Source organism: Azospirillum sp. BE72 (assembly GCF_031455875.1).
In the GTDB taxonomy this organism is placed as follows: domain Bacteria; phylum Pseudomonadota; class Alphaproteobacteria; order Azospirillales; family Azospirillaceae; genus Azospirillum.
Map to the genome: position 1 here is coordinate 1 of NZ_JAVDTO010000020.1, position 57,671 is coordinate 57,671.

Here is a 57,671-nt window from a genome sequence, read left to right on the forward strand (position 1 = left end):
CCCCATATGACAGACATCCGCGGGGTGGAGCAGCCCGGTAGCTCGTCAGGCTCATAACCTGAAGGCCGCAGGTTCAAATCCTGCCCCCGCAACCAAATCCTCAAAAAGCCCGCCCAGCTGACGCTCGGCGGGCTTTTTGCTGTGTGCTTTCACTGCTGGCGAGCGTGACATCCGGCCGCTCCGCTTGTCTAGGAACCGAAGGGCACGCTTCGCTTGCCCGGTTCAGGACAAGGAACGCGATGCCGTCCATGCTCGATTGCCTGATCGTCGGCGGTGGTCCCGCCGGCTTGACCGCCGCCATCTACTTGGCCCGCTATCGCCGGTCGGCCCTGGTGGTGGACGAGGCGAAGAGCCGCTGCTCCTGGATTCCGACCTCCCACAACCTCGCCGGCTTCACGGGAGGCATCCCCGGCACCGATCTGCTCGCCCGCATCCGCGCCCAAGCCGAGACCTATGGCGGCCAAATCGAGACCGGGTCGGTAGCCGCGCTGGAGCGGGTAGCAGGCGGCTTCCGCGCCACGCTGGGAGACGGCAGGGAGGTGGACGCTGCAGCCGTTCTGCTGGCGACCGGCGTCATCGATGGCCAGCCGCGTGTGCCTCATCTCTACGAGGCGATGCAGCGCGGCCAAATCCGGGTCTGCCCGATCTGCGACGGCTACGAGGTCATCGACAAGCGGATCGCCGTGCTCGGCCACGGCGCGCAGGCCGTCGGAGAAGCGCGCTTCATCCGTACCTACAGTCCCGCGGTCACGCTGCTGACACTGGGCGAGCCGATGTCCCTGACGGTGGAGGAGCGCACCGAGCTGGATGCCGTGGGCATCGCGGTGATCGAGGAACCGGTGACGGCCGTCGATGCAGGGGCGGACCAGAGCACCCGCCTGACCTTGGAGAGCGGTCAAATCCTCGATTTCGATACGCTCTATTCGGCGCTGGGCATCACCGCCCGGTCCGGTCTGGCCGAGCAGATCGGTGCCGAGATGGATGCTGATGGGCGCCTGATCGTCGACCGGCACCAGCGCAGTTCGGTTCCCGGTTTCTATGCCGCCGGCGATGTCGTCTCAACCCTCAACCAGATCGCCGTCGCCATGGGAGAGGCAGCGATCGCTGCAACTGCCATTCACAACGATTTGCGGCACCGCGGCTGATCTGCAAAGAAATACGCAAAGAAAAAGGAGTGGAGCCTTGCGGCACCACCCCCTTTCCGACGTCTCAGGGTACGTGGATCAGACGTCCAGGTTCGACACCTTCAGTGCGTTGTCCTGGATGAACTCGCGCCGCGGCTCGACGATGTCGCCCATCAGGGTGGAGAACACCTCTTCCGCCTGATCGGCGTGGCTGACGCGGACCTGCAGCAGCGAGCGCTTGGTCGGGTCCAGGGTGGTTTCCCACAGCTGGTCCGGGTTCATCTCGCCAAGGCCCTTGTAGCGCTGGATGGTGACGCCGCGGCGGCCCAGTTCCATCACCGTGTCGAACAGGGCGACGGGACCGGTCAGCGCACGGGTCTCCTTCTGCTTCTCGAAGGCCTTGCCGGCGGTACCGAAGACCCGCTTCAGGTCGGCGGCCAGCCCGTCCAGCCGGCGCGCTTCGCTGCTCTTCAGCAGGTCGACGTCGAACAGATGGCGGTGGGTGACGCCGCGGCGGGCGCGGATGACCGCATAGCCGCCCTGGGGCAGGGCCTCGCCGCGCCAGCCGCCATCGGCGTCCATCGCGTTCATCCGCTCTGCCACCGCCTTGGCCGCGGCTTCGGCGGCGACCTTGTCCTCGGCAAGGTTCGCGGAGAGCGTGCCGGCGACCGCCGCCTGCTCCACCACCATGGCGTTGCCGACCTTGCGCGACAGCGTGTCGATCGCCGGCCGGGCGGTGCGGGCCTGATCGACCAGACCGGACAGCTGCTCGCCGATCAGCAGCGTGCCGTCGGACAGCTGGACCGACAGGTCGCCCAGCGCCGCCTCGACCAGATACTCTTCCAGCGCCCGGTCGTCCTTCAGGTACCGTTCCTTGGCGTTGCCGCGCTTGATGCGGTAGAGCGGCGGCTGGGCGATGTAGAGATAGCCGCGCTCGATCAGGTCGGGCATCTGCCGGAAGAAGAAGGTCAGCAGCAGGGTGCGGATGTGGCTGCCGTCCACGTCCGCGTCGGTCATGATGATGATCTTGTGATAGCGCGTCTTGTCGGCGTTGAACTCGTCGCGGCCGATGCCGGTGCCGAGCGCGGCGATCAGCGTGCCGATCTCCGCAGACCCCAGCATCTTGTCGAAGCGGGCGCGCTCCACGTTCAGGATCTTGCCGCGCAAGGGCAGGATGGCCTGGAACTGGCGCGAACGACCCTGCTTGGCCGAACCGCCGGCCGAGTCGCCCTCGACGATGAACAGTTCGGACGCCGCCGGGTCGCGTTCCTGGCAGTCGGCCAGCTTGCCGGGCAGCGAGGCCATGTCGAGCGCGCCTTTGCGGCGGGTCAGCTCGCGCGCCTTGCGGGCGGCCTCGCGGGCGGCGGCGGCTTCCACCACCTTCTGGACAACGCGCCGGGCGTCGGCCGGATGCTCCTCGAAATACTGGGCCAGCGCCTCGCCCACCACCGCCTCGACGACGGGACGGACTTCCGACGAGACCAGCTTGTCCTTGGTCTGGCTGGAGAATTTCGGATCCGGAACCTTCACCGACAGGACGCAGGTCAGGCCTTCACGGGCGTCGTCTCCCGACAGGTTGACCTTCTCCTTCTTGGCGATGCCGGATTCGGTCGCGTAGTTGTTGATCGCGCGGGTCAGCGCGGCGCGGAAGCCGGCGAGGTGGGTGCCGCCGTCCTTCTGCGGGATGTTGTTGGTGAAGCACAGCGTCGTCTCGTGGTAACTGTCGTTCCACTGCAGCGCGCATTCCACCGTCACCACGCCGCCATGTTCGGTCGGGCGCTCGTTCTTCAGGGTGATCGCCGGCTTGTGCAGCGGCGTCTTGGAACGGTCGAGCCAGCCCACGAAGGCTTCCAGGCCGCCTTCGTAATGCAGGTCCTGCACCTTCGGCTCCACCCCGCGCGCGTCGGTCAGAACCAGACGGACGCCGGAGTTGAGGAACGCCAACTCGCGCAGCCGGTGTTCCAGCGTGGCGTAGTCGAACTCGATGTTGGTGAAGGTCTCGGTCGAGGGCATGAAGGTGACTTCGGTGCCCGACAGCTGCTTGCCCTTCTCCGGCACCATCGGCGCCTCGCCGACATCGGCCAGCGGCGCCTCGGCGACGCCATGGCGGAAGCGCATGGTCCAGATACGGCCGCCGCGCCAGATGCGGAGATCCAGCGTTTCGGACAGGGCGTTCACCACCGACACGCCGACGCCGTGCAGGCCGCCGGAGACCTTGTAGCTGTTCTGGTTGAACTTGCCGCCGGCATGCAGCTGGGTCATCACGACCTCGGCCGCCGAGACACCTTCCTCCGAATGGATGTCGGTCGGGATGCCGCGGCCATTGTCGCGCACCGTGACCGATCCGTCGGCGTTCAGCAGAACCTCGACCTTGTCGCAATAGCCGGCCAGCGCCTCGTCGATGGCGTTGTCGACCACCTCGTACACCATGTGGTGCAGGCCGGACCCGTCGTCGGTGTCGCCGATGTACATGCCGGGGCGTTTGCGCACGGCATCGAGCCCGCGCAGAACGGTGATCGACTCCGCCCCATAGTCCGCCTGCTGGGGCTCCGACTGCGGGAGGTCGTTCTTCAGTGCTTCCTGTGCCATGGGTCGACTATAACAGATTCGGTTGTGGATCCGGCGGTTTAGCGTGCGTGAACACTGCTTTTTTTTGGGTCTTGGCCCGAATTTCCAGCCCTATCCGGGGCGGATGTGGGCGTCTTCGATGCGGAACCGGCGGGCGTCCTCCCCGAGCGGGTCGAAAACCCCCTCGTCGGTGCCGGTCATCCAGGCCTGGGCGCCCAATGCCAGGATTTCGCCGAACAGCGCGGCGCGCCGGTCAGGGTCGAGATGGGCGGCCACTTCGTCCAGCAGAAGGATCGGCGCCGCGCCGCGTTCGGCCGCCAGCAGCCGGGCGTTGGCCAGCACGATGGCGATCAGCAGGGCCTTCTGTTCACCGGTGGAGCAGAAGGCGGCCGGCATGTCCTTGGGCGCATGGCGGACGGCGAGGTCGCTCTTGTGCGGTCCCACCGTGGCGCCGCCGGCATCGGCATCGGCCCGGCGGCCGGAGCGCAAGCTGTCGCGCAGCATATCTTCCGCGGCCAGCGCCGGACCTTCATCGAGCCAGCGCTCCACCGTGCCGGCAACGGCGAGGTCGGCGCCAGGGAAGGGACCGACCGAACGGGCGCAGGCGGCGCGCAGCCGTTGCACCACCTCGCGCCGCGCGGCGGCGACGGCGATGCCGGTGGTCGCCATCTGGTCCTCCAGCGCGCCGAGCCAGCCCTCGTCGAAGCGTCCGTCACGCAGCAGCCGGGCACGTTCGCGCAGGGCATGCTCGTAGCGCGACAGCCGGCCGGCATGGGCGGGATCGAAGCCGAAGACCAGCCGGTCGAGGAAGCGGCGCCGTCCGCTCGATCCTTCGATGAACAGGCGGTCCATCTGCGGGGTCAGCCAGACCATGGCGACATGGTCGGCCAGCGCGGTCTGGCCCTTGGCCGGATGGCCGTCGATGCGGACCAGCCGGCGGTCGCGGTCGGAGGTGCGCCCCCCGCCTTGCCGATTCCCGTCATGAGGTTCGCGGCCGGTGCCGATCTCCACCGGACCCAGCGGCGTGTCGAGCGTCGCCGCCACCGCCCATCCGGCGCCGGGGGCCGAGCCCAGCCGCTCCACCTCGGCCAGCCGGGCGCCGCGCAGGCCGCGGCCGGGGGCGAGGAAGCTGACGGCTTCAAGCAGATTGGTCTTGCCGGCGCCGTTCGGGCCGATCAGGGCGACGGGGCGGCGGTCGGGCTCCAGCCGCGCGGACTCGTAGCCACGGAAACGCGTCAGCGTCATCCGCCGCACGGCCAGGGCCGGCGTCAGGGGTGCGGCGGGCACCGAAGCGCCGCCGTTCATCGAAACTGCTGTGTGCTGCAACTGGTCCGTTCCGCCTGGGGCGGGGAGGATCCCCGCAGCCCCATCACACACGCATCGGCATCAGGACGTAGAGCGCGGTGGAGTCGGCGACGTCGCGGATGATGGTCGGCGACGCGGCGTCGGCCAGCGTGAACTGGGCGCCCTCGCCCTCGATCTGCTGCGTGATGTCCAGCAGATAGCGAGAGTTGAACCCGATTTCCAGCGGGGACTCGGCGTAATTGACCTCCAGCTCCTCAGTGGCACTGCCGGATTCGGGGCTGGTGGCGGACAGGGTGAGCGCACCGCGGACCAGCGACAGCTTCACCGCCCGGCTCTTCTCGGTGGAGATGGTGGCGACGCGGTCGACGGCGGCGGCGAACAGCTTGGCGTCCACCTCCATCACCTTGTCGTTGCCGACCGGGATCACCCGCTCATAGTCGGGGAAGGTGCCGTCGATCAGCTTGGAGGTGACGACGACGCTGTCGAAGCCGAAGCGGATCTTGTTGTCGGACAGCGACAGCTCGATGCGGTCGGCGGCCTCGTCCACCAGCTTGCGGATTTCGGTGACGGTCTTGCGCGGAATGATGACGCCGGGGATGGCGTCCGCCCCATCCGGCAGCGGCATCTCGACCCGGGCCAGCCGGTGGCCGTCGGTGGCGACGGCGCGCAGCACCGGGGTCTCCAGGCTGCCCATCTTGCTCTTGGCGGCGTGCAGGTAGATGCCGTTCAGGTAATAGCGCGTCTCTTCGGTGGAGATGGCGAAGCGGGTGCGGTCGATCAGCCCGCGCAGGTCGGCGGCGGCGACCGAGAAATTGTGCTTCAGCTCGCCGCTGGACAGCTGCGGGAAATCCTCCACCGGCAGGCAGGACAGCTTGAACTGCGACCGGCCGGCGCGCAGCGTCAGGATGGTGCCGTCGCCGCCGATGTCCAGCTCCACCTGGCTGCCGTCGGGCAGCTTGCGGACGATGTCGAACAGGGTGTGGGCGGGGGCGGTGGTGCCGCCGGGACGGCCGACCGTCGCCGGGACGGTTTCCACGATCTCCAGGTCCATGTCGGTGGCGGCCAGCGACAGTTCGCCGTCGCCCGCGCGCAGCAGGACGTTGGACAGGATCGGAATGGTGTTCCGCCGCTCGACCACACTCTGCACGTGACCCAGGGAACGGAGAAGGGCGGCGCGTTCGATGGTGATGTTCATGCTGGCGTCGTCTCGGCCGGAGGGAGAACTTTTTGCGGACCCACCGGGGTTGCGGGCCGTTGTCCGGCCGTCCCGCCCCGAGCGGGCGCGCATCATACCACATCAAAGGGTGCGTCGAACCAAATTGTTGCGGTTAAGGCCTTCGGCCGAGGGGGGAGTTCTCGCTCGATACCCCCACCCCAACCCTCCCCCGCTGGGCGGGGGAGGGGGTTAGACTTTTGTCGGCGTTCTGCGGCAGTCCCTTCCCCGCCCAGCTCTCGCACAAAGCTTCGCTTTGTGCTGACGCGGCAGGCGGACCGTAGGTCCGCTGAGAGCGGGGGAGGTTAGGTGGGGGTCTAGCTTTCCCTCAAAGCGACCCACCCCTCCGCCTCCCCTCATGCAGCCGCAGGATGTCGACGAAATCCGCGCTCTGCCAATTCCTCGACCGGCTCAACTCGCTGCGCACGCTGGTGACGAAGGCGTCGATCACCGCCCACTCGTCGTCGGTTATCTCCCCCGCCGCCTCCAGATAGCTGTGCACCACCCGGTGCAGGCCCTGGCTGACCGGGCTGATCCAGCCGTCCACCGTCTCGCCCATCGCCGCCATCAGCCGGCGGATGCGCAACAGGTGCGCCATGCGGTGGGCCGGCTTCTCATGCGGTTCGGCCTTCATGGCCTGGAGGAAGGCGAGGCGCCCGGTCTCCACCGCATAGAGGCGCAGCGACTTCAACTCCGGGTTGGCATAGCCGGCATTGCCGAGATAGCGGCCCCAGCGCCACACCAGTTCCAACAGCCAGACGATGTCCTCATGGTCGGGCACCGGGGCATGGCGGGCGGTCATCGCCACCTGCAGCCGGGCGGCCAGCGCCGGCATCACCGTGCCGGTCAGGTCGCGGCTGACCGCCGCCAACTCCGCCCGCAGCGCCGGGCCGGTGGAGCGGCTGGCGAGGAAGCCGGTGCCGGACAGCGCGGTCAGCGCGCGGTCGAACCGCTCCACCGCCTCGCCCATCAGGGTGCGGGTCGGGGCAGGGGCCGACAGCACCCCGCCATCCTGGATCTCCATGTCGCCGAACATGCCGTCCACCACCTCGCGGATGGTGGTGCAGGCGGCGTTGAAATGGCAGAGCAGCGCGCGCAGCAGCGGGTGCGACTCGCGCACCGCCGGGCCGCCGTGCTCGCGCACGTGGCGCAGGAACACGTCGTAGCGCCGCTTGACGTTCAGCCCGTAGAGCGGGGCGAACCAGGCCAGCACCTGCGACTGGTCGCGGAAGGGCAGGCCGAGATCGCGCACCCGGCGGACGAAGCCGACCATCAGCGCCGACTGGCAATCCACCTCGGCCGACCGCGGATCGCCGGCACCCTGCATCTCCTCGATGTCGCGGCGCATCCGCTCGGTCAGCGGCACCAGAACCTCGTTGTGCTCCAGCAGGGCGCGGACGAAGCCCAGCAGGTCGCCGTCGATCGGCGCCTTGCGGCCGAGATACTGGGTGCGCAGCCCGGCGTCGTGCCGCGCCTCGTCATTCGCCATCGCCAGGAAGCGATCGGTCAGCTTGCGGTCGCCGGCCATGGCGTAGAGGAAGTCGAGCGCCTCCCGGCGCATCAGTTCGCGCATCACCATCGCGTCGGGGCTGGCCAGCACGGCATCCAGCATCGACTCGCGCGCCATGGCGTCCAGCCGGCTCTGCACCTCCGCCGCGAGGCCGGGAAAGGCGTAGCGGGCCAGCGCCGCCCAGATGCCGCCCATGTCGACCCGCTGGATCAGCGCCGGCACCGACTCCGGCGAGCGGTACAGGATGGGATCGTCGACCAGGAAGGGTTCGAACAGACTGGTGAACAGGCGGCGCGCCTTCATCGGCCGCAGGCGGTTGAAATGCTCGACCAGCGCGTCGCGCAGATGCCGCGCCCGCTCGCCGTTCGGGCTGGCCGTCCCCTCCACCGCGTCGAGCACGGAGCGGATGGCGTGCATCGGGATGCGGGAGACGACCTCGTCCATCTGGCGGCGGAAGGCGCTGGAGTCGATGGCATCCACGCCCGCCGCGGGGGTGGCGGGGGGGAGGGAGGTCGTGACCGTCGGCGTGCTGCTCATGCGCCCAACACCTCGCGGGATAGTCGTCGCCCGGATACTTATGATCCCGCGAGATTATTAAATAAGTTTTGCCTTTTCCATGTGTGTCTTTGGCTAAATCTTATGATTACCGGTATATGCCAATCATTTGCTTTGTAACCTTAGCTTTACCTTTTCCCGGATTTCCGGTTACAGCCTAGCAGCCAACTGCGCTTCCAGCCCGGTGCGGTAGTCGGGATAGGCCAGCGTGACGCCAAGCTGGCGCTTGATGCGGTCGTTCTTCACCCGGCGGCAATCGGCGTAGAAGCTGGCGGCCATCGGCGACATCTCCGCCTGATCGAAGGGAATCAGCGGCGGCGGCTCCACCCCCAGCAGGCGGCAGGCATACTCCACCACCTCGTGCGAGGGGCTCGGCAGGTCGTCGGCCACATTGTAGACCGCGCCCAGCGTCGGCCGTGCCATGGAGGCGCGCAGCGTCCTGGCGATGTCGTCGACATGGATGCGGCAGAACACCTGACCCGGCTTGTCCACCCGACGGGCGGTGCCGTCGCGCACGGAATCGATGGCGCTGCGGCCGGGACCATAGATGCCCGCCAACCGGAACAGATGCATCGGCACGCCGTACTGGCGGTACAGGTTCAGCCAGCCGCGTTCCGCCTCCACCCGGCGTTTCTGGCGCTCCCCGGTCGGCTTCAGCCACGCCGCTTCGCTCACCCATTCGCCACCGGTGTCGCCGTAGACGCCGGTGGTGGATAGGTAGCCGCCCCAGTCCAGCGTGCGCAGGTCGGCCAGATCGCGGGCATGCTGGTCCAGCACCGGGTCGCCCTTGCCGTCCGGCGGAATGCTGACCAGCAGATGGGTGGTGCCGGCCAGCGCCGCCTTGGCATCGGCCAGCGGCCGGCCGCGGTCGAACAGGAAGGCTTCGATCCCCTGGGCCTCCAGTTCCGCCTTCTTCTCCTCGCTGCGGCAGGTGGCGGCGACGCGCCATCCGTCGGCGCGCAGCGCGTCGGCGAAGACACGGGCGCTGTAGCCGGGGCCGAAGACGAACAGGCGGGGATCGGTCATCGCGGGCGGTTCCCGTTGGGGCAGGAGGGGAATGCGTAATGCCGGGGCTTGGCTTATAGGCTTGGCTTGCGGGCTTGCGCCCTGCCCGGCGATGGCGGAGTGTAAAGGCACCATGACCCGACGCAATCCTTACCTTTCCGGCGCGCTGGCCCTCGGGCTGTTCGCAGCCCTGCCGGCGGCGCATGCCGCATCCGGCTCCTCATCCGCCCTGGACCGCAACCGCGAGCTTCAGGCCTGCGCCGCCAAGGCGGAGGCGAACCCCGACGGCGCCAAGGCCGACGCCAAACGCTGGCAGGAGCAGGGCGGCGGCGACCACGCCAAGCTCTGCGAAGCGCTGGCGCTGTTCCATGCCGGCGACTTCAAGGCGGCCGGCACCCAGATGGAGGCGCTGGTGCCGACGCTGGGAAAGGATGACCCCAAGGCCGCCGCCTCGCTGCTCGGCCGCGCCGGCTGGGCGTGGCTGCGTGCCGGCGACCAGGGGCGGGCGGAGCGGCTCTACAGCAAGGCGCTCGACAAGACGCCGGGCAACGTGGATCTGCTGATCGACCGCGCCTTCGCCCGTGCCGAGGGCGAGCGTTTCTGGGACGCCATCGCCGACCTGGACGCGGCGCTGTCGCGCGACCCGCGGCGGGCCGACGCCTATCTCTACCGCGCGACCGCCCACAAGGCGCTGTCCAACTACCGGCAGGCGCTGTCCGACATCGACCATGCGCTGGAACTGAAGCCCGGCGATCCGGAGGCGATCCTGCTGCGCGGCAACGTCAAGGCGATGGGCGGCAACCTGCCCGCCGCGCGCGACGATTGGGCACTGGCCCGCCGTGTCTCTCCCGACAGCGAGTGGGGCCGCGCCGCCGCCGACAACCTCGCCCGCACGGCGGAGGTCGCGGGGGCTGCGGGTAAGGATGCGGCGAAGGAGAAGAAGGCGCAGTGAGGCGGGCGTCGGCTGACGATGCCCCCACCCTAACCCTCCCCCGCTCTCAGCGGACCTATGGTCCGCCTGCCGCGTCAGCACAAAGCAGAGCTTTGTGCGAGAGCTGGGCGGGGGAGGGGATAAGCGCTTGATCGGAAAGGCAGCGGCAGTCCCTCCCCTGCGAAGCGGGGGAGGTCAGGTGGGGGTCTAACTCCACCCGAAGCCAACCCCCCAAAGAAAAAGCCCCGCCGCGGCAACCGCGGGCGGGGCTTTTCCTTGCCTGGACCGGTCGAACCGATTACAGCGCCGAGTCGACCCACTGGAACAGCGCACCCTTGGGCAGGGCGCCGATCTTGGTGGCGGCGACGCTGCCGTCCTTGAACAGCATCAGCGTCGGGATGCCGCGCACGCCGTACTTGCCCGGGGTGCCCGGGTTCTCGTCGATGTTCAGCTTGGCGACGGTGACCTTGCCCTCATACTCGCGGGCCAGCTCGTCGAGCGCCGGGGCGATCATCTTGCAGGGGCCGCACCATTCCGCCCAGAAATCGACCAGGACCGGGCCGGTGGCCTTCAGGACGTCCTGCTCGAAGCTGTCGTCGGTAACCTTGATGGTGGTGCTCATGTGACCTCTAGCCTGGATTCGGAAGCGCCGCGGACCGGTTGTGGAAGGCCGGCGGCCATCGCCCCGTCAGTGGAATTGAGCAAAATGTAGGGCGGAGGCGCCCGGCCGGTCAAGTCACCCCATCTTTCGGAGGACCCGCCGGCCACCCCTCACCCCACCCGCGGGGCCAGACCCGCCGCCGCCGCGTCCAACACCGAGGGCGGCAGTTCCATGGTGTAGGGGCCATCGGTCCAAAGCAGCACGCAACGCACCCGGCGCCCCGGATAGACCGCCCGCAACGCCTCGCGGTAGGCCGCCATCTGCCTCCGGTAAACCATTGGCACGTCTTCCAGATCCCGCGGCGGCGGCCGGTTCGTCTTATAGTCGACGATCCACACCGTGTCCCCGGTCAGCGCCAGCCGGTCGATGCGGCCGGCCAGTGCCCGGCTGCCGTCACCCAGCGCCACCACGCCGACCAGCGGCACCTCCGCCCGCGAATCGGGGCCGAACAGATGCGCGAACTCCGCATGGCTCAGCACCGCCAGCGTCTCCCGCGCGATGGCGTCCTGCTGCTCCGGCGTCAGCTTGTGCGCCGGCCGGGCGAGGAAGCGGCGGCAGGCGGCCTCCCGCGCCTCCTCGGCCAGATTGGGCAGCGTCTGCAACAGCCGGTGGACCAGCAGGCCGCGGCGGAAGCGCTGGCCGTCGTCGTTGCCAAGCGGGGAGCGCACCGCCGGTTCCTCGCCATCGGGGCGCGACGGGGTGAGCGGGCGCGACGGCTCCGGCTCGCCGGGCGGCGGTTCGCCGATCCAGGGTGGCGGCGGCTCGGCGGAAGCACTCTCTTCCGTCTCGACATGGCGCGGCACCGCTGCGGTCTGGGCGCCGACCAGCCGCCAGCCATCGCCGGCCCAGCCGTCGGGACACAGGCCGGTGAAGTCGAAGGGATGCGGCACGCCGTTCTCGCGCATCGCCTCCTCGACCAGCCGGTACCAGCACTCGTCGGACGGCTCGCGCTTGCCCTGATGGCCGCAGATGTACAGCCGGTCCTCCGCCCGCGTCAGCGCGACATAGAGCAGCCGGCGGTATTCCTGGTCGCGCCGCCGGTTGGCCCGCGCCCGCGCTTCGGCGCACAGCGCGTCCTCCTGGGACCGCCGCGCGGCGAACAGCGGCACCGGGCAATCCTCGTCCGGCCACAGGATCGGCGGGCTCTGGGTCGGGCTGCCCAGCGTGTCTGGCAGGAAGACGATCGGCGCCTGCAACCCCTTGGAGCCGTGGACCGTCATGATCCGCACGGTGCCGCCGCCCTGTTCCAGCTCGCGCTTGATCTCCGCGTCGCTTGCCGCCAGCCAGGCGAGGAAATTCTGCAGCGACGGCGGCTCCGTCTTCTCGAAGGCGAGGCAGACGGCCAGGAACTCCTCAAGCGGGTCCTGGGCGTCGGGGCCGAGCCGCTTCAGGATCGCCCGCCGCCCCGACCGCCCGTCGGCCGGGCAGGGCCGGTTCAGCAGCCCGGCGAACAGCTCGTACGGCGCGGAGAAGTCGGTGCGCGCCAGCAGGTCGCCCAGATAGCGCCGGGCCGGGCGGAAGTCGGGCTCGGTCTCCGCCAGCGCCACCAGCGAGCGCCACAGCGTGCTGCGCCGGCCATGGGCGACGCGGAACAGCTCCTCCTCCGTCAGCCCGATCAGCGGCCCCTTCAGCACGGTGGCGAGCGTCAGATCGTCGTCGGGCAGCAGCAGGAAATCTGCCAGCGCCACCAGATCCATGACGGCGAGCTGTTCGGTCAGCACCATGCGGTCGACGCCGGCCACCGGCACGCCGCGGTCCTTCAGCGCGCGGACCAGTTCGGTGACGAAGGCGGTGCGGCGGCGGACCAGCACCATGACGTCGCCGGGCTGCACCGGCCGTCCCTTGGCCTCCAGCTTCTCCCCACTGTCGATCCAGCGATGCACCGTCGCCGCGATGACCGAGGCGAGGCGGGCGGACGGCGAATCGGCGGACTCGCGCGCCACCGGCGGCGCCCAGGCCGGCGTCTCGGTCACCTCGGCCGGCTTCACCGGCGGCCAAAGCTCGACCAGTCCGGCCTGCCCGCGGCGGAAGGCGCGGTGGCGGATCACCGGGCTGGCGTCCGACGCCACGCCGTCGCGGGCACGGTCCAGCGAGAAGACGGCATCGACCGTCTCCAGCACCGCAGCGGTCGAGCGGAAGGAGATGTCGAGGTCCACCCCCGCCCACAGCCGCTCCGCCGACTCCGCCTTGTCCTGGAAATGGCGGCGCATGCGGGCGAATTCGGCGGGATCGGCGCGCTGGAAGCTGAAGATCGACTGCTTCTCGTCGCCCACCGCGAAGACGGTGCGGATCTTGCCATCGGGTGCGGCGGCCTCCAACTCGGCGAAGAACTCGCCGGCGAGCGACGCGACGATGGCCCATTGGTCGGGGTTGGTGTCCTGCGCCTCGTCGATCAGGATGTGGTCCAGGCCGCCGTCCAGCTTGTACAGCACCCACGGCACCCGCGGCGCCTTGCCGTCGCCGCCGCTCAGCAGCCGGTTGGCCGCCAGGATCAGGTCGTCGTAATCCAGCAGGGCGCGCGCCGCCTTGCGGTCGCGATAGGCGTTCAGCATCGCCTGCGCCAGGGTCAGCAGCGCGGTGGTCGAGGCGGCGACCCCGGCGGCCTTCACCCGTTCCGCTATCTCCACCAGCCGCTCCGCTTCCTTCTGCAGGGACAGCAGAGCCTGCGGATAGGCGGTGGCCGGCTTCTTGGTGATCAGCGTCTTGCGCGGGCTGCCCTCGGCGGTCAGGAACAGGCGCTTGTAGGCCTCAAAGGCGCGCACCCGGCGGTCGGCGGCGTCCAGCCAATGCTGGATGGCGATGCCGCGCTCCTGATCACCGGCACTGCCGCCCGCCAACGCCCGGCAGGCCTCACGCAGGGCCGGCGGCTCGCACTGGTCGTCGTGGCAGGCGTGGGTCAGGATCGACTCCTCGGTCACGTCCGGCGGCACCCCCAGCCTTTCATGGATGGCGTCGATCAGCCCGTCCAGCCCATGGAAACGTTCGAACAGCTTCTCCACCTGCCCGCGCTGGCTCGCCAGTTCCGCCAGCAGATCGGCGAAATCCTCTGCGTTCAGGTCGCCGGTCAGCCGGTCCATGGCGCGGCTGAGCGGGCTGTCCGGCTCGGTCCGGCCGGCATGCAGCACGGCGTCGCGCGCCTCCGTCAGCAGCCCGTCGGCGGTGCGGTCGTCCATCACGTCGAAATGCGGCGCCAGCTCGGCTTCCAACGGGAAGCGGCGCAGCAGCGACTGGCAGAAGGCGTGGATGGTCTGGATCTTCATGCCGCCGGGGCAATCCACCACCTGGGCGAACAGCCGCCGCGCGTTCAGCCGCGCCTCCATCGACGGCCGCTCGCCGCAGAGGTCGGCCAGCCGATCCTCCAGAGCGTCGTCGGGCAGGGTCGCCCAAAGGCCGAGCGTCCGGTTGATGCGGATCGCCATTTCCGCCGCGGCGGCCTTGGTGAAGGTCAGGCAGAGGATGCGCGCCGGCGGCGTGCCGGACAGCATCAGCCGCAGCACCCGGTCGGTCAGCACCTTGGTCTTCCCCGACCCAGCGGACGCGCCGACCCACACCGACGCCGTCGGATCGGACGCCCGCCGCTGCGCCACGTTGGGGTCGAGCGGCAGGCTGCGGGGAGACAGGTCGGTCATGGTCATGGGTGATGCTTCCGCAGATCCCCTCTCCCCCCGGGGAGAGGGTTAGGGTGAGGGGGATGCGTGGCAGAATCTTCGGGACAGGCACGCGATGCGTCCCCCTCACCCCGACCCTCTCCCCGGGGGGGGAGAGGGGGAATCTCGCTAACTCCACCTTCCATCACTCGCCCTCTCCGCCGCCCGACGACCATTCCTGGACGCGAGCCAGATGCGCATAGTCTGTATACCGCGGCGCCATCGCCGGCCGTGGACGCGAGCGGTAGGGGGTGTTCGGATCGTCGAACTGTGCGATCAACGCCTCCAGCCCGGCCCTGGCCTCCTCGCCCAATGCCGCCGGGTCGCCTTTCACCGGCTTTTCCTCGCCGGCCGGATCGCCGCCGGACAGGCGCCAGAAGGTCAGTTCGGCCACCGCGCCCTTGTCCACCCCGCTGAACCCGCCCGCCGCGGCGATGGCGGCCTCCAGCGGCAACTGCGGAGCGAAGCCCAGTTCGATCTCCCGCGCGCTCGGCGGGGTGCCGGTCTTGTAGTCGATCACCACCAGCCCATCCGGGCCGCGGTCGATGCGGTCTGCCTTGGCGGTCAGGATGAAGGGGCCGCCGGGACCCGACAGCTCCAGCCGGCCCGGCACCTCGGTCGCCAGCGGGCGGATGCGGGGGCGGCGCTCGCGCTCCAGATCGACGAACCAGCCGGCCACCCGCTCGAAGCGCGGCCACCAGAAGGCCCAGACGTCGGGATGGCTGCGCAACAGCGGACCGAAGCGTTCGCGCCCCAGCGCGATCAGCCGGTCCAGCGCGTCATGGGGCAGGGGGCCGGGATACTCGCGGACGAAGGCGTCCAGCGTGTCGTGGATGATCTGGCCGCGGTCCGACGCCCCCGGATCGGCGGCGATGGGGTCGAGGGCGCGCAGCCGCAGGGCGTGGCGGGCATAGATGGCGTAGGGATCGCGCATCCAGGTCTCGATCTCCGTCACCGACAGCTTGCGCGGCCGGGCGGTCAGCGGCGGGCGCGGCTCGGGCGCCGCCACCGGCTGCACCCGGTCGGGCTCGTCCAGCCCGCGCGCCCAGCCGAGCCAGCAGGCGCCGCGCTCCTCAATGGCACCGTCCAGCCCCAGCGCCTTCAGCACGGTTTCCAGCCGCAGCAGCCAGCGCGACGGCACGGTCGGCGTGCCCTCCACCCGCGCGGCGCGGGTCAGCACCACCTCCGGCGCGCCGCAGGCGTGGGCGAAGTCGTGGGCCGACATGCCGACCAGCCGTTCCGGGCTGGGCAGGCCGAAATCGCGCCGCATCGGCCGCGACATCCAGGGATCGGCGGATGCCGCCGGCGGCCAGGTGCCCTCGTTCAGCCCGCCCAGGATGGTCAGGTCGAGATGCTGGAGACGCGCCTCCATCGGACCCAGGATGAACAGGCGCGGGTGCAGGCCATAGCGGGGACGCACCGCCCGCGCGCTCATCAGCGCGTCGAGCAGCGCCGGGTAATCCTTGGCCGGGATCGCTGGGAAACCTTCCGTCGCATCCAGCAGGTCGTGGACGAAGCGTGCGGCCTCCTCGCCGTCGTCCTGCCGCCACAGCCGTTCCGCTCCGGTCAGTTCGTCGTCGGCGGCCAGTGATTCGCAGAAGGCGACATGGGCGCGCACGAGGTCGGCCAGCGGCGTCTCGCCGTTCAACGCCTCCAGGAACGGGGCCGCGCGCTGGCCGATGTCGACCAGCCATGTGCGCAGGAACTCCTGCTGTTCCTCATGGTCGAAGCGGTCGGCCTGCTCCAGCGCCGCCAGCACGCCGTCGAAGCCCTCCGCCGGGCGGGGGCCGCGCAGCACGATGCGCTCCAGCGCGCGGGCGGCGGCGCGGAAATCTCCTGAGTCGCGGCCGCCCGACGCCATCGGGTGCTTGGCCAGAGCCAGCAGGGCCAGCGGATGGACCCGGCTCGCCGCCAGCTCCGCCGTCAGCCGCAGATAGGTGCCGACCGCGGTGTGGGCGAGCGGTTGGCCGCCCGAGTCGTTGACCAGGATGCCCCAGCGCGCCAGCGCCATGGCGACCCGGCGGCCCAGGTTGCGGTCGGGGGTGATCAGCGCCGCGGTCTTGGTCGGCGTTTCCAGTGCATGGCGCATCAGCAGCGCGATGACCTGTGCCTCTTCCTCCGACGTGGCGGCGTCGATGCGGGTCAGCCCGTCCAGCGCCGACGCATCCACCCCGGACAGCTCGCGCCAGCCCTCGGTGGTCGCCGCCGGGCGCATCGCCTCGGCGATCAGGCGGGCGCGGGGGCCGCGCGGCTCGGTCGCGTCGGTCCAAGGCTGCACCTCGGCGCGTTCAACGCCCAGCAGACGGATCAACTGCGACAGGCCATGCTGTGGGTGGGACTCGTCGCCGGCAATGGCATCCCAGATCGTGTCGTCGGCCCCGGTGTCGAGGCCGGGCAGCACCACCGCCCCCTGCGGCAACCGGGCGATCACCGACAGCAGTTCCGTCGTCGCGGCGATGGAGCCGGTGGAGCCGGCCGCTATCACCATGCCCGGCGGCGGCGCGGCCTGCCAGAGTGCTGCCTGCGTCTCCAGCGCCAGATTGCGGCGCTTGGCCGGGTCGGTCTCCCCGGTCGACTCGAGGATGGCGGGCCACACCTCGGTGATGATGCGCAGGAATCTCAGGGTGACCTGCCAATGCTCGGCATAATCCGCCGGCACCAGCGACTCGAGCTTCTCGAAGCCGGCACGCTCGGTCCATACCGCGTCGATCAGCCGGCCCAGATCGGCACCCAGCCGCACCGCCTGCGCCGTTGTCGCCGACAGCCCGTCGGCCCCCAGGATCAGCCGCGCCAGCGTCATCTGCCGGTTGAGCGGCGAGATCGCCTCCGGCAGGTCGAGCGGGACGTCGGGCAGTTCCTCCTCGGTCAGGCTGAGGTCGCCGGCGTCGAGTTCGCCCAGCGGCGCCATACGCGGCAGCAGAGTCGGCTGTCCGCCGGAGCGGCGCAGGAAGGCCGCCTGCAGTGCCCGGCAGGCGCGCCGCGTCGGCAGCAGAACGGTGACCCCGGCCAATGCCATCGGGTCGCCGCCGATCCGCTCCATGATCCCCGCCGCCAGCATGTCGACGAAAGGCGCGCCCGCGGGGATGCTGTAGACTTTGGGGTGGGTCATCGGCATGCGATCGGTTCCAATGAGCGAGCCGCTTGCCCCCACCCCAACCCTCCCCCGCTGGGCGGGGGAGGGGGCAGGTGCTCGTTCGGGAGGGCGGCGGCAGTCTCCTCCCCCGCCCAGCGGGGGAGGATTAAGGTGGGGGCAAAACTCCCCATCGATTGTACCTTAATCCACGCCCTCAATGCGCCACCGCCCGCACGCCGCCGATGGCCAGCAGATCCTCCGCCTCCTTCAATCCCGCGGGCGTGCCGATGTGGAACCACAGCCCGTCATGGGCAAGGCCGAACAGCCGCCCAGCCTCCTGCGCGCGGTTCCAGATCAGGTTGGTGGAAAAGGCGCCGTCCGGCGTGTCCGCCGCGAACAGCTCCGGCTTCACGATCTGCACCCCGGCATAGACGAAGGGCGCCAGTTCGCGCTCGGCCCGGCGGGTCAGGCGGCCCAGCGGGTCCATGTGATAGTCGCCCAAGCCGTCATAGCCGACCGACTTGGTCGTCGCCATCAGCAGCAGCAGCGCGTCCATCTCCGCCGGGTTCCAATGGGATGCCAGGCGGCGCAGAGCCGGGACCGGCCCGTCCAGCCAGAAGATGTCGGCATTCACCGTATAGACCGGCGCCGTGCCCAGATGGGGCAAGGCCTTCTTCACCCCGCCGCCGGTCTCCAGCAGCGTGTCCTCCGGCGACAGGGTGATGGCTGGAGCCGACCGGTCCTTCAGATGTTCCCCGATCATCGCGCCCAGATAGTGGCTGTTGACCACCGCCCGGCCCACCCCGGCCGCGGCCAGCCGGTCCAGCGCATGGTCCAGCATCGGCTTGCCCAGCACCGGGATCAGCGGCTTCGGCATGCGGTCGGTCAGCGGGCGCATGCGCAGGCCCTGGCCGGCGGCCAGAACCATAGCGGTGTCGGGAATGGTCACGGTCATCTCAGATCGTCTCCGGAACGACGAAGGCGGCACGGGCCTCGGGCGGCAGATGGCGGTCGAACCATGTGGCGACCGGTGCAAGCTCCGGCTTCGCCAGTTGGGCCTCCAGCAGGCGCCAGACCCGCGGCAGGTGGACAAGGTAGGACCGCCGCCCCTGGCTCAGCGCCAGACGGACGAAGATGGCGACGATCCGCGTGTGGCGCGCCGCCCCCAGAACCGCCATGGCGCGGCGGAAGGCGGCGGCATCGGTGTCGGGGAACGCGGCGAGGTAGCGCGCGACCATCCCGTCTGCCAGATCGGGCGCCACGTCGCGCCGCGCATCCTCCAGCAAGGAAACGAGGTCGTAGGCCCGCGGCCCCCAGCCCGCGCTCTGGAAGTCGATCAGCCCCGCAGCATTTGCTCCCGGCCGCGGCAACCGCATCAGGTTGTCGACATGATAGTCGCGCAACAGAAGCGACGGCTCTCCCGCGCAGGCCGGTTCCAGCACCATCCGCCAAGCCGTATCGAAGTCGGAACGATCCTTGTCACTCAAGCTCCGTCCCAGCGCCACCGGCACATAGGCGTCGATGAACAGCCGCGTCTGCGCGACGAACAGCGCCGGATCATAGACGGGCAGGGCGAGGCGCTCCGCCGCCCCCTCCGGCCAGCCGCGATGGAGGACGATCAGCGCGTCGGTCGCCATCTCGTAGAGCGGTTGCGGATCGGCACCATCGGCCAGCAGGCGGGAGAATGTTTCGCTTCCGAAATCATCTTGGATCGCCAAGCCTCGTTGCACATCCGATGCGATCACGGTGGGGACCGAGAGTCCGATGGCCGCCAGTTCGGCGCCGATGGCGATGAAGGGGGCGAGGTCGTCGGCCGGGGCGGGCGTGTCCACCAGGATCAGGGTTTCGCCATCGGCCTTGCGAAGGCGTTCGTAGCGGCGGGCGGAGGCATCGCCGGCCAGCGGTTCGCGCACGGCATCGGACAGGCCGTTGGCGGCCAGGAAGGCGGCGATCTCCGCTTCCCGCGCAGAAGAGACAGCAGCCATCACAGCGTCCAGTCGGCGGCGGCCACCCGCGCCGCCAGCGCGCCATGGCCGGTCAGCGTGGCGCGGCGGGCGTCGGGGCCGTCATGTTCCATCGTCACCTCGACCCGGTCGGGCGGCAGCAGCGGGCCCAGCCGGTCCGGCCATTCCACCAGCGCCACGGCTTCCGCCCGCGCATCGTCCCAGCCCAGTTCATACACCTCGTCCGGTCCCGACAAACGGTAGAGGTCGAAATGCCAGACCGGGCCGATTGCCGTGTCGTAGGTCTGCACCAGCGTGAAGGTGGGGGACGGCACCTCGGCGTCCTCATGGGTGACGCTGCGGATCAGTGCTCGCGACAGCGCCGACTTGCCGGCGCCGAGATCGCCGCGCAGCGCCACGAGGTCGCCCGGCCGCAGGAGGACGCCCAGCCGGCGGCCCAGTGCCGCGGTGGCGGCCTCGTCCGGCAGCGGTACGGTGACGGTGTAGGGGGAGATGTCCGACATGGCGCGGATACTGTGCGAAGCCGCCGCCCCCCCGCAAGCCGTAAAGAAGGGTGGGTCAGCGGCAGGCTTACCGGCCGACCCGCCGCTTCGGCGACAGCCGGTCCCCCGCTCCCGCTCCAGCTCCCTCTGCCGCACCGGCCACCACCAGCCGCGGCGCCTTGTTGAAGTTCATGGTGATCATCAGCGTCAGTGCGCCGTTGATCAGGTGCAGCATCTTGTCGGACGCCACCGGCAGGGGGATGCGCCGGCCCATGCAATAGCCGACCAGCGCCGCCGTCACTTCGGTATCGGCCAGCACCAGCTCGGTCACCGCGCCGTCATCGTCGGTGATGGACAGGCGGGTCTCGATGCCCTCCTGCTCCGGCCCCTCGTTGCGGTGGTAGACGATCCTGGACACGGTGCCGACCGGCAACGGATCCTTCACCCGGCGCCGACGGTCGAGGACGGCCCGCACAACCTCCTGGTCGGTGAAGACCAGACAGCGAAGTTCCTTCATTCCGGGCCTCCACCCGACTGGCATCCGGACCGGCCTCCGGGCTGCCCAGCCCGGCCATCCGCCGTACGTTCCTACTGTCGGCCTTGCACTCCCCGGTGCGCAATCGACAAATTTAAGCGAATTTATGCGAAATTGTGAAACTCGCGCCGCCGCATCGGCCCGACACCCGGCCCGATGCCTAGCCCCATGCGCGACACAGCACCGCTTTCCCCTTGCTGGGGGTTGACCCGGCCGGGAAATGCGGACAATGGAAGGGCCATTCGCGCATCTTCATCCTTCACCCGGCATCCTCCACCCGGCACCCCGTCTCAAGGAATTGGCTTTCATGTCGCAGACCGCATCCAGCCACGACGTCCTCACCACCGATGTCGTCATCGTCGGCGCCGGCCCCGTCGGCCTGTTCGCCGTGTTCGAATGCGGCATGCTGAAGATGCGCTGCCATGTGGTGGATGCGCTGGACATGGTCGGTGGCCAGTGCACCGCGCTCTACCCGGAAAAGCCGATCTACGACATCCCGGCCCATCCCTCGATCGAGGCGGCCGACCTGATCGACCGGCTGGCGGAGCAGGCGGCCCCCTTTGCACCCACCTATCATCTGGGCCAGCAGGTGGAAAAGCTGACCCGCCAGGACAGCGGGCGCTGGTTGGTGGAGACCAGCATCGGCACGAAGATCGACACACAGGCGGTGATCATCGCCGCCGGCAGCGGCGCCTTCGGCCCCAACCGCCCGCCGCTCGACGGGCTGGAGGCCTATGAGGGCAAGTCGGTCTTCTACATGGTGCGCCGCCGCCAGGACTTCGCCGGCAAGAAGGTGGTGATCGCCGGCGGCGGCGACAGCGCGGTCGATTGGGCCATTTCCCTGGCCGACGTGGCGGAGCGCGTCTATGTCGTCCACCGCCGTCCGAAATTCCGCGCGGCGCCCGAGAGCGTGGCCCGCATGGAAACCCTGGTTCGCGAGGGGCGGATCGAGATGGTGGTGCCCTACCAGCTCTCCGGCCTGGACGGCGAGAGCGGCCAGCTGACCGCCGTGCGCGTCGCCACGCTGGACGGCGAGGAAAAGGCGCTGCCGGCCGATGCCCTGCTCGCCTTCTTCGGCCTGTCGATGAATCTCGGCCCCATCGCCGATTGGGGCCTGGATCTGGAGCGCAGCCACATCTCGGTGGCCCAGCCCGGCTGCGCCACCAACGTGCCGGGCATCTTCGCCATCGGCGACATCGCGACGTATCCGGGCAAGCTGAAGCTGATCCTCTGCGGCTTCGCCGAAGCGGCCCAGGCCGCCCACTCCATCCGCCCGCTGGTTTATCCGGGCGAGGCGCTGCATTTCGAATATTCCACCTCCAAGGGCGTGCCCGGCGCAGCCTGACCCTTAGGCGCCCCACCCGCGGGCCGAACGGAAAGCGGGTGGGGCTCCGCTTGCGCTCTCCCGCGCCGCACCGCATCATCGCGGCAACGAAAACGTCGCCAACGACGAGACGGGGGAGTTTGCCATCATGTCGACCGCCAAGCAGCGCTTTACCCTGGCCGCCATCGCCGGATTGGCGCTGGCCGCCGCATCCCAGGCGGCGCTGGCCCAGCCGCGCACCGACCTCGTCGTCGGCATGGCGCTGGAGCCGCCGCACCTCGATCCGACCGCCGGTGCGGCGGGCGCCATCAAGGAAGTCACCTACGCCAATCTGTTCGAACCGCTGCTGCGCGTCGACGGCGAGGGCAAGCTGGTCCCCGGCCTCGCGGAGCGCTGGACCGTCTCGGAAGACGGGCTGACCTACCGGTTCACATTGCGCGCCAACGCGAAGTTCCACGACGGCACCGCCGCCGATTCCGCCGACGTCAAGTTCACCCTGGACCGCGCCCGCGCGACGGATTCGGTGAACGCGCAGAAGGCCTATTTCGCCCCCATCGCCCAGGTGGAAACGCCGGACCCGCAGACGGTGGTCGTCACCCTGTCGCGGCCCGACGGCCTGTTCCTGTTCCACATGGCGAGCGGCGACGCCGCCATCGTCGCCCCGGAATCGGCGCCGACCAACAAGCAGAAGCCCGTCGGCACCGGTCCCTTCAAGTTCGACCGCTGGGTCGCCGGCGACCGCGTCGTGCTGGTCCGCAACCCCGACTATGACGGGGCGAAGCCCAAGCTCGACCGCGTGACCTTCCGCTTCATCAGCGACCCCGCCGCCCAGGTGGCGGCGCTGAAGGCCGGCGACCTCGACGCCTTCACCCTGTTCAGCACCTACGAGGCGCTGCCGGAGTTCCGCAACGATCCGAAATTCACAGTGACGGTCGGCTCGACGGAGGGTGAGACGGTCCTGTCCACCAACAACGCCCGCAAACCCTTCGACGATGTCCGCGTCCGCCGCGCCATGGCCCACGCCATCGACCGCAAGACGCTGATCGATGGTGTGCTGTACGGCAACGGCGCCGCCATCGGCAGCCACTTCCCGCCGCACCGTGAGGGCTATGTCGACCTGACCGGGATGTATCCCTACGACCCGGCCAAGGCGAGGGCCCTTCTGGCCGAGGCCGGCTATCCCAACGGTTTCGACACCACCCTGCGCCTGCCGCCGCCGCCCTATGCACGGCGCGGTGGCGAGCTGGTCGCCGCCATGCTGGCCGAAGCCGGCATCCGCGTGAAGATCGAGCCGGTGGAATGGGCGGCCTGGCTGGAAAAGACGTTCAAGGGCAAGGACTACGATCTGACCATGATCGCCCATACCGAGCCGCTGGACATCGACATCTACGCCCGGCCCGACTACTACTTCAACTACAAGAGCGAGCGCTTCAACGCCCTGAACGAGGAGCTGAACCGCACCCAGGACGCGGCCAAGCGCAACGCGCTCTACGGAGAGCAGCAGAAGGTGCTGGCTGAGGATGCGGTCAACGGCTTCCTCTTCATGCTGCCGTCGGTGACGGTGCAGAAGGCCTCGCTGACGGGGATGTGGGTCAACCGCCCGGTCCAGGCCAACGACGTCACCAACGCCGCCTGGAAATAGCGTCGAGCAAGTAAGGATAGCCCCCGCGTGCTCGCTTTCCTGCTGCGACGGCTGGTCAGCCTGATCGTCACCGTCTGGCTGGCCACAATCGTGGTCTTCACCGTGCTGCAGCTGGTTCCCGGCGACCCGGCGCTGTTGATGCTGGGCGTCAATGCCCAGCCGGACACGCTGGCGGCATTGCGCAGCCAGATGGGTCTCGACCAGCCGATCCTTACCCGTTACCTCGACTGGGTCGGCGGGCTGGTCCGCGGCGACCTTGGCGTGAGCCTGACCTATGCCCGCCCGGTGGCGGAACTGGTGGCGGAACGGCTGGCGGTGACCCTGCCGCTGGCGCTTCTGTCTCTGGCCATCAGCACGGTGGTTGCCCTGCCACTCGGCCTCTATGCAGCGGCGCGGCGGGGCAGGGGCGGGGACTGGGCGGTTCTAGGCTTCGCTCAATTGGGCGTGTCGATGCCCAGCTTCTGGATCGCCATCCTGCTGATCCTGCTGTTCTCGCTGACCCTGCACTGGTTCCCGGCCGGCGGCTTTCCCGGCTGGGACGCCGGCATCGGTCCGGCGCTGCATGCGCTGGTGCTGCCGGCCCTGGCGCTGGCGGTGCCGGAGGCCGCCATCCTCGCCCGCGTCACCCGCACCGCCGTGCTCGACACGCTGGGCGAGGACCATGTCCGCACCGCCCGCGCCAAGGGTGTCAGCCGCACCGCTGTCCTGCTCCGCCATGCCCTGCCCAACGCCCTGATCCCGGTGGCGACGGTGCTGGGGCTGCAGATCTCCTTCCTCGTGGCCGGCGCGGTGGTGGTGGAGAATGTCTTCACCCTGCCGGGGCTGGGCCGGCTGCTCTATCAGGCCATCGGCCAGCGCGACCTGATCGTCGTGCAGGGGGTGGTCGTGCTGCTGGCGCTGTTCGTGGTGGTGGTGAGCGCGCTCGTCGACATCGCCTGCGCGCTGGCCGACCCGCGGCCGAAAGGGGTGTCGTCGTGAGGTGGGGTGTCGGGAGGGGAAGTTCTACCCCCACCCTAACCCTCCCCCGCTGGGCGGGGGAGGAGACAAGCGCTTGTGCGGGAGAGTGGCGGCAGTCCCTCCCCCGCCCAGCGGGGGAGGTTAGGTGGGGGCATCGCCGATGGCACTCCGCATGAGGCGCCTTCCCCTCTCCCTCCATCTCGGCGCTGTCCTGACCCTGCTGCTGGTTGCCATGGCGCTGCTGTCGCTGCTGTGGACACCCTACCCGGCGGAGCAGGTGCGCGTGGTTGCCCGGCTGAAGCCGCCCAGCGCCGTCCATTGGCTGGGCACAGACCATTTCGGGCGCGACGTGCTGTCGATGATCATGGTCGGCGCCCGCAACTCGCTGGCGGTGGGGGCGGCGGCGGTCGGGCTCGGGCTGCTGGGCGGGGTGCCGCTTGGGCTGCTGGCCGCCGGGCTGGGGCGCTGGGGGGACGAGGTGGTGGCGCGGCTGGGCGACCTGGTCTTTGCCTTCCCCGCTGTGCTGACGGCGATCCTGCTGACCGCGGCGCTGGGTGCCGGGGCGATCAACGTCGTGGTGGCGCTGGCCCTGTTCAACGCCGCGGTGCTGGCCCGCGTCACCCGCGGTGCGGCGCTGGCGGCGTGGCGGCGGCCCTTCGTCGGTGCGGCGCTGGCGCTGGGGCGGGGACCGCTGTCGGTGACGCTGGTTCATGTGCTGCCCAACATCGCCGGCATCATCGTGGTCCAGGCCACCGTCCTGTTCGCCGTCGCCATCGTCAACGAGGCGGCGCTGAGCTATCTCGGCCTCGGCATCCAGCCGCCCAGCCCCAGCTGGGGCAAGATGCTGGGCGACGCCCAGACCTACCTGTTCACCGCGCCACTTCAGGCGGTGTTCCCCGGTATCGCCATTGCACTCTGCGTGATGGGGCTGACGATGCTGGGCGACGGTCTGCGCGACTGGCTCGACCCGCGGCACCGGTCTTCGGGGGTGATGTGAGGGGGGACCCGCGGCGACATCTCATCCCACCGGCCGCGTCCGCTCCGACAGCTCGATCAGGTCCATCAGCTCGTTGCTTTTCCAGTAGCGCGACTTGCCCACCTCGGTGCGCGCCGTGGCGACGAGGTCGTCGATGATCGCCTGCTCTTCCACGCCCAACGTCCCGCCGCGTTCCAGCCGGTGCGACAGCAGGCGGGTCATGTTGTGGCTGAAGGTGGGGATCCAGGCGCTGACGCGCTGGCCGAACACCCCGGCGATGGCGTTGATCCGCAGGAGATGCTCCATCCGCTCGTCGAGCGGGTCGGCATCCTCGAACTTCATCGCCTTCTCGACGTTGGCGCGCAGCTCCTCCAGCAGGTTTTCGCGCCATTTCACCAGATCGTAGGTCTCGAACCCGAAGTCGCGCGACATCCCTTGCCAGCGCCACAGCAGCCGGTCGAGCCAGACGACGTCGCCATGGTCGATGACCGGCTGGCGCCGGGCGGCGGCGGCCTGGGCGGAGCGTTCCATCGCCACCGCGGCCACCCGCGCGCCGATGATCTTGGCCGCCTGGGTCCAGGCGTTGCGGAAGGCCGGCTCGCTGCGCCGGTCCTCCATCAGCCCGGCGGAGATGGCGGCGTGGACCAACTGGTCCAGACGCTGCACCAGCGCCTCCAGCCGCGCCTTCTCCTTGGCGCTGGGGCGGATGGCGGAGCCGGGAACCCTGTCGTTCAGCTTGAGGATGACGGTCAGCGCCGCGGTCAGCGCGCGGGTGACGCCGACGAAATGGCCGGTCAGCGCCGCGGTCATGGCGTCGCCGCGGCCGGGATCGACGCCGCTCTGCCGGACATAGAGCGCCGCGACCGGATAATTGCGCTTCACCGTCAGGACCGACAGCGGCAGCAGGTTCGCCAGATCGTCGCCGCAACGGTCACGCAGCTGCTCCGTCGCGTCCTGCAGCAGGTCGGCCAGCCGGTTCGCCTCCGCCTCGCTGCCGCAGGAGGCGGGAAAATCCTCCAGCCGGTCGGCGACCGGCTTCACCGGTCCTTCGGCATTGGCCAGAACCAGATGCATCAGCCGCAGCGTGCCGATGTCGATGGCCGGCGTCTTTTCCAGGAATCCCGACATCAGCCGGGTGCGGCGCGGCCGGTTGCGCGACAGGCCGGCCAGCAATTCGTCCGTTGCCTTCTTGTTCGCCAGCACGGCGTCCAGATGCTTCACTGCGGCGACGCGCATCCGCTCCTTCATCACCATGGCGACGGGGGAGCGCAGGATGCGGTCGATCACGTCGCCGCGCGCCATCTCGTCCAGCGTCTCCTGCGCCTCCACCGCCAGCAGCGGGAAGGCGTCGCGGCTCAGCGCCTCCCACAGGGCGCCGACATCGACGCGCTGCAGCATGCCGGGAATCGACAGGCCGGCGTGGTACAGCACGTCGTCGTCGATCAGGAAGGCTTCGAACAGGTTGGTGAACAGGCGCCGGGCGCGGTTGGTGCGCTGGCGGTTCAGATACTCGATGACATATTGGCGGACGAGCTGGACCCGGTCGGTCGGCTCGCTGTCCATGCCCTCGATCTCGCTCAGCAGACTGTAGACGAGGCTTGCCGGCAGCCGTGTCACCAGCGCGTCGATCTTCTGCCGCAGCTCTTCCTGGTGCAGTTCATCCGGGCGTATGTCGCCGGTCGAATCGTCGGTCATGCGCGGGCCGCCACGCGATGTTGGTAAGGTGCTGGCGGGCGCAGACGCTCCGCCGCGCGTCATTTAGGACGCAAACGGTAAATTTTTATGTAATGAGCCGGAACACGCGAACCGGCGCACCGGCATGGCCCCCGCATGCCGCGGGGAGCCGTGCCGGTGGCTGGCCGTCAGCTTTGCCGCAGCTTGGCGATCGGCTGCGAGAACTGCAGCTCGATGTCCCAGGGGAAGTGGATCCAGGTGTCCTGGCTGACTTCGGTGATGAAGGTGTCGACCAGCGGCCGGCCGGCCGGCTTGGCGTAGACGGTGGCGAAATGCGCCTTCGGCAGCATCTTGCGCACGACTTCCGCCGTCTTGCCGGTGTCGACCAGGTCGTCGATGATCAGCCAGCCCTCGCCGTCGCCGGCATTGGCGCCCTCGACACCCTTCAGCACCGTCGCATTGCGCTGCTGCTGGTGATCGTAGCTGGAGACGCAGACGGTGTCGATCATGCGGATCTCGAGCTCGCGCGCGATGATCGCCGCAGGAACCATGCCGCCGCGCGTGATCGCGATGATGCCCTTCCACGGGCCACGGTCGATCAGGCGCCAGGCCAGCGCCTTGGCGTTGCGGTGGAGCTCTTCCCAGGACACCGGGAAATGCTTGTTGAAGGGGGCTTCGGCCACGGTACTGACTCTCCAAAAACAGCAAGGGGACTGTATAACCCAGCCGCCGCCGCCCGGCAATCGGGGGTGATTGGTACGCGGTGGACCGACCGTCGCAGGAGCGTCGCAGGGGTGTTGGAAGGCAGGCGAAATTTCGTGAAAAAAGCGCTTGCGGGGCAGGGAGTGTTTGAGTATGTTGCGCGCCTCGACGCCGACGGCCTGCCGCCGACGCCGGGACAGACGGTGGATAAGGCGCCCGTAGCTCAGCTGGATAGAGCATCAGACTACGAATCTGAGGGTCAGGAGTTCGAATCTCTTCGGGCGCGCCATCCTTCCCGTTCGACAAGACAGGCCACCTCCGCGGTGGCCTTTGTCGTCTGGGATGCCGTCGAATCCGCAAGAAAGCTTCGCGTTTTTCTTCGTGAAAAGCTCTTGCCTTCGATGACGGATTTGAGTAGGTTGCGCGCCTCGACGCCGGGGGACACTTCGACGGCGAGACGTTTGGTGGACAAGGCGCCCGTAGCTCAGCTGGATAGAGCATCAGACTACGAATCTGAGGGTCAGGAGTTCGAATCTCTTCGGGCGCGCCATCCTCCTCCATAACTTCGACATGCAAGGCCGCCTTCGGGCGGCCTTTGTCGTTTCACGACTTCGTCGCTCTGGCGCGAGCCCCGGTGGCTCCTTTACACTTGTGGCCCGCACCACTGGATGCATGGCCATGCCCCGCAGCGACTTCTATCCGCCCATCGACCCGTTCCAGACCGGCACGCTCGCCGTCGACGGGATTCATACGGTCTATTGGGAGCAGGCGGGCAACCCGCGCGGCGTGCCGGTGATGTTCCTGCATGGCGGGCCGGGGGCCGGGGCCTCGCCCACCCACCGCCGCTTTTTCGATCCCGCCCATTACCGCATCGTCGTGATGGACCAGCGCGGGGCCGGCCGCTCCACGCCGCTCGGCGAAACGCGGGAGAACACCACCGAACGGCTGGTCGAGGACATCGAGACGCTGCGCCGGCATCTGGGGATCGAACGCTGGCATCTGTTCGGCGGCTCCTGGGGCTCGACGCTGGCGCTGGCCTATGCCGAAACCCATCCGGAGCGCTGTCTGGGCCTGATCCTGCGTGGCATCTTCCTGATGCGGAAGAGCGAGATCGACTGGTTCCTCTATTCCATGCGCGTCCTGTTTCCGGAGGCCTGGGCCGCCTTCGCCGGCCACATCCCGGAAGACGAGCGCGGCGACCTGCTGGAGGCCTATTGGAAGAGGCTCGACTCGCCCGATCCGATGGTGCGCATGGCCGCCGCGCGGGTGTGGAGCATCTATGAGGGCAGTTGCTCGTCCCTGCTGCCGTCGCCCGACCTGATCGCCGCCAGCGGCGAGGACCGCCACGCCCTGGGGCTGGCGCGGATCGAGGCGCATTACTTCCGCTCCAACCGCTTTGTGCCGGAAGACAAGCTGCTGCGCGACGTGTCCCGCATCCGCCATCTGCCGGGGGTGATCGTCCAGGGCCGCTACGACATCGTCTGCCCGGTGATCTCCGCCGACGCGCTGCACCGCGCCTGGCCGGAGGCCGACTACCGCATCGTTCCCGATGCCGGCCACTCCGCCATGGAACCCGGCATCCGTGCCGCGCTGATCCAGGCGACGGAGCGCTTCAAGGAATATCGGTGACGCTCTCCTTGCGTCCTTGGGCTTTAACTTCCGTCCCACCCACCCCACACTCTGCCGATGCCTGAACTTCCCGAAGTCGAGACGGTGTGCCGGGGCCTCGCCCCGCATCTCGAAGGCCGGCGGCTGGTCCGTGTGGAGCAGCGGCGGCCGAACCTGCGCACCCCCTTTCCGCCGCGCTTCTGCGAAAGGCTGACCGGCCGGCGCGTCGAGTCGGTGCGGCGGCGGGCCAAATACATCCTGATGCATCTGGATGACGGCGGTGTGCTGATCGCCCATCTCGGCATGTCCGGCCGCATGATCATCGCGCCGGAACGCCCCGATTCCTTCGACAAGCACGACCATGTGGTGTTCGAGACCGACGCCGGCACAATCGTCACCTTCAACGACGCCCGCCGCTTCGGCCTGATGGACCTGACGGTCGCCGACGCGCTGGGCGACCATCCGATGCTGCGCAACCTTGGGCCGGAGCCGCTGGGCAACGAATTCTCCGGCCCCGAGCTCGCCCGCCGTCTGGCAGGCAAGATGACGCCGGTCAAGGCCGCCCTGCTCGACCAGAGCGTCGTCGCCGGTCTCGGCAACATCTATGTGTCGGAGGCGCTGTTCCAGTCCGGTATCCTGCCCACCCGGACCGCCGCCAGCCTGACCGGTGAAGAGGTCGACCGTCTCGCCACCGCGGTGCGCGAGGTGCTGGAGCGTGCGATCGCCGCCGGCGGCTCCTCCTTGCGCGACTACCGGCAGGCGTCGGGGGAGCTGGGCTATTTCCAGCACCAGTTCGCCGTCTACGACCGGGAGGGGGAGGGCTGCCCCGATTGCGACTGTGACCGTGCCCGGACGGGGGGCGTTCAGCGGATTGTACAGTCAGGCCGCTCGACTTTCTTTTGTGCGGCGCGCCAACGGTGATATAGCTGGGGCATGACGGCTCTACCGGCCATGCTCCGGGCGGCGTCCGCCGCTTTCCTCCTTGCCGGCCCCGCGGTCGCGGGCCTGGGGAGCTTCCTTATTCCCATTCCTCCGGCATTCGCCGCCCAACTGGTCGCTGCCGACTCCGGGCCGTTCGTCCCCGGCTTCACCGACGTTCCGGTGATGCCCGGGCTGGCGACCGCCGAATCGGAGCCGCTGGTCTTCGACAAGCCGGGCGGGCGGATCATCCAGGCCGTGCTGTCGGGAGAGGTGCCGCGCCAGGCGGTGCTGGCCTTCTACGACCAGACCCTGCCGCAGCTGGGCTGGCGCCGGGCATCCGACCGCGTCTTCGTCCGCGAGGGCGAGGAACTGCGGCTGGAATTCCCCCAACAGGCCAAACCCAAGTCCGCGACCGCCGTCCGCTTCACTTTGACGCCGCGCTGACGGCGGGAACACCCGCCATACTCGCGCGGGTCCTCAACAGACGCCCCTACACAACCACGAGTCCCGGAAGCAACCGGGCTCGCCCCATCGGGAGAGTGCTGCAGCCATGTCGTATGAAACCATCCTCGTCGAGACCCGCGGCCCGGTCGGCCTGATCACGCTCAACCGTCCGAAGGCGCTGAACGCGCTGTGCGACCAGCTGGTGACCGAGCTGGGTCGGGCGCTCGACGATTTCGAGGCGGACTCCGCCATCGGCGCCATCGTCGTCACCGGGTCGGAGCGCGCCTTCGCCGCCGGCGCCGACATCAAGGAGATGGCCGGCTTCTCTTACATGGATGTCTACAATTCCAACTTCATCACCGCGAAGTGGGAGCGGCTGGCCAAGTGCCGCAAGCCGACCATCGCCGCGGTGGCCGGCTTCGCGCTGGGTGGCGGCTGCGAGCTGGCGATGATGGCCGACTTCATCCTGGCCGCCGACACCGCCAAGTTCGGCCAGCCGGAGGTCACCATCGGCACCATCCCCGGCGCCGGCGGCACCCAGCGCCTGACCCGCTTCGTCGGCAAGTCCAAGGCGATGGAGATGGTCCTGACCGGCCGCATGATCGACGCCGCCGAGGCCGAGCGCTGCGGCCTCGTCTCCCGCATCGTCCCGGCCGCCGAGCTGGTGGAGGAGGCGGTGAAGGTCGCCACCAAGATCGCCTCGCTGTCGCAGCCGGTCATCGCCATGGCCAAGGAGGCGGTCAACGTCGCCTATGAGTCGACGCTGGCCGAGGGCATCCGTTTCGAGCGCCGCCTGTTCCATTCGACCTTCGCCACCGAAGACCAGAAGGAAGGCATGGCCGCCTTCGCCGAGAAGCGCCAGGCCGGTTGGAAGAACCGCTGAGTCGCCGATCACGCGTTGACTCTGCCGTCGGGGCCGTCCCCTGCATCTTGCGGGGGACGGACCAGATCCCATCAAGATGTCGTCTGAGTACGATTAGTCAAAATCATCGGGCGTCCACGCCTTGACTCGGGGTGCGCTGCCGCGTATAAGGCGCGCTCGCATCACGACAGCCGTGTCGTTCGGAGTAGGGTTTCCATGGCCAATCATAAGTCCGCTGAAAAGCGCATTCGTCAGACCGAGCGTCGCACGGAAGTCAACCGTGCCCGCATCAGCCGCATCCGTTCCTTCGTGAAGAAGGTCGAGGGCGCGATCCAGAGCGGCGACAAGTCCGCCGCCGCCGACGCGTTCAAGTCCGCTCAGCCGGAGCTGATGCGCGGCGTCTCCAAGGGCGTGCTGCACAAGAACACCGTGTCGCGCAAGCTGTCGCGTCTGTCGGCTGCGATCAAGGCTCTCTGATAGAGCTTTCATCCGCTGGTTTCAAAAAGCCGCGCCCGTGACTCGGGGCGCGGCTTTTTGCGTTTAAAGTAAATGTATGGGTACTCGACAATTGTCTTAGATTGTTGTTAGGCGTGCTTATGAGATTCGAGATCGGCCTTGTGGTTAGAGCAGTGGTTTTTATCTTTTTAGGCCGTTCGCCATCTGTCCCATTGCCAGATTTCGTTGGTATGGTTAGACTTTTGCTCCAATTCGGCGGGGCGAAATGGGGTGATGCAACACTCTGTGGCCGGCCGAACACAGAAGTGAAATACTGAAGGTCTACGCCGGATCAGGGCTTGTTGAGTCCCGGTCAATCGCACGATCTTCTTTTACTTACAAGCTGTCGCGCTTGGGGCGGGATTTACAATCCCGTCGACTCATGCGTGTGCGTTTTGGGTATAATGTTCCGTTCGGGGTCAACCCTGCCTGTACACATACGGGCGGGACCAGGCGGGCGGCCGGGGCACCAGTCGGCGGGCACACCATCGGTGTGGCCGGCTGCGGTGCGCGGCGGTTCCGGTCGCGGGGTCGATCCCGCGCCGCCTCGGCGGTGGGGGCTGGCCGGGGGGAAGGAGCGGGAGTAAGGGAGCATGTCGGTCGGCGTGTCGTTGGATCAGCAGTGGGCGCGCATTCGCGGACGCCTGAAGGAAGAGGTCGGCGAGATCGCCTACCGGAGCTGGCTTCAGCCGCTGTCCGTCGCCAGCCTTGTCGGCGGCGAGGTGTGCATCGTCGTGCCCACGCGCTTCATGCGCGACTGGGTGCTGACCCACTATGCCGACCGCATCCGCGCCCTCTGGTCCGGCGAGAATCCGGAAGTCCAGTCGATCGACGTCATCGTCGCCTCCACCAACCCGCCTGCGGCGCTGGTCGCCGACAACGACGACAACGGCGACGACCGCCCCGCTCCGGCACCCCGTGCCCAGGACTCCCGTTTCGCCGAGTCGCGCCCGGCGCCCCGTCCGGCACCGCCCCCGCGTCCGGCCGATGGCGGCTTCTCCGCGGATTCGGCACCGTCGACCGTCTACACCTCGGCTTCCTATGGCGGGGCGTCGGACGAGTCGCCGAACGCCGTCCCGGCGATTCTGGAGGACCGGTCCGACCTGTCCGCCGCCCTCGACCCGCGCTTCACCTTCGAGAATTTCGTCGTCGGCAAACCGAACGAGCTGGCCCATGCCGCCGCCCGGCGCGTTGCCGACGCCACCACCGTGACCTTCAACCCGCTGTTCCTCTATGGCGGGGTGGGCTTGGGCAAGACCCACCTGATGCACGCGCTGGCCTGGCAGATCCGCAAGAACGACCCGAACCGCAAGGTGCTGTACCTTTCGGCCGAGAAGTTCATGTACCAGTTCATCCGGGCGCTGCGCTTCAAGGACACGATGGCCTTCAAGCAGCAGTTCCGCTCGGTCGACGTGCTGATGATCGACGACGTGCAGTTCATCAGCGGCAAGGACTCCACGCAGGAGGAGTTCTTCCACACTTTCAACGCGCTGGTCGACCAGAACCGGCAGGTCATCATCTCCGCCGACAAGAGCCCGTCCGACCTGGAAGGGATGGAGGAGCGGCTGCGCTCCCGCCTGGGCTGGGGGCTGGTCGCCGACATCCACCCGACCACCTACGAACTGCGGCTGGGCATCCTCCAGGCCAAGGCCGATGCGCTCCAGGCCTCCATCCCTCTGAAGGTGCTGGAATTCCTCGCCCACAAGATCACGTCCAACGTCCGCGAGCTGGAAGGGGCGCTGAACCGCATCGTCGCCCATGCCGATCTGGTCGGCCGCTCCATCTCGCTGGAGACGACGCAGGAGGTGCTGCACGACCTGCTGCGCGCCAACGACCGCCGCGTCACCATCGACGAGATCCAGAAGCGGGTGGCGGAGCATTACAACATCCGCGTCGCCGACATGCATTCCGCCCGCCGCGCCCGCGCGGTGGCCCGCCCGCGCCAGATCGCCATGTATCTGGCCAAGCAGCTGACCGCCCGTTCCCTGCCGGAGATCGGCCGCAAGTTCGGCGGTCGCGACCACACCACGGTCATGCATGCGGTCAAGAAGGTGGACGAATTGCGCGCCACCGACCCGTCCTTCGCCGAAGACGTGGAACTGCTGCGCCGGATGCTCGAAAGCTGAAGATCGCTTGATCCGCTGATCAACCGCGGCGTGTCGCCACGCCACCATCCCATCGCGTCGGGAAGTTTGCTAAGGTCCGCCTGCACGGATTCTTTGCGGACGGCATGGGTGTTGCGGTGGAAACAAATATTCTTGTCGCTGACGATTCCGAATACTTCCGCGAACAGATTCGTGCGGATCTGGAAAGCAACGGTTACCGGGTTCTGCTGGCCGAGGATGGGGCGCAGGCGCTGTCGATCTACCGCAGCCACGACATCCACATCCTGATCACCGACCTTGAAATGCCGGTGATGACGGGGCTGGAACTGTGCTGGCACGTCCGGGCGGAGGACGACCAGCACCGCACCTTCACCATCCTGATGACCGGCGACACCGAGACCGCCCGGCGGATCGAGGCTTTCGATTCCGGCGCCGACGAGTTCCTGGCGAAACCCATCGACCTGTCGATGCTGCGCGCCCGCGTGCGGGCCGGCGAGCGCATCACCCGCATGCACCGGGTGATGGTGGAGATGCTGCACACCGATTACCTGACCGGTGTCCTGAACCGCCGCTACTTCATGGAGCGGCTGGAGCAGTCCTATCGCGCCGCGAAGGAGGACGGGACCGCGCTGGCGGTCGCCATGTTCGACATCGACCATTTCAAGACGATCAACGACACCCACGGCCACACCAACGGCGACCTCGCGCTGAAGCGCTTCGCCGACCATTGCGCCGCCCAGGTGCCGGACGGCGGCTTCCTCGGTCGGTTGGGCGGGGAGGAGTTCTGCCTGTGCCTGCCTGCCGGCGACCTGGAGACGGCGCTTGCGCGGGTCGAGGCGATCCGCCGCTCCACCGCCGAACTCATGGTGGAAACCGGGACCGGGGCCAGCTTCGCCTTCACCGTCAGCATCGGCATGTGCCTGGTTCAGGACACCGACTCGGTCAACGACCTGATGACCCAGGCCGACGAGGCGCTCTACTTCGCCAAGCGCAGCGGCCGCAACCGCACCGTCCTGCGCGGGGCGGAAGGGGTGACGGTCAAGGCGCGCTTTTACGTGATGTGAGGCGGCCGGGCTCAGAGCGGCAGGGTCACCGTCGCGCGCAGGCCGCTCGAACTCCCGCCGCCCCCGCTCCCACCCCCAATCCCGCCGCCGCCGTCGCGGTTGGACAGAGTCACGTCGCCGCCATGGCCGCGGATGATGCTGCGGGCGGTGGACAGGCCCAGCCCGACGCCGCCGGTATCGCGCGAGCGCGAGCGTTCCAGCCGGTAGAAGGGGGCGAAGACCTTCTCGAACTCCGCCTCCGGGATGCCGGGACCGTCATCGTCGATGTGGATCAGGGCTTGGCGGCCCTGACCGCCTGCCGAACCGCCGGACTGCCCGTCCATGCCCGCCCCCTCCGCCAGACGAACGGTGAAGCCGCCGCCATACTTGATCGCGTTGTCCATCAGGTTGGCGAAGGCCCTGCGCAGCGCCACCGGGCGGCCTTCCGCCACCACATGGGCGGGACCGTCATAGACGGCGCGGTGGCCGGCATCGACGCGGTCGTCGCACAGGCTCTGCAGCAGGTCGGCAAGGTCGAAGCGGACGCGCGGCTCGCGCTGGGCATCGTCGCGGGCGAAGGCCAGCGTGGCGGAGATCATCGCTTCCATCTCGTCCAGGTCGGCCAGCATCCGCCGCTGCATCTCCGGGTCGTCGACCAGCTCGGCGCGCAGGCGCAGGCGGGTGATCGGCGTGCGCAGGTCGTGGCTGATCGCCGCCAGCATCTGGGTGCGGTCGGCGACGAAGCGGGCGAGCCGCGCCTGCATCCGGTTGAAGGCGCGGGTGGCGGCGCGCAGCTCGCGCGGGCCTTCCTCGGGCAGGGGCTGGGCCTCGCCGTCGACGCTGAGCCGCTCGGCGGCGGCGGCGAATCCGGCGAGCGGTGCCGTCACCCGGCGGGCGGCCAGCAGCGAGACCAGCAGGATCACCGCCACCACCGCCCCCATCCAGAACAGGAAGCGGACGATGCCGAAGGGGCCGGCCAGCGGATCGCCGCCGGTGAAGCTCAGCCAGGACCCGTCGCCGAGCCGCACCGACAGCCGGACATGCGGCCCCCAGCGCCGGTTCTCGTCGCCTCCCATGAAGGGCGGGCGATGGTGGTCGTCGTCACGGCCCCCGTCACGAGGAGGGCGCTGGACCTCGACCAGGATGTTGCGGTCGGGGGTGTCCAGCGACTCGCGCAGCCGGCGTTTCAGCCCGTCGAAGCGGCTGCTCGAATAGGTCTCCGCCGGCAGGGGCGGCGGACGGTCGGCGCGCCATTCCACCCGCAGGACCGGATCGTCGATGGCCCGCACCACCCGCTCGCGCCCCGTGGGCGGCGTGCTTTCCACCAGCTGGACGATGGCGGTGATGCGCTGGACCAGCACGTTCGGCCCGTGGATCGGCGGCGCTTCGCTGCGGTCGGTCAGATAGACCAGCGCGCTGATCGCCTGGGTCAGCAGCAGCGCCAGCACCACCGTCAGCGCGATGCGCGCGGCGAGGCTGTCGGGAAAGCGGAGGCCCAGGCGGCGGAAGGCGCGGCGGCGGACCGATGGGCGATGCGGCGCCTTGGGCTTTCCGGCGATGTCGTCCGGCCGGGCCGTCATGACGCCACGCTGCCGCTGGTCACCGACGGGGTGAAGAGATAGCCGCCGCCGCGCACCGTCTTGATCAGGGTCGGTTCGGCCGGATCGGGTTCGATCTTGCGGCGCAGGCGGCTGACCTGCACGTCGACGGAGCGGTCGAAGGGAACCGCCGACCGGCCGCGCGCCAGATCCAGAAGCTGGTCGCGGGTCAGCACCCGCTGCGGATGCTCGACGAAGGCGACCAGCAGGTCGTATTCGCCGGCCGACAGCTGGACCAGCACGCCGTCGGGCGACCGCAGCTCCCGCTTGGTGAGGTCGAGCGACCAGCCTTCGAAACGCAGCACCGCGCCGGCCGCCGCCGGGGCGCCCGCCACCGGCGGGGCGGAGACGCGGCGCAGCACCGCCTTGATGCGGGCCAGCAGTTCGCGCGGGCTGAACGGCTTCGCCAGATAATCGTCGGCGCCCATCTCCAGCCCGACGATGCGGTCGGTCTCCTCCCCCATGGCGGTCAGCATGATGACGGGGGTCTGCGCCGTCTGCGGCGTCGCGCGCAGCCGGCGGCAGAGCGACAGCCCGTCCTCCCCCGGCAGCATCAGGTCCAGCACGATCAGGTCGACGCGGGCGCCGTCGAGCGTGCGCATCATCTCCGCCCCGTCCCGGACCCCGGTGACCCGGAAGCCGTGCTTGGTCAGGAACTGGGCGACGAGAGAGCGGATTTCGCGGTCGTCGTCGACGACGAGGAGGTGGGGTGTGCGGTCCATGGCTCCCATGATCGGGCGAGGCGCGTCGGGGGTGAAGGGGAAATGTGTAACGCCGGGTTACGGGACGGCCGGCGGTTACACTCTGTTACCAAATGGCGGGTTTGCGGACATTCGACCGCAACGTTCGGCGCCCATTGTCTGGTCATCGGGACAACGGCGGCGATGCAGCCGGCAACGTCCCAACGGAATAAGCCCCCTCCATCCGGGGTTTAGTCAGCACCGTGTTCCACGGTCCAAACACTGAGGAGTTGTCACCATGAAACGCGCCCTTCTGACGTCCGCCCTGCTGGTCGCCGGTCTCGGCGTGGCCGTTCCGGTCTTCGCCCAGGGTGGTCCGCAGCCCGGCGGTCCCGGCCCGGCCGGCGGCCCCGACCGTCACTTCGCCCGCATGTGCGAGGACCAGGAGGCCCGTCTGGCCGGCAAGCTGGCCTATGCGGAGAAGAAGCTGAACATCACCGAACAGCAGCGCGCCGCCTGGACCAAGTTCGCCGATGCCGCCCGCTCCAGCTTGAAGCCGACGCAGGACCTGTGCGTGAAGTTCAAGGACGCCCCGCGTCCCGCCGCCCTGCCGCAGCGCCTGGAACGCGCCGAGCAGATGATGCAGGCCCACCTGCAGCAGGTCCAGACCGTCCGCCCGGCCCTGACCGACCTCTACGCCCAGCTGACGCCCGACCAGCAGAAGCAGGCCGACCGCATGCTGAACCAGGGTCCGGGCGGGATGGGTGGCCATATGGGTAAGCACATGGGCGGCCATCATGGCGGCTGGGGCGACCATGACGGCCCGCGCCATCACGGCATGGGACCCGGTGGCATGGGGCAGGGCGGCATGGGGCAGGGCGGCATGATGGGCCCGGGGAACGGTCCTGGCCAGGGTCCGGGAAAAGCTCCGCAGGAGCAGCCCAAGAACTGACGTAACAGGAAAGGACAAGCTCCCGGCGGCGATCCCAAGCCCCCCAACGCAGCCGCCGTGAGACTAAGGGCCGCCGAACCCCCATTCGGCGGCCCTTGTCGTTTGGGGGAGATAGAAATTCCTTGCGGCATAGCGGAAGGCGATAAAGACAAGCCGCCGCTTGCATTGCGGGCTTCCGCACCCCAAAGCTTAACACCATGACGTCCTCTCACGCTTCGGCGGGCGGCGGTCTCGGGCGGGGGGGCCGTGTGGTCGCCGTGCTGGGGCCGACCAACACCGGCAAGACCTATCTGGCGATCGAGCGCATGCTCGGTCACCGGTCCGGAATGATCGGCTTTCCCCTGCGCCTGCTGGCGCGGGAGAATTACGACCGCATCGTCTCGATCAAGGGAAAGAACGCTGTCGCGCTGGTGACGGGGGAGGAGAAGATCCTGCCTCCCAACCCCTCATATTGGGTCTGCACCGTCGAATCGATGCCGCTCGACCGCGCCGTCGATTTCCTGGCGGTGGACGAAATCCAGCTCTGCGCCGATCCGGAGCGCGGCCACATCTTCACCGACCGGCTGCTGAACGCCCGCGGCATGGTCGAGACGATGGTCCTGGGCTCCGATTCCATGCAGCCGATGATCCGCCGGCTGGTGCCGAAGGCGGAGTTCATCAGCCGGCCGCGCTTCTCCCAGCTGACCTATGCCGGCTACAAGAAGCTGACGCGCCTGCCGCCGCGTTCCGCCGTCGTCGCGTTTTCCGCCACCGACGTCTATGCCATCGCCGAGATGATCCGGCGCCAACGCGGCGGCACCGCCGTGGTGCTGGGCGCGCTCAGCCCGCGCACGCGCAACGCGCAGGTCGGCCTCTATCAGGCGGGGGAGGTGGACTATCTGGTGGCGACCGACGCCATCGGCATGGGGCTGAACATGGACGTCGACCATGTCGCCTTCGCCCGCATCGTCAAGTTCGACGGCTTCGCCCCGCGCCGCCTGCGCCCTGCCGAGGTGGCGCAGATCGCCGGCCGCGCCGGGCGCCACATGCGCGACGGCACCTTTGGCACCACCGACGAGGTGGGGGAACTGGACGCCGATCTGGTCACCCGCGTCGAGAACCACGAGTTCGAGACGGTCAAGGCGCTGTCCTGGCGCAACAGCGCGCTGCGTTTCGACACGCCGGGCTTCCTGCTGAAATCGCTGGAGGAACGGGCGCCGATCCCGGAACTGTCCCGCGTGCGCGAGGCCGACGACCATCTGGCCCTGCAGGCGCTGGTGCGCGATCCCGACATCATGGACCTCGCGAGGGGCCGGGACGCCGTGAAGCTGCTGTGGGAGGTCTGTCAGGTCCCCGACTTCCGCAAGGTGCTGTCGGATGCCCATACCAAGCTGCTGGCCCAGGTCTTCCGCAGCCTGCGAGGGCCCCAGCGCCGGCTGGACGACGATTGGGTGGCCAAGCAGATCGCCCGGCTCGACCGGACGGAGGGCGACATCGACGCGCTGGTCGCCCGCATCGCCCATATCCGCACCTGGACCTACATCTCCAACCGGCCGACCTGGCTGAAGGAGCCGCTGCACTGGCAGGAGCGCACCCGCGCCATCGAGGATCGGCTGTCCGACGCCCTGCATGAACGGCTGACCCAGCGCTTCATCGACCGCCGCTCCGCCACGCTGGCGCGGACGCTGAAGGACGGCCGCTCGCTGCTGGGCGGCGTGCGGGCCGACGGCGAGGTGGTGGTTGAAGGCCATGTGGTGGGGCGGCTGGAAGGCTTCCGCTTCGTCCCCGACGCGCCCGACCGCTCCGACGAGGCGAAGTCTCTGCTGACCGCCGCCCGCCGGGCGCTGCGCGACGAATTGGCCAAGCGCCTGCGCGCCTTCGAGGCCGAGCCCGACGACGTTTTCACTCTAGGACCGGACGGGGTGCTGAGCGCCGACGATCTGCCGGTGGCACGGCTGGCCGCCGGGCCGTCGGTGCTGACGCCGGTGGTGGTGCCGTTCGACGAGGGCATGCTGGATCAGGCCCAGCGCGAGCGGGTGCGGGCCCGGCTGGACCGCTGGCTGAAGGACCACATCGCCGTCCGGCTGAAGCCGCTGTTCGCCCTGTCCGTCGCGGAGGGGTTGTCCGGCCCCGGCCGCGGGGTGGCTTTCCAACTGGTGGAAGGGCTGGGGGTGCTGCCGCGCGCACCCGTCGCAGACATGGTCGAACGGTTGGAGCGCGAGGACCGCAAGGCGCTGGGCAAGCTGGGCGTCCGGCTGGGCGTGTCGCACCTCTATCTGACGGCGCTGGCCAAGCCGGCGGCGGTCAGCTTGCGCGGGCTGCTGTGGGCGGTGTCGAAGGGCCATCCCTTGCCGGTGCCGATCCCGCCGCCTGGCCGCGTGTCGGTCGAAGCCCCGCCGGTCAAGGACGGCGGCGCGCCGCCCGCCTTCTGGGAAGCCATCGGCTACCCGCTGGCCGGCGGCCGGGCGCTGCGCGTGGACATGCTCGACCGGCTGGAGACGGAACTGCTGACGGCGTCCAAGGCGAACATCCCGATCCGCGAGGTGGCGCTCGGCCAGCGCGTCGGCCTGTCGGCTGAGGAACTGGGCGTGGTGCTGACCGGGCTCGGCTATGTGCGGATGGTGGCCGAGGACGGGGCGGTGACCTGGAAGCGGAAGCGTCCGCAGATCAACAGGCAGCGGCGCGAGAAGCCGACGAACGAGGACCACCCCTTCGCCAAGCTGCGCCAGCTGTCGGGGATGTGAGCAAACATGCTGGGGAGTAGAATGAACGCTCAGCCGATCAGTGCCTTTTCCCCCTCTCCCCCTCGGGGAGAGGGTCGGGGTGAGGGGGATGCACTGCGTGCCTTCCCGAGAATCCTCGCCGCGCGCCCCCCTCACCCTAATCCTCTCCCCGCTTTCGGCGGACCGGAGGTCCGCCTGTCGCGTCAGCGCAAACTCCGTTTGCGCGTGAGCGGGGGGGAGAGGGGATCTTCGGAGGCCGCGTGATGACCGACACCGAAGACTCCACCCCCGGCCGGCTGCGGATCGACAAGTGGCTTTGGTACGCGCGCTTCTTCAAGACGCGCAGCCTTGCCGCCAAGCTGTGCAACGACGGGGGCGTGCGGCTGTCGGGGGCGGTGGTGACCAAGGCGCATGCGTCGGTGAAGCCGGGCGACGTGCTGACCTTCGCCCAGGGGCGGCACATCCGCGTCATCAAGGTGGTGGCGCTGGGCAGCCGCCGCGGGCCGGCGCCGGAGGCCCAGGCGCTGTACGAGGATCTCGCCCCGCCGGTGCCGGAGGAGCGGCTGCAGGACCCCTACCGCGCGCCGTTCCAGCAGCCCGGCGCCGGGCGCCCGACCAAGCGCGACCGGCGGGCCATCGACGCGCTGAAGGGCGATCCCCTGATGGATGCTGCGCTGCAGAATGAAACCGATTAGGCGGCGGCACCGAATGTTGCTGGAAAAAAGTGAGACCGCCTCTTAAACGGGGCGGCCACCACCCCCATGTGGGAAGGCTGGATAACCGACCAGATGCGACAAGCGAGCACGATCATGAGCGAGAAGACCCGACCTTCGAGCCTTTCCGCCACCTCCACAAAGATGCGCGGCGCCCGCGCCGCCACCGCCGTGGCGGTTGCGCTGGTGATGGCGCTGGCTGCCGGCACCGCCGACGCCCGCGCCGGCAAGAGCAGCTCCTCGGGCAGCCGCGGCAGCCGCACGACCGAGGCGCCGGCCGCCACCTCCACCGCGCCCAACGCGGTCTCGCCGATGGAGCGCTCCGCCGCCCCGGCGACGGCGACGGCGCCGGGCGCACAGCGCCCCGGTTCGCAGGCCACCGCCCCGGCGGCGGCGCCCTCGCGCGGCTTCTTCGGCGGCGGCTTCATGTCGGGCCTGATGGGCGGCCTGATCGGCGCCGGCATCGGCGCGATGCTGTTCGGCGGCGGCTTCTTCGAGGGGCTCGGCAGCTTCGCCGGCATCCTGGGCTTCATCCTGCAGATCCTGCTGGTCGTCTTCCTCGTCCGTCTGGCCATCCGCTTCTTCCGCAGCCGCTCGCAGACGGCGAACACCGCGCCGGCCGGCGGCCCGCTCGGCAGCCAGATGGGCGGGCAGATGGGCGGCGCCAACCCGGCCTATGCCGGCGGCCCGCAGGGCGGCCAGATGAACCGCGACGCGGCCGACGTCCGCTACAACCCGGTCGGCGGCACCCCGATGGGCGGCGGCAATGCCGGTCCGGCCCAGCGTCGTCAGGCGTCCGACGAGATCGGCATCCAGCCCGCCGACTTCGAGTCGTTCGAGCGTCTGCTCGTCACCGTCCAGACCGCCTACGGACGTGAGGATGTCGACGCTCTGCGCGCCGCCACGACGCCGGAGATGCTGTCCTACTTCACCGACGACCTGACCGAGAACCGCAACCGCGGCGTGGTCAACAAGGTCAGCGACGTCCGCCTGCTGCAGGGCGATCTGGCCGAGGGCTGGCGCGAAGGGGCGCAGGAATACGCCACCGTCGCCATGCGCTTCTCGCTGATCGACACCACGGTCGACCGCGCCAGCGGCCGTGTGGTGGAGGGCAACGCCTCGCAGCCGACCGAAGCGACGGAGCTGTGGACCTTCGTCCGCCCGCGCGGCGGCCAGTGGCAGCTGTCGGCGATCCAGCAGGCCAGCTGACGCTTCAGTCTTCCCAATGCGAAACGCCCCGGCCAACTGGCCGGGGCGTTTTCGTTTGTGTGCGTTTTTCCGGAGTTCCTTACCTCGTCGGCAACACCACGGCGTCCGTAGCGCGGAAGCCCAGCCGCACCGTCTCGCCGGGGACGAAGGCCGGCTCCTGGCCCAGATGCGGCATCTGCACGGTCAGCCCGCCGTCGAGGAAGGCGTTGACGAAGGCGCCCTCGAAGTCGCTGTGGCTGACGCGGGCGCTCAGGACGTTGTCGCTCTCGCCCGCCCCCGGACTTTCCGGGGCCAGCCGTTCCGGCCGGACGAACAGGGTGGCGCGCTCGCCTGCGGCCAGCCCCCGCGGGTTGCGCCCGCGCAGGCGGCCGAAGGCGGTGTCCAGCACCGCCCAGCCCTCCGCCGCCTCCACGACCGGACCGGAGAAGCGGTTCGATTCGCCGACGAAGGACGCGACGAAGGCGGTTTCCGGGTGGTCGTAGATGGTCTTGCCGTCGCCCACCTGTTCCAGCACGCCGCGCGACATCACGCCGATGCGGTCGGACATGGTCAGGGCCTCGCCCTGGTCGTGGGTGATGTAGATGAAGGTGACGCCGGTGCGCTTCTGCAGGTCGCGCAGCTCGGCGCGCATGTGCTGGCGCAGCTTGAGGTCCAGCGCCGACAGCGGTTCGTCCAGCAGCAGCACCGCCGGCTCCACCGCCAGCGCGCGGGCGATGGCGATGCGCTGACGCTGGCCGCCGGACAGGTCGGTCACCCGCTTGTCCGCGGTGTCGGGCAGCGCCACCAGTTCCAGCAGTTCCCGCACCCGGCGCTTGCGATCGGCGGAAGGCACGCCGCGCACCTCCAGCCCGAAGCCGATGTTGTCCGCCACCGTCATCAGCGGGAACAGGGCCAGGTTCTGGAAGATCAGCGCGGTCGGCCGCTTGTTCGGCCCGGTCCCCTTCATGTCCCGGCCGCCGATGCGCACGGCGCCCGCCGTCGGCTCCATGAAACCGGAGATCATGCGCAGGATGGTCGTCTTGCCGCAGCCCGAAGGGCCGAGAAAGCTGAAGAACTCCCCGGCCCCGATGGTCAGCGACACGTCGCGGACGGCGACGGTGTCGCCGAACCGCATGGTGACGTGGTCGAGTTGGACGTCTTGGCTCATGGCCCCTGCTGTATGCCGATCACGCCGCCAGGAAGCGATCCTGGTACTCGTTGCGGATGGAGACGTACCACGCCTCCTGGATCGGCCACCACCACAGCTTCTGCAGCGCGTCGCCTGGATAGGCGTCGGTGAAGAACTGCTTGTTCAGGTCGGACAGATGCGCCTCCGCCCCCACCGCGGTGCTGGAGATGCCGGAATGGTTGGTGTAGAGCGCGCCGGCCTGGGGCGTGTAGAACCAGTTGATCCAGGCATAGGCGTTCTCCAGATTCTCCGCCTTCTTCGGAATGGCGAAGCCTTCCATCCAGGCGAGAGCCCCTTCCTTCGGCGCGACGAAGCGGATCGGCAGCCCTTCCTTGCGCAGCGCCACCGCGCTGCTGTCCCAGGTCTGGCCGATGACGCAGCCGTTGGTGCGGAAGGCGCCCTGGGCCTCGTTCTCGTTGGTCCAGAACTGGGCGACCGACTTCTTGTTGGCGGCGGCCACCTTCAGGATGGCGTCGAAGTTGGCGCGGGCCTTCGCCTCGTCCTTGAACTGGTCGCGGACGGGGTGGGGCAGCTTGCCCTGGCTTTCCAGCCACAGCGCGATGCCGATCAGCGAGGAATGGCCGCGCACCGTCACCTTGCCGGCGTTGGCCGGCGCCCACAAATCGCCGTAGCTGGCGGTGCCGTAGGCGAGCGGCGCCTTCTTCATGTCGAAGGCCAGCGCCTCCGTCCCCCAGTCTGCCGGGGCGAAGTAACGCTTGCCGCCGACGACGCCGCCCATCCCGGCGGAGCCCTCGACCGACGATTTCAGGCAGCCGTCCCACTTGACCTTCGATTCGTCGAGCGGCTGCACCAGCTCGAACTCGACATAGTTCGGCACGCGGTCGACGGTGGGGTGGATGATGTCGAAGCCGGCGCCGCCGGTGGCCTTCAGCTGGTTCAGCAGCTCGTCGTTGGTGCCGTATTCGGTCAGTGTCGCCTTGACGCCGGTCTTCTTCTCGAAATCGGCCAGCATGTCCGGGCTGATGTAGCCGGCCCAGGAGAAGATCTTCACCGATCCCGACGCGGCGCGGCCCTCGCGCAGCACGAAGGGACCGACCGAGGCGACGCCGGCCGCAGCCGCGGCGCTCTGCAGCAGCAGGCGGCGGGTGAAGCTCTTGGCGGCGCGCTGGGTCTCGGCGCTGGACCGCTGGGGCTCGGTCTGGACGCGATCGGTCTGGGCATTCTCGATCTTGGACATGACGTCCGGTCTCCCTGGCTCTTTGGTGGCGTTTGAAGGGCTGGCGACTCGGCCGGCAAAGCGGCCCCGCTCAAGGCGCAAAGTTTGCCTGAGACGAAAGCACCCCGTCCATGTCCGAAGTAGAGCCCCCGACAAACTTCATAGAGCCGTCATATCGGCGCGCCGGCATCTACCCCGCAATTGCGGACAGCGTCATTCTTTCGCCACGGTCGCGGGACAAATAATCGCCGGACCGCCACCGGTCTTTCGGCGAAGCGGGTGTGGGCGTATTAGGACCGTTGCGGGGACGTTCCCCCGGCAAGACACCGACCTTACTGGGCTTTGCGAGCGCGCCGTGACCGCCGACCGACCGGACCACATGACGGAGCAGCACCGGACGGGTCAGCTTTATGCCGGCCCCCGCCCTGTCCGTACCCGCGACGACCCGTCGCCGCTCGACAAGCTGCCCGGCCGCCTGTCCGCCGGCGCGATCTTCCGCAACATCGCGTCCGCGGCGCTGGCGTCGTTCGGCCGCGGCAAGCCGCGCCGCAAGGCTCCGCCGCCCTCGGCCGCGCCGCCGCCGACGCCCTACAAGCCGGTTCAGCGGCCGCGCCGCCGGTCCGGGGTGCTCCCCTTCAATCTGCCGTCCTTCACGCTGCCGTCCTTCACCTTGCCAAGGATCTCCTTGCCCAAGCTCAGCGCGACCAAACTCCGTTCGCCCAAGCCGCCGGCCCGCCGGCCCGCCGGCGCCCTGCCGCCGCAGCCGCCGGCTCCGCCCGCCGGGCGTCCCGGCCGGGCGCCGCAGCCTCCCCGCAAGGGGGCAGGTTGGGGCAGGCGGCTGGTGCAGGGGGGGCTGGTCGCCGCCATCTGGTGCGGCATCGTCCTCGGCATGGTGCTGGCCTGGTTCGCGCTCGACCTGCCGGACATCTCCAAGGTGGCGCAGTTCGAACGCCGCGCCTCCGTCACCGTGCTGGCCGCCGACGGGACGGAGTTCGCCCGCTTCGGCGATCTGCACGGCACGACGCTCAGCGTGCGTGACCTGCCGCCGCATCTGGTCGACGCCGTGCTGGCGATCGAGGACCGCCGCTTCTACGGCCATTTCGGCATCGACCCGCTGGGTCTGGCGCGTGCCGTCTACGTCAACTGGCGCTCCGGCCGGGCGGTGCAGGGTGGGTCGACCATCACCCAGCAGCTGGCCAAGAACCTGTTCCTGACGCCCGAGAAGTCGCTGAAGCGCAAGATCCAGGAAGCCATGCTGGCGCTCTGGCTGGAGAGCCGCTTCACCAAGGACCAGATCCTCACCGCCTACCTGAACCGCGTCTATCTCGGCGCCGGAACCTTCGGGGTGGACGCCGCCGCCCGCACCTATTTCGGCAAGCCGGCGACCGAGGTCGACATCCGCGAATCGGCGGTGCTCGCCGGCCTGCTGAAGGCGCCGTCGCGCTACGCCCCCAGCTCCAACCCCGACGAGTCGGCGGAGCGGGCGCGGGTGGTGATGGCGGCGATGCTGGACGCCGGCTATCTCACCCAGGCGCAGTATGAGGCGGCGCGCGCCGCCAAGCCCTCTCCCAAGCGCAAGCCGGGCGGCGACGGCCGCTATTTCGCCGATTGGGTGACCGATCTGGTGTCGGGCTTCGCCGGTCCCGATCATGGCGACGTGATCGTCCGCACCACGCTGGACCTGAAGATGCAGCGCGCCGCCGAACAGCGGATGGAGGCGCTGCTGGCCGGTCCCGGCGCCGCCGCCAACGTCCGCCAGGGCGCCCTGGTCGCCATGAGCCCCGATGGCGCGGTGCGCGCGCTGGTCGGCGGCCGCGATTACGACAGCAGCGAGTTCAACCGCGCCACCCAGGCGATGCGCCAGCCGGGCTCCGCCTTCAAGCCCTTCGTCTATCTGGCGGCGCTGGAGGCCGGCTGGTCCCCCGAAAGCGCCATCGAGGACGCGCCGGTCCAACTCGGCAATTGGAGCCCCGGCAACTATGACGGCAAGTATCGCGGCACCGTCACGCTGGCCGCGGCGCTGGCCCATTCCTCCAACACGGCGATGGCGCGGCTGATCGACCGGGTCGGCACCGACCGGGTGCGGCGCATCGCGTCGAACCTCGGCATCGCCTCGCCACTGACCCGCGACCTGTCGCTGGCGCTCGGCACCAGCGAGGTGACGCCGCTGGAACTGGTGCGCGCCTATGCCGGCATCGCCAACCGCGGCGCCCCGGTCTGGGCCTACGCCATCACCGAGATCAAGAGCCGCGACGGCATCGTGCTGTACCGGCGCCAGGGCGGCGGCGGCGGGGCGGTGGTCGATCCCGCCCATGCGGTGCAGCTGACGCGGATGATGGGCGGCGTGCTGGATTACGGCACCGGCCGCAGCGCCCGGCTGAACCGCCCGGCGGCGGCCAAGTCCGGCACCACCCAGGATTATCACGACGCCTGGTTCGTCGGCTTCACCGCCGATCTGGTCGCGGGGGTGTGGCTGGGCAACGACAACAACGACGCGATGAAGAAGGTCACCGGCGGCAGCCTGCCGGCCAAGCTGTGGCGCGACTTCATGATGGATGCCCACGCCGGCAAGCCCGCCCGTCCGCTTCCCGGCCTGGACGGCGCCCCCGCCTGGAGCCCGCCGCCCGGTGCGGTGCCGCAGGGCGGCGTCCCGGTCGCCTCCGCCGACGCGCGGTCCGGCGGCGGGATCGGGTCGCTGATCGAGAAGATCGCGGGCACCCCCGCCGCGGCGCCGCGGGTGCAGTACGACTACAGCAACAGCGGGGTGCGGTAGGGGTTGGGGTGTTGGACCCCCACCCCAACCCTCCCCCGCTGGGCGGGGGAGGGGGATAGGAGCTTTGTAGACGTTCGGCGGCAGTCCCTCCCCCGCCCAGCTCTCGCACAAAGCAGAGCTTTGTGCTGACGCGGCAGGCGGACCGTAGGTCCGCTGAGAGCGGGGGAGGTTAGGTGGGGGTCTAACTTCTCCACCCCCAGGTTCCCCCTACCGCCCCGACGCTGCTATACCTCACCCGAAATTCCCCAACAGCGGACGAGACATGCAGGCGGACGAAAGAGTGGACGGAGCGGAACTGCTGGTGGAGGCCGCACCCCCGCCCGTCCCCGCTACCCCCGATCCGCCTCCGCGCCCCCGCTACTCCCTCAATCCCCTGCTGACCGTCGCCGCCCCGGTGCTGGCGCTGGCCGGGAGCTTGCGCGACCGCGCCCTCGCCGACTCCCCGCGTGCCGCCGCCGCCGCCGCGCTGGAGCGGTTCGACCGCGAGGCCGCCGCTGCCGGCCTCGACCCGGATGACATCGCCGCCGCCCGTGTCGCGCTGGCCGCCACGCTGGACGACGTCGCCCGCGCCGCCGACCATGGCGGGGCGGCGGTCGCGGAGCCCGGCGCCGGGGTGCGCTTCTTCGACCTGCTCGACGGCATGCTGGGCGACCCGCGCCGCCACCGCCATGCGCTGGAGCTGTTCTACGCCTGCCTGTCGCTGGGCTTCGAGGGGCGGTTCCGCGACAAGCCCGGCGGTGCCCACGACCTCGCCCGACTGCGCGACGAGCTGTACCGCATCCTGCGCCGCGCCCGCGGCGACCTGGCGGCGGAGCTGTCGCCGGCCTGGGCCGGGGTGGCGGAGCCGTTCCGCCCGCTGGGGCGCGGCCTGGGCGCCTCCTTGCCCGGCTGGATCGTCTGGGCGGCGGTGGCGCTGGGCCTGTCCGGCCTCTATGTCCATCTCGCCAGCACCCTCGACCGGCAGGCGGAGCCGGTGACAGCCCGCATCTCAGCATTGCTGCCCGACCGCCCGATCGAGATCGCGCGGATGGTCCCGCCGCCGCCGCCCGCCGCCGGCCCCGCCCTGATCGCCCGCATCACCGGCCAGCTCGCCCCCGAAATCCGCATCGGCGCCGTCGAGGTTCTGGCGGGGGAGGACGGCGCCCTGGTGATCCGCATCCCCGCGGCGGCGATGTTCGCCACCGGCAGCGAGGCGGTGAAGGCCCGCCACCGCGCCATCGTGGAACGGGTGGGCCAGACCCTGGCGGCGGAGCCCGGCAGCGTCCTGGTGGTCGCCCACACCGACGACCAGACCCCGGCGACGGGCCGGCTGCCCACCGCCCAGGCACTGACCGACGCCCGCGCCGACGCCGTGCGCAAGCTGCTGGAGCGCAGCATCGCCCCCACCCGCCTGTCGGCCGAGGGACATGGCGACCAGGAGCCCGTCGCCCTGAACGACACGCCCGCCGGGCGCGACGCCAACCGGCGGATCGACATCCGCCTCTATCCGCAATAGGGCGCCCGCCATGGCCGATCCCCGTCCCGCAAAGGCAGGCGCCAAACCGCCCAGGCGCCGCCGCAAGCCCGCCGCCGTCCCGTCGCCGCACCGCTCCGCCCGCACCCGCTGGGCGCTGTCGCTGACCGGCGCGCTGGCGCTGGGGCTGGCCGGCTGGCTGTTGCTGCCGCGGCTGGCCGCGTCCTTCGCCCCCCATCTGCTGCCCCCCCATCTGCTGCCGACCGTCCAGGCGGACTGGAGCGTCCGGCTGCTGCCGCTCGTCCTGGCGCTGGCCGGATGGGTGGCGGTCAACCGCCGCACCGACGCCCGCGAGCGCGCCGCCAATGCCCGCCTGCTGCAAGCGCTGGCCGCCACCCGCGACCCGGAACTGAAGGCCTCGCTGGAAGAGATCGCCACGGTGCGCAAGCGGATGGACGCGGTGCTGGCGCGGCTGCGCAAGCGGCGCGGCGGCCGTTACCTCTACCAGCTGCCCTGGTATCTGGTGATCGGCGCTCCCGGTTCGGGCAAGACGACGGCGCTGACCAACGCTGGGCTTGGGGCCGCCGCGGCGGACGGCAGCGTCGTGGAGCCGCTGGCCGGGCTGGCCGGCACCCGCAACTGCGACTGGTGGTTCACCGACCGTGCCGTGCTGATCGACACCGCCGGCCGCTACACCACCCAGGACAGCCGGCGCGCGGTGGACGGGCGGGTGTGGTCCGGCCTGCTCGACCTGCTGAAGGAACACCGGCCGCTCCAGCCCGCCAACGGCGTCCTTCTGACGCTCAGCCTGCCGGACCTCGCCGCCTGGGACGAGGCGGAGCGTCGTAACCACGCCATCCTGATCCGCCAGCGCCTGAACGAGCTGCGCGTGCAGCTGGGCTTGCGGCTACCGGTCTATCTGCTGCTGACCAAGGCCGACCTGCTGGACGGCTTCACCACCTTCTTCGATCCGCTGGACCGCGAGGCGCGCTCGCAGGTCTGGGGCCTGACCCTGCCGGCGGAGGAGCGGGCGGAAGGGCCGCTGCCGGTCTTCCGCGATCTCTATGCCGGGCTGGTGCGGCGGCTGGACGAACGGCTACTCGACCGGCTGCACCAGGAACCGGACCTCCGCCGCCGCGGCGACGCCTTCGCCCTGCCGCTGCGCGTGGCGGAGCTGGAGCCGGCGCTGGCCGACATCGTCGACACCATCTTCGGCTCGGAGCATGGCGAGGAGACGCCCCGTCTGCGCGGCCTCTACCTGACCAGCGCCACCCAGACCGGCGGAGCGCTCGCCCTGCTGGAGCCGGACCCGTCCGTCCGCGCCTCCACCTATTTCCTCGACCGCCTGCTGCCCGACGTGGTTTTCCCCGAGGCCAACCTCGCCCGGATCGACCGGGCGGTGGAGCGCGCCCGCCGCCGCCGGAGCGCCCTGTCCGCCGCCGCCGCGCTGATGCTCGGCCTTCTGGTCGGCGGCTGGTGGCTGGTCAGCGCCCGCGGCAACGCCGCCCTGCTGGAGCGCGCCGATGCCGGCGCCGCAGCGGTGGAGGCGGCGCTGCGCCCGCTCGACACGCCGCCGCGGTCGCTGGCGCGGGTGGACGACGCCGACCCCGCGGCGATCCTGCCGGCGCTGGACGCCCTGCGCGCCTTGCCGCTGGCCTTCGACGCAGCGCACAGCTGGGCCGACCCGGCGCTGGCCGGCGGCCTGTACCAGGGCGCGCGCATCGCCGGCCCGGCGCAGGAGGCCTACCGCCGCGCCCTGCGCAGCCAGTTCCTCGCCCGCATCGCCCTGCGGCTGGAGGAGCGGCTGCGCGCCGACTGGGCCCTGCCCGACCAGTTGCGCCGGACCCTGCGCATCTACCGCATGGTCGGCGGGGCGGAGACGATGGATGCCGGCGCGCTGGCGGAATGGGTGGCGCTGGACTGGCAGCGCACGCTGCCCGGCCCGGCCAACGAGGCACGCCGCCGCGCGCTGGGCGACCATCTGGCCGCCCTGTTCGCCGTCGGCTTCGCCCCCGTCCCGCCCGACGAGGCGCTGGTCGCCCGTGTCGAGGAGGTGCTGGCCCAATCCGCTCCTCCTGCCATCGCCCGGCCAATGCCCCAGCCCGGCCGGGCCGCGCTGCCATGATGGGTTCCTTCGGCACGCCGCGCGGCGCCGATCCGGTGATGGGCTTCCATGGCAAGGTGCCGGCGCGCGGCGATTTCGTCGGCCACGGCCTGCCGGGCGCGGTTCTCGGCCCCTGGGACCGATGGCTGTCGGCCGCCCTGGGCGAGGCCGGGCGGCGGCTGGGCGGCGAGTGGGACCCGCTGTTCGCCCAGGCCCCGGTCTGGCGCTTCGCCCTGTCCGCCGGCCTGTGCGGCGCCGCCCCGCTGGTGGGGGTGTGGATGCCCAGCGCCGACCGGGTCGGCCGCCCTTATCCTTTCACCATCGCCGCCGGCCTGCCCGCCGGCTTCGACATCGCCGACGCCCCCGCCGCCTGTGCCGCGTGGCTGTCCCGTGCCGAAGCGCTGGCGGCGGACGCCTGCCGCGCCGGTGCCGACGTGGAGGGTCTGCCGGCCCGCCTCGCCATCCTCGGCCGTCCGGAGCCGGAGCGCGTCAGCCCCGCCACCCGCGCCCTGCTGAACCGCCTGTCCGGTCCACTGGGTGAGGATGCCAGCCTGTGGTGGACCCGCGGCGCCGGCCGCGTCGCCCCGTCGCTGCTGTCCTGTTCCGGCCTTCCCGCCGGTCCGCGCCTGACCGCCTTCCTCGACGGCGCCTGGGACCGCTGGGGCTGGGAGAATGCCGGCGAGGGGTAGGGGGGAGCGTGCATCCCGGGTCCAACGCCCCAGATCGAAAGGCTGTAGCGGAGCGGCAATTCCCGGTATGGTGCGGCGATCTTTTCGTGTTCCCGCCGTCCCCTGGAGCCGCAGCGATGACCGACACCTCCGCCCCGACCCTGATCGAAGCGGCCAAGCGTTTCCGCAGCAACGATCTGGCGGGGGCGGAGGATGTCTGCCGGGCGATCCTGGCGACGGATCCGCACAATGCCCAGGCGCTGCATCTGCTGGGGCTGGTCGCCGCCCACACCGACCATCCCGACTATGCGCTGACCCTGTTCGCCCAGGCCATCGCGGAGAACGGCAACGACCCCTCCTTCCACAACAGCCGCGGCAGCCTGCTCTTCCAGCAGGGCCGCGCGGCGGAGGCGGAGGAGGCCTTCCGCGCCGGCCTCGCCATCAACCCGCGCCTGCCGGAACTGCACGGCAACCTCGGCAACGCCCTGAAGGTGCAGACGAGGCTGGAGGAGGCGGCGGACTGCTTCCGCGCCGCGCTGGACCTGCGACCCGAGGCGCCGGAGATGCACCATTTCCTCGCCGCCACCCTGCGCGAGCTGGGCGAGCTGGAGGAGGCGGAACAGCATTTCCGCACCGCGCTGGAGCAGGCCCCCGACTATCTCGACGTCCATTACAGCCTGGCCGAACTGCTCTCCACCGGCGGCCGGCTGGCCGAGGCGGAGGCGGAGTTCCGTACCGTTCTGGCCGCCGCGCCGCGCTTCGTCCCCGCCCAGGTCGGCCTCGCCCATGTGCTGCAGAGCCTCGACCGCGCCGCCGAAGCGATCGAGGTGATCGAGGCGGCGCGCGAGCAGGCGCCCGACCACCCCATGGTGAAGTTCACCCGCCGGCTGATCTACTCCAACGCGGTGCCCGGCTGGCACCTGCCGATGATCAACGATTTCGAGCGGAACGAGGCCTACAAGCAGTCGCTGGAACGGGCGGTGAAGCCCGGCCAGCTGGTGCTGGAGATCGGCACCGGCTCCGGCATCGTCGCCATGATGGCGGCGCGCGCGGGTGCGAAGAAGGTGGTGACCTGCGAGGTCAACCCGATCCTGGCCCGCGTCGCCAAGGAAACGGTGGCGCGCAACGGCTATGCCGACAGCATCGACGTGGTGCCGCGCCTGTCCACCCAGCTGACGGTGGGGGAGGGCGGCGACCTGCCGGAGAAGGCCGACGTCTTCGTGTCGGAACTGATCAACATCGGCATGCTGGCCCCGCGCATGCTGTCGGTGCTGCAGCATGCCCGCACCCATCTGGTGAAGCCGGGCGGCGCCATCATCCCGCGCGCCTCCACCGTCTACGCCATGCTGGTCGAGACGCCGGAACTGGCCCGCATCAACCCGGTGGAGACCATCGACGGCTTCGACATGGGCAGCTTCGACGTCTTCCGTTCCCCCGGCTACCAGCAGATCGACCTCGGCGCCGACGCCCACACGCCGCTGTCGAAGCCCTTCACCGCGCTGGATTTCGACTTCACCCGCAACATGCCGGAAGAGGGCGAGCGGGTGATCGACGTGACCATCGTCACCGCCGGCACCTGCCACGGCGTCGCCTTCTGGTTCGACCTCTTCATGGATGACGAGGTGGTCTACAAGTCGGAAAGCCGCGCCCGCACCAACCACTGGAAGCAGGCGATGACCTTCCTGGAAAAGCCGATCGCGCTGTCGGCCGGCGACCGCCTGCGCATCGTCGCCCGCTACGACAACAACCAGATCTCCTTCGGGGTGGACGGACTGATGGGGGGTGAGGGCGTTTGAGCGAAGCCTCTCCCTCCCGGCGCGCCATCGCCTCCTGGTGCCTCTACGACTGGGCGAATTCCGCCTACAACACCATCATCACCACCTTCGTCTTCTCGGTCTATTTCGCCCGCGGCGTGGTCGGCGACCCGGTGGAGGGCACCGCGCGCTGGGGGGCGGCGATGACCGCGGCCGGGGTCGCCATCGCGCTGCTCAGCCCGGTCCTGGGCGCCATCGCCGACCGGGCGGGGCGGCGCAAGCCCTGGATGGCCCTGTTCACACTGGTGACCGTCGCCTTCACCGTGGCGCTCTGGTGGGTCAGGCCCGATCCGGCCGATGCCGCCTTCGCGCTCGCCTGCGTGGTGATCGCCACCGTGTCGTTCGAACTGGCGAACGTCTTCTACAACGCCACCCTGCCGGGGCTGGTGCCGCCGCGGCTGCTGGGCCGGGTGTCGGGCTGGGGCTGGGGCATCGGTTATTTCGGCGGGCTGACCTGCCTCGTCCTGGCGCTGGTCGGCTTTGTCCAGGCGCCGGCCCCGCTGTTCGGCCTGTTCGGCCTGGAGTGGTCCGACTGGGGCGAGCAGGCCAATATCCGCGCCACAGCGCTGCTGGCCGCGGTGTGGTACGGCGTCTTCGCTCTACCCTATTTCCTGTGGGTGCCGGACGAACCCTCCACCGGCCAGGGCCTGCTGCGGGCGGCGCGCGACGGGGTGGCGACGTTGGCCGCCAGGCTGCGCGAGGCCCGGCGCTACCGCCAGGTGATGCGCTTCCTGATCGCCAGCGCCTTCTACCGCGACGGCATCAACACCATCACCGCCTTCGGCGGCATCTACGCCGCCGGCACCTTCGGCATGAGTTTCGAGGAGATCCTGGTCTTCGCCATCGTGCTGAACGTGGTGGCGGGGGCGGGGGCCATCGGCTTCGCCTGGATGGACGACCGGGCGGGGGCCAAGCCGGTGATCCTGATCGCGCTGGCGGGCATGGCGCTGTGCAGCGTGCCGCTGCTGCTGGCGACGGAGCGGCTGTGGTTCTGGGTCTTCGCGCTGGGGCTGGGGCTGTTCTTCGGACCGGCCCAGGCGGCCGGGCGCTCGATGATGGCGCGGCTGGCCCCGCCGGGCATGGCGGGCGAGATGTTCGGGCTCTACAGCCTGACCGGACGCTTCGTCGGCTTCTTCGGCCCGCTGCTGTTCGGGCTGGCGACCCAGGCCTTCGCCAGCCAGCGCGTCGGCATGGCGACGGTTCTCGCTTTCTTCGTGATCGGATTCGGGCTTATGCTGGCGGTTCGCGAACCGGCCCGTTAAAAAGGCCGCGTCAAAGCGCCGCACATGAGATCATTCGAGGGCAGAGCTGTTACCTTCGTTTTTGCTGCGACGCACAAAAGTCGAAGCCGAGGGGTACGGACCATGCTGCACATCAACGATATCGAAGCCTTCGCCCGCATCAACGAGGCGCTCAACGACGACGCCAGCACCGGGCAGGCCGATCATGCCGGCCACGACACCGCCGGCCCGGCCCATCCCGCGCTGGTGATGGCGATGCTGGCGACCGGCCGCCTTCCGCTGTCGGCCGTTTCCAATTCAGCCGTTTCCAAATCGGCCGAACCACTGTCTCCCTGGGGCAAGATGCTCCGGCGCTCCTGACCGTCACAAAAGCGACAGCTGGTCCCCGGCGGCCGGCGGCACCCGGAAGCGGCTGCAGTCGAGCTGCCAGTTCCGGTCGCCCAGCCCATGCTTCCGGCAGGCCAGCTTGAAGCGGTGGCGCAGCAGTTCGGCGTAAGGGCCGGTACCCTTCATCCGCGTGCCGAAACCGGAGCGGTAGAGCGCGCCGTCGCGGCTCTGCCGCATCAGGCTCAGCACGCGGTCGGCGCGGTTGGGGGCGTGGGTGCGCAGCCATTCCTCGAACAGGGTGGCGATCTCCAGCGGCAGGCGCAGCAGGATGTAGCTGGCGGCGGTGGCTCCGGCACCGGCCGCCGTCTCCAGGATCGACTCCAGCTCGTGGTCGTTCAGCGCCGGGATCATCGGGCTGGCGAGCACCGCCACCGGCACGCCGGCCTCTGCCAGCGTTCGGATGGTTTCCAGCCGGCGCGGCGGGGTGCTGGCCCGCGGTTCCATCACGCGGGCGAGGTCGCGGTCCAGCGTGGTGACGGAGATCGCCACCGAGGCCAACCCCTGCGCCGCCATCGGCGCCAGGATGTCGAGGTCGCGCAGGACCAGCGCCGATTTGGTGATGATGCTGACCGGCTGGTTGAAGTCACGGCAGACCTCCAGCACACGCCGGGTGATGCCCTCCGTCCGCTCGACCGGCTGGTAGGCGTCGGTGTTGGCGCCCAAGGCCAGCGGCTGGCAGACATAGGATTTCGCCCGCAGCTCCTTCGCCAGCAGCTCCGCCGCGTTGCGCTTGGCGAACAGCTTCGTCTCGAAATCCAGCCCCGGTGACAGGTTCAGATAGGCATGGGTCGGCCGGGCGAAGCAGTAGATGCAGGCATGTTCGCAGCCCTGGTACGGGTTCACCGACTGGTCGAAGGCGACGTCGGGCGACTGGTTGCGCGCGATGATCGACTTGGCCGACGCCGGGGAGACTGTGGTGCGCACGGGATCGGTCAGCGCCTCGTTCCCGCCGGACGCATAGCCGGTCCAGCCGTCGTCGGTCAGGACGCGGGTCTCGCGCTCGAAGCGGCCGGTGACGTTGCTCACCGCACCCCGGCCCTTGATCGGCGGTCGCTTGATCTCATCCATGGCGGCAGCTTAGCCGCGGGTGGTTAGAACGTAAAGCGAACAAAAGCGCTATCTGTGCTTGGTTTGCCGAGCATACCCAGCAAACATAAAGATATCTTTATGCTTGCATGGTTCCGGAACCGCTGATACACCCTTCGCCAATTACAGCGGCAGGGCCGGGGATCCGGCGCGCCTGAATCTCCGCTGCCCGAATCGTCACCGCCCACCAGGAGTCATCCCTCATGGCCGCCGAATTCACGGACTACAAGGTCAAGGACATCAGCCTCGCGAACTGGGGCCGCAAGGAGATCACCATCGCCGAGACCGAGATGCCGGGCCTGATGGCCCTGCGGTCCGAGTTCGGCGACGCCAAGCCGCTGGCCGGCGCCCGCATCGTCGGCTGCCTGCACATGACCATCCAGACCGCCGTGCTGATCGAGACGCTGACCGCGCTCGGCGCCACCGTGCGCTGGTCGTCCTGCAACATCTTCTCCACCCAGGATCAGGCCGCCGCCGCCATCGCCGCCGCCGGCATCCCGGTCTTCGCCTGGAAGGGCGAGACGGAGGAGGAGTTCTGGTGGTGCATCGAGCAGACCCTGCGCGGCCCGGATGGCTGGACCCCGAACATGATCCTGGACGATGGCGGCGACGTCACCCAG

The 57,671-nt window shown here is 69.7% G+C and carries 44 protein-coding genes and 3 tRNA genes (1 of these 47 running past the window's edge); 28 read left to right on the forward strand and 19 right to left on the reverse strand.

All coding sequences use genetic code 11. From position 1 onward, the window contains the following. Window positions 1–18: 18 nt before the first annotated feature. Together J2Y49_RS28545 and J2Y49_RS28550 are read left to right on the forward strand one after the other, a co-directional pair. Window positions 19–95: transfer RNA gene (locus tag J2Y49_RS28545), tRNA-Met, on the forward strand. A 144-nt stretch (window positions 96–239) separates the two neighbouring features. Continuing rightward, complete coding sequence (locus J2Y49_RS28550; RefSeq protein ID WP_310118839.1) at window positions 240–1,145, forward strand: NAD(P)/FAD-dependent oxidoreductase; 906 nt, start codon at window positions 240–242, stop codon at window positions 1,143–1,145. A gap of 78 nt (window positions 1,146–1,223) precedes the next feature. Here the strand turns inward: J2Y49_RS28550 and gyrB are convergent, their stop codons facing one another. The 5 genes from gyrB to J2Y49_RS28575 form a co-directional block, all read right to left on the reverse strand. Further along, window positions 1,224–3,713, reverse strand: a complete 2,490-nt coding sequence (gene gyrB, locus J2Y49_RS28555; RefSeq protein WP_310118841.1) for a DNA topoisomerase (ATP-hydrolyzing) subunit B — start codon at window positions 3,711–3,713, stop codon at window positions 1,224–1,226. Between the two features lie 90 nt (window positions 3,714–3,803). Beyond that, entirely contained in the window at window positions 3,804–4,997 is a 1,194-nt protein-coding gene (recF, locus tag J2Y49_RS28560) for a DNA replication/repair protein RecF (RefSeq protein ID WP_310118988.1), read from the reverse strand. 64 nt (window positions 4,998–5,061) lie between these two features. Further along, on the reverse strand, window positions 5,062–6,192 hold the full coding sequence (gene dnaN, locus J2Y49_RS28565) for a DNA polymerase III subunit beta (RefSeq protein ID WP_310118842.1): 1,131 nt from the start codon (window positions 6,190–6,192) through the stop codon (window positions 5,062–5,064). A 346-nt stretch (window positions 6,193–6,538) separates the two neighbouring features. Further along, entirely contained in the window at window positions 6,539–8,257 is a 1,719-nt protein-coding gene (locus J2Y49_RS28570; RefSeq protein ID WP_310118844.1) for a hypothetical protein, read from the reverse strand. 168 nt (window positions 8,258–8,425) lie between these two features. Continuing rightward, the gene (locus tag J2Y49_RS28575) at window positions 8,426–9,301 is read right to left on the reverse strand and encodes an SDR family oxidoreductase (protein ID WP_310118846.1); all 876 of its coding nucleotides are present in this window, start codon (window positions 9,299–9,301) and stop codon (window positions 8,426–8,428) included. Window positions 9,302–9,413: 112 nt separating this feature from the next. Between J2Y49_RS28575 and J2Y49_RS28580 the strand changes: the two genes are divergently transcribed. After that, a complete protein-coding gene (locus tag J2Y49_RS28580) occupies window positions 9,414–10,232 on the forward strand; it encodes a hypothetical protein (RefSeq protein ID WP_310118848.1) in 819 nt (272 codons plus the stop codon). Window positions 10,233–10,509: 277 nt separating this feature from the next. On the opposite strand, the gene trxA is transcribed toward J2Y49_RS28580, so the two are convergent. The 7 genes from trxA to J2Y49_RS28615 all read right to left on the reverse strand — a co-directional run bounded on the left by trxA (window position 10,510) and on the right by J2Y49_RS28615 (window position 20,555). Continuing rightward, entirely contained in the window at window positions 10,510–10,833 is a 324-nt protein-coding gene (gene trxA / locus J2Y49_RS28585; RefSeq protein ID WP_194914468.1) for a thioredoxin TrxA, read from the reverse strand. 149 nt (window positions 10,834–10,982) lie between these two features. After that, window positions 10,983–14,507, reverse strand: coding sequence for a double-strand break repair helicase AddA (gene addA, locus J2Y49_RS28590; RefSeq protein ID WP_310118849.1), 3,525 nt, complete (start codon window positions 14,505–14,507; stop codon window positions 10,983–10,985). 157 nt (window positions 14,508–14,664) lie between these two features. Then, window positions 14,665–17,628, reverse strand: coding sequence for a double-strand break repair protein AddB (gene addB / locus J2Y49_RS28595; RefSeq protein WP_310118850.1), 2,964 nt, complete (start codon window positions 17,626–17,628; stop codon window positions 14,665–14,667). Window positions 17,629–17,806: 178 nt separating this feature from the next. Beyond that, window positions 17,807–18,547 (reverse strand): nucleotidyltransferase family protein, encoded by a 741-nt coding sequence (locus J2Y49_RS28600; protein WP_310118851.1) that lies wholly within the window; start codon window positions 18,545–18,547, stop codon window positions 17,807–17,809. A 1-nt stretch (window position 18,548) separates the two neighbouring features. Then, the gene (locus J2Y49_RS28605) at window positions 18,549–19,577 is read right to left on the reverse strand and encodes a phosphotransferase (protein WP_310118852.1); all 1,029 of its coding nucleotides are present in this window, start codon (window positions 19,575–19,577) and stop codon (window positions 18,549–18,551) included. Continuing rightward, window positions 19,577–20,059, reverse strand: a complete 483-nt coding sequence (gene tsaE / locus J2Y49_RS28610) for a tRNA (adenosine(37)-N6)-threonylcarbamoyltransferase complex ATPase subunit type 1 TsaE (protein ID WP_310118854.1) — start codon at window positions 20,057–20,059, stop codon at window positions 19,577–19,579. Before tsaE ends, J2Y49_RS28605 begins: the two co-directional genes overlap by 1 nt. Window positions 20,060–20,126: 67 nt before the next feature. Next, window positions 20,127–20,555, reverse strand: a complete 429-nt coding sequence (locus tag J2Y49_RS28615) for a hypothetical protein (RefSeq protein WP_194914476.1) — start codon at window positions 20,553–20,555, stop codon at window positions 20,127–20,129. 325 nt (window positions 20,556–20,880) lie between these two features. Here J2Y49_RS28615 and J2Y49_RS28620 point away from each other — a divergent pair, with 325 nt between their 5' ends. The 4 genes from J2Y49_RS28620 (at window position 20,881) to J2Y49_RS28635 (ending at window position 25,493) form a co-directional block, all read left to right on the forward strand. Continuing rightward, window positions 20,881–21,918, forward strand: a complete 1,038-nt coding sequence (locus tag J2Y49_RS28620) for an NAD(P)/FAD-dependent oxidoreductase (RefSeq protein WP_310118856.1) — start codon at window positions 20,881–20,883, stop codon at window positions 21,916–21,918. A gap of 127 nt (window positions 21,919–22,045) precedes the next feature. Beyond that, on the forward strand, window positions 22,046–23,539 hold the full coding sequence (locus tag J2Y49_RS28625) for an ABC transporter substrate-binding protein (RefSeq protein WP_310118858.1): 1,494 nt from the start codon (window positions 22,046–22,048) through the stop codon (window positions 23,537–23,539). A gap of 27 nt (window positions 23,540–23,566) precedes the next feature. Beyond that, window positions 23,567–24,517 carry an ABC transporter permease gene (locus J2Y49_RS28630; RefSeq protein ID WP_310118859.1) on the forward strand — a complete coding sequence of 317 codons (951 nt, stop codon included), beginning with the start codon at window positions 23,567–23,569 and terminating at the stop codon, window positions 24,515–24,517. A gap of 151 nt (window positions 24,518–24,668) precedes the next feature. After that, complete coding sequence (locus J2Y49_RS28635; RefSeq protein ID WP_310118861.1) at window positions 24,669–25,493, forward strand: ABC transporter permease; 825 nt, start codon at window positions 24,669–24,671, stop codon at window positions 25,491–25,493. Between the two features lie 21 nt (window positions 25,494–25,514). On the opposite strand, the gene J2Y49_RS28640 is transcribed toward J2Y49_RS28635, so the two are convergent. Next, window positions 25,515–27,167 carry a hypothetical protein gene (locus J2Y49_RS28640; RefSeq protein WP_310118862.1) on the reverse strand — a complete coding sequence of 551 codons (1,653 nt, stop codon included), beginning with the start codon at window positions 27,165–27,167 and terminating at the stop codon, window positions 25,515–25,517. A gap of 167 nt (window positions 27,168–27,334) precedes the next feature. Further along, window positions 27,335–27,829, reverse strand: coding sequence for a xanthine phosphoribosyltransferase (gene gpt / locus J2Y49_RS28645; protein ID WP_014249303.1), 495 nt, complete (start codon window positions 27,827–27,829; stop codon window positions 27,335–27,337). A 231-nt stretch (window positions 27,830–28,060) separates the two neighbouring features. Between gpt and J2Y49_RS28650 the strand changes: the two genes are divergently transcribed. From J2Y49_RS28650 to J2Y49_RS28690, 9 genes are all read left to right on the forward strand, one after another. Next, a tRNA-Arg gene (locus tag J2Y49_RS28650) sits at window positions 28,061–28,137 on the forward strand. Between the two features lie 184 nt (window positions 28,138–28,321). After that, window positions 28,322–28,398: transfer RNA gene (locus J2Y49_RS28655), tRNA-Arg, on the forward strand. A 128-nt stretch (window positions 28,399–28,526) separates the two neighbouring features. Next, window positions 28,527–29,477 carry a prolyl aminopeptidase gene (gene pip, locus J2Y49_RS28660; RefSeq protein ID WP_310118865.1) on the forward strand — a complete coding sequence of 317 codons (951 nt, stop codon included), beginning with the start codon at window positions 28,527–28,529 and terminating at the stop codon, window positions 29,475–29,477. A gap of 57 nt (window positions 29,478–29,534) precedes the next feature. Then, on the forward strand, window positions 29,535–30,377 hold the full coding sequence (gene mutM / locus J2Y49_RS28665) for a bifunctional DNA-formamidopyrimidine glycosylase/DNA-(apurinic or apyrimidinic site) lyase (protein ID WP_310118867.1): 843 nt from the start codon (window positions 29,535–29,537) through the stop codon (window positions 30,375–30,377). A 12-nt stretch (window positions 30,378–30,389) separates the two neighbouring features. Further along, window positions 30,390–30,821 (forward strand): hypothetical protein, encoded by a 432-nt coding sequence (locus tag J2Y49_RS28670; RefSeq protein WP_310118869.1) that lies wholly within the window; start codon window positions 30,390–30,392, stop codon window positions 30,819–30,821. 106 nt (window positions 30,822–30,927) lie between these two features. After that, complete coding sequence (locus tag J2Y49_RS28675; protein WP_310118871.1) at window positions 30,928–31,704, forward strand: enoyl-CoA hydratase; 777 nt, start codon at window positions 30,928–30,930, stop codon at window positions 31,702–31,704. A gap of 195 nt (window positions 31,705–31,899) precedes the next feature. Continuing rightward, window positions 31,900–32,160, forward strand: coding sequence for a 30S ribosomal protein S20 (gene rpsT, locus J2Y49_RS28680; RefSeq protein WP_044549314.1), 261 nt, complete (start codon window positions 31,900–31,902; stop codon window positions 32,158–32,160). 611 nt (window positions 32,161–32,771) lie between these two features. Further along, window positions 32,772–34,304, forward strand: a complete 1,533-nt coding sequence (dnaA, locus tag J2Y49_RS28685; RefSeq protein WP_310118874.1) for a chromosomal replication initiator protein DnaA — start codon at window positions 32,772–32,774, stop codon at window positions 34,302–34,304. Between the two features lie 116 nt (window positions 34,305–34,420). Beyond that, window positions 34,421–35,347, forward strand: a complete 927-nt coding sequence (locus J2Y49_RS28690) for a diguanylate cyclase (protein ID WP_310118876.1) — start codon at window positions 34,421–34,423, stop codon at window positions 35,345–35,347. Window positions 35,348–35,358: 11 nt separating this feature from the next. Here J2Y49_RS28690 and J2Y49_RS28695 read toward each other — a convergent pair whose 3' ends face one another. Both J2Y49_RS28695 and J2Y49_RS28700 read right to left on the reverse strand, forming a co-directional pair. Further along, window positions 35,359–36,906 (reverse strand): ATP-binding protein, encoded by a 1,548-nt coding sequence (locus tag J2Y49_RS28695; RefSeq protein WP_310118877.1) that lies wholly within the window; start codon window positions 36,904–36,906, stop codon window positions 35,359–35,361. Further along, window positions 36,903–37,646 (reverse strand): response regulator, encoded by a 744-nt coding sequence (locus J2Y49_RS28700; RefSeq protein ID WP_310118878.1) that lies wholly within the window; start codon window positions 37,644–37,646, stop codon window positions 36,903–36,905. Before J2Y49_RS28700 ends, J2Y49_RS28695 begins: the two co-directional genes overlap by 4 nt. Before the next feature lie 256 nt (window positions 37,647–37,902). Between J2Y49_RS28700 and J2Y49_RS28705 the strand changes: the two genes are divergently transcribed. The 4 genes from J2Y49_RS28705 to J2Y49_RS28720 all read left to right on the forward strand — a co-directional run bounded on the left by J2Y49_RS28705 (window position 37,903) and on the right by J2Y49_RS28720 (window position 43,180). Further along, complete coding sequence (locus J2Y49_RS28705) at window positions 37,903–38,556, forward strand: Spy/CpxP family protein refolding chaperone (protein ID WP_310118879.1); 654 nt, start codon at window positions 37,903–37,905, stop codon at window positions 38,554–38,556. Window positions 38,557–38,753: 197 nt separating this feature from the next. Continuing rightward, window positions 38,754–41,279 (forward strand): helicase-related protein, encoded by a 2,526-nt coding sequence (locus J2Y49_RS28710; protein ID WP_310118880.1) that lies wholly within the window; start codon window positions 38,754–38,756, stop codon window positions 41,277–41,279. Between the two features lie 242 nt (window positions 41,280–41,521). Then, complete coding sequence (locus J2Y49_RS28715) at window positions 41,522–41,953, forward strand: RNA-binding S4 domain-containing protein (protein ID WP_310118881.1); 432 nt, start codon at window positions 41,522–41,524, stop codon at window positions 41,951–41,953. Window positions 41,954–42,067: 114 nt separating this feature from the next. Beyond that, window positions 42,068–43,180 carry a Tim44 domain-containing protein gene (locus J2Y49_RS28720; RefSeq protein WP_310118882.1) on the forward strand — a complete coding sequence of 371 codons (1,113 nt, stop codon included), beginning with the start codon at window positions 42,068–42,070 and terminating at the stop codon, window positions 43,178–43,180. A gap of 79 nt (window positions 43,181–43,259) precedes the next feature. On the opposite strand, the gene J2Y49_RS28725 is transcribed toward J2Y49_RS28720, so the two are convergent. Both J2Y49_RS28725 and J2Y49_RS28730 read right to left on the reverse strand, forming a co-directional pair. Beyond that, window positions 43,260–44,327, reverse strand: a complete 1,068-nt coding sequence (locus tag J2Y49_RS28725) for an ABC transporter ATP-binding protein (protein WP_310118884.1) — start codon at window positions 44,325–44,327, stop codon at window positions 43,260–43,262. A 19-nt stretch (window positions 44,328–44,346) separates the two neighbouring features. After that, complete coding sequence (locus tag J2Y49_RS28730) at window positions 44,347–45,546, reverse strand: extracellular solute-binding protein (RefSeq protein WP_310118885.1); 1,200 nt, start codon at window positions 45,544–45,546, stop codon at window positions 44,347–44,349. Window positions 45,547–45,880: 334 nt separating this feature from the next. Between J2Y49_RS28730 and J2Y49_RS28735 the strand changes: the two genes are divergently transcribed. From J2Y49_RS28735 to J2Y49_RS28765, 7 genes are all read left to right on the forward strand, one after another. Next, window positions 45,881–48,298 carry a PBP1A family penicillin-binding protein gene (locus J2Y49_RS28735; protein WP_310118886.1) on the forward strand — a complete coding sequence of 806 codons (2,418 nt, stop codon included), beginning with the start codon at window positions 45,881–45,883 and terminating at the stop codon, window positions 48,296–48,298. A 262-nt stretch (window positions 48,299–48,560) separates the two neighbouring features. Continuing rightward, window positions 48,561–49,793, forward strand: a complete 1,233-nt coding sequence (gene icmH, locus J2Y49_RS28740; protein ID WP_310118887.1) for a type IVB secretion system protein IcmH/DotU — start codon at window positions 48,561–48,563, stop codon at window positions 49,791–49,793. A gap of 10 nt (window positions 49,794–49,803) precedes the next feature. Further along, the gene (gene tssM, locus J2Y49_RS28745; protein ID WP_310118890.1) at window positions 49,804–51,876 is read left to right on the forward strand and encodes a type VI secretion system membrane subunit TssM; all 2,073 of its coding nucleotides are present in this window, start codon (window positions 49,804–49,806) and stop codon (window positions 51,874–51,876) included. After that, window positions 51,873–52,544 carry a type VI secretion system-associated protein TagF gene (gene tagF, locus J2Y49_RS28750; RefSeq protein ID WP_310118893.1) on the forward strand — a complete coding sequence of 224 codons (672 nt, stop codon included), beginning with the start codon at window positions 51,873–51,875 and terminating at the stop codon, window positions 52,542–52,544. The genes tssM and tagF overlap by 4 nt, the downstream gene beginning before the upstream one ends. A 116-nt stretch (window positions 52,545–52,660) precedes the next feature. After that, window positions 52,661–54,319: a protein arginine N-methyltransferase gene (locus J2Y49_RS28755; protein WP_310118896.1), complete on the forward strand. Its 1,659-nt coding sequence runs from the start codon at window positions 52,661–52,663 to the stop codon at window positions 54,317–54,319. Continuing rightward, window positions 54,316–55,599, forward strand: a complete 1,284-nt coding sequence (locus J2Y49_RS28760) for an MFS transporter (protein ID WP_310118898.1) — start codon at window positions 54,316–54,318, stop codon at window positions 55,597–55,599. Before J2Y49_RS28755 ends, J2Y49_RS28760 begins: the two co-directional genes overlap by 4 nt. Before the next feature lie 102 nt (window positions 55,600–55,701). Next, window positions 55,702–55,938: a hypothetical protein gene (locus J2Y49_RS28765; RefSeq protein WP_310118900.1), complete on the forward strand. Its 237-nt coding sequence runs from the start codon at window positions 55,702–55,704 to the stop codon at window positions 55,936–55,938. 3 nt (window positions 55,939–55,941) lie between these two features. Here the strand turns inward: J2Y49_RS28765 and J2Y49_RS28770 are convergent, their stop codons facing one another. Further along, on the reverse strand, window positions 55,942–57,033 hold the full coding sequence (locus J2Y49_RS28770) for a PA0069 family radical SAM protein (protein WP_310118903.1): 1,092 nt from the start codon (window positions 57,031–57,033) through the stop codon (window positions 55,942–55,944). A gap of 221 nt (window positions 57,034–57,254) precedes the next feature. Between J2Y49_RS28770 and ahcY the strand changes: the two genes are divergently transcribed. Beyond that, on the forward strand, window positions 57,255–57,671 hold the 5' end (the start) of the coding sequence (gene ahcY / locus J2Y49_RS28775) for an adenosylhomocysteinase (RefSeq protein ID WP_310118905.1). 882 nt of this gene lie beyond the right edge of the window; the window shows 417 of its 1,299 coding nt (coding positions 1–417); it begins with the start codon at window positions 57,255–57,257; its stop codon lies beyond the right edge, outside the window.

Coding starts and splice junctions, on each gene's coding strand:
- tssM (WP_310118890.1), top strand. CDS start 49,804: ATGGCCGATCCCCGTCCCGCAAAGGCAGGCGCCAAACCGCCCAGGCGC.
- J2Y49_RS28625 (WP_310118858.1), top strand. CDS start 22,046: ATGTCGACCGCCAAGCAGCGCTTTACCCTGGCCGCCATCGCCGGATTG.
- dnaN (WP_310118842.1), bottom strand. CDS start 6,192: ATGAACATCACCATCGAACGCGCCGCCCTTCTCCGTTCCCTGGGTCAC.
- J2Y49_RS28770 (WP_310118903.1), bottom strand. CDS start 57,033: ATGGATGAGATCAAGCGACCGCCGATCAAGGGCCGGGGTGCGGTGAGC.
- J2Y49_RS28675 (WP_310118871.1), top strand. CDS start 30,928: ATGTCGTATGAAACCATCCTCGTCGAGACCCGCGGCCCGGTCGGCCTG.
- J2Y49_RS28615 (WP_194914476.1), bottom strand. CDS start 20,555: ATGAAGGAACTTCGCTGTCTGGTCTTCACCGACCAGGAGGTTGTGCGG.
- J2Y49_RS28575 (WP_310118846.1), bottom strand. CDS start 9,301: ATGACCGATCCCCGCCTGTTCGTCTTCGGCCCCGGCTACAGCGCCCGT.
- J2Y49_RS28620 (WP_310118856.1), top strand. CDS start 20,881: ATGTCGCAGACCGCATCCAGCCACGACGTCCTCACCACCGATGTCGTC.
- J2Y49_RS28570 (WP_310118844.1), bottom strand. CDS start 8,257: ATGAGCAGCACGCCGACGGTCACGACCTCCCTCCCCCCCGCCACCCCC.
- rpsT (WP_044549314.1), top strand. CDS start 31,900: ATGGCCAATCATAAGTCCGCTGAAAAGCGCATTCGTCAGACCGAGCGT.
- pip (WP_310118865.1), top strand. CDS start 28,527: ATGCCCCGCAGCGACTTCTATCCGCCCATCGACCCGTTCCAGACCGGC.
- icmH (WP_310118887.1), top strand. CDS start 48,561: ATGCAGGCGGACGAAAGAGTGGACGGAGCGGAACTGCTGGTGGAGGCC.
- dnaA (WP_310118874.1), top strand. CDS start 32,772: ATGTCGGTCGGCGTGTCGTTGGATCAGCAGTGGGCGCGCATTCGCGGA.
- trxA (WP_194914468.1), bottom strand. CDS start 10,833: ATGAGCACCACCATCAAGGTTACCGACGACAGCTTCGAGCAGGACGTC.
- tsaE (WP_310118854.1), bottom strand. CDS start 20,059: ATGTCGGACATCTCCCCCTACACCGTCACCGTACCGCTGCCGGACGAG.
- J2Y49_RS28730 (WP_310118885.1), bottom strand. CDS start 45,546: ATGTCCAAGATCGAGAATGCCCAGACCGATCGCGTCCAGACCGAGCCC.
- J2Y49_RS28600 (WP_310118851.1), bottom strand. CDS start 18,547: ATGACCGTGACCATTCCCGACACCGCTATGGTTCTGGCCGCCGGCCAG.
- J2Y49_RS28695 (WP_310118877.1), bottom strand. CDS start 36,906: ATGACGGCCCGGCCGGACGACATCGCCGGAAAGCCCAAGGCGCCGCAT.
- J2Y49_RS28725 (WP_310118884.1), bottom strand. CDS start 44,327: ATGAGCCAAGACGTCCAACTCGACCACGTCACCATGCGGTTCGGCGAC.
- tagF (WP_310118893.1), top strand. CDS start 51,873: ATGATGGGTTCCTTCGGCACGCCGCGCGGCGCCGATCCGGTGATGGGC.
- J2Y49_RS28580 (WP_310118848.1), top strand. CDS start 9,414: ATGACCCGACGCAATCCTTACCTTTCCGGCGCGCTGGCCCTCGGGCTG.
- mutM (WP_310118867.1), top strand. CDS start 29,535: ATGCCTGAACTTCCCGAAGTCGAGACGGTGTGCCGGGGCCTCGCCCCG.
- gyrB (WP_310118841.1), bottom strand. CDS start 3,713: ATGGCACAGGAAGCACTGAAGAACGACCTCCCGCAGTCGGAGCCCCAG.
- J2Y49_RS28640 (WP_310118862.1), bottom strand. CDS start 27,167: ATGACCGACGATTCGACCGGCGACATACGCCCGGATGAACTGCACCAG.
- J2Y49_RS28710 (WP_310118880.1), top strand. CDS start 38,754: ATGACGTCCTCTCACGCTTCGGCGGGCGGCGGTCTCGGGCGGGGGGGC.
- J2Y49_RS28765 (WP_310118900.1), top strand. CDS start 55,702: ATGCTGCACATCAACGATATCGAAGCCTTCGCCCGCATCAACGAGGCG.
- J2Y49_RS28670 (WP_310118869.1), top strand. CDS start 30,390: ATGACGGCTCTACCGGCCATGCTCCGGGCGGCGTCCGCCGCTTTCCTC.
- J2Y49_RS28705 (WP_310118879.1), top strand. CDS start 37,903: ATGAAACGCGCCCTTCTGACGTCCGCCCTGCTGGTCGCCGGTCTCGGC.
- addA (WP_310118849.1), bottom strand. CDS start 14,507: ATGACCATGACCGACCTGTCTCCCCGCAGCCTGCCGCTCGACCCCAAC.
- J2Y49_RS28715 (WP_310118881.1), top strand. CDS start 41,522: ATGACCGACACCGAAGACTCCACCCCCGGCCGGCTGCGGATCGACAAG.
- recF (WP_310118988.1), bottom strand. CDS start 4,997: ATGAACGGCGGCGCTTCGGTGCCCGCCGCACCCCTGACGCCGGCCCTG.
- J2Y49_RS28550 (WP_310118839.1), top strand. CDS start 240: ATGCCGTCCATGCTCGATTGCCTGATCGTCGGCGGTGGTCCCGCCGGC.
- J2Y49_RS28755 (WP_310118896.1), top strand. CDS start 52,661: ATGACCGACACCTCCGCCCCGACCCTGATCGAAGCGGCCAAGCGTTTC.
- J2Y49_RS28700 (WP_310118878.1), bottom strand. CDS start 37,646: ATGGACCGCACACCCCACCTCCTCGTCGTCGACGACGACCGCGAAATC.
- J2Y49_RS28605 (WP_310118852.1), bottom strand. CDS start 19,577: ATGGCTGCTGTCTCTTCTGCGCGGGAAGCGGAGATCGCCGCCTTCCTG.
- J2Y49_RS28720 (WP_310118882.1), top strand. CDS start 42,068: ATGAGCGAGAAGACCCGACCTTCGAGCCTTTCCGCCACCTCCACAAAG.
- addB (WP_310118850.1), bottom strand. CDS start 17,628: ATGACCCACCCCAAAGTCTACAGCATCCCCGCGGGCGCGCCTTTCGTC.
- J2Y49_RS28635 (WP_310118861.1), top strand. CDS start 24,669: ATGAGGCGCCTTCCCCTCTCCCTCCATCTCGGCGCTGTCCTGACCCTG.